The organism is Candidatus Woesearchaeota archaeon, assembly GCA_016214075.1.
Lineage (GTDB): Archaea > Nanobdellota > Nanobdellia > Woesearchaeales > DSVV01 > JACRPI01.
In genome coordinates this window covers 1-57,014 of record JACRPI010000046.1, presented here as the reverse complement: position 1 = coordinate 57,014, position 57,014 = coordinate 1, and the positions used below count along the sequence as shown (strand labels likewise).

Genomic DNA, 57,014 nt, shown 5'->3' with positions numbered 1-57,014 from the left:
CATACTGCAACCAACTCGACCAACTTCAGGAAAATCTTGGAACAACAATTTATTGTTTAGCAACAAAAGGAATAATAACAAGACAGCAAAAAGAAAGCTATGACGCTTAACGCTTTACAATACTGACGCCAGAAGAAGTTCCTAAGCGATAAAGAGTAGGATGCAAATCAGCAACAGATCGCGCGCCCATTGCATACAGCGCAACTCCCGCGTCTTGGAAAGAGCGAACACCGCCTGACGCTTTAATCCCAAGAGTACCTAAACCTGAAGCGCGATGGACATCGTAAATAATTTCAAGATCTTCTGGACGAGCGCCAGTTTTCTTTGTGCCATCATATTTTGCGACAAGATATGTTTCCTGTGCCATTCCTGTGCTTGTTTTGGTCATAAAACGAAGATTTGGAAAATCTTGAGCAACAGAAACAACTGCTTGTGTTGCAGAACGAACACCCTCTGGAGAAAGATAACCTGCTTCAATAATGACTTTGAGCATGTTTCCCTTATTATTCAAAACAGTCTGCGCAACTGCTCGAATCTGTGCGGCATAAAGAGGACTTCCTACAAGAGAAGGATTAGCAACCATATCTACTTCATTCGCGCCATTGCGAATTGCGTCTGCTGTTGCGACGCAAACAGCAACGTCAGTATCGTTTGCTAAAGGAAAATTCACGACAGTCGCAAGACCAACAGAACTTCCTGAAAGCTGCGAAGATGCGTAGGCAACAAATCGAGCAGGAATACAGACTGCTGCAAATCCATACTCTTGTGCTTCAGAAATAACTCGATCAACGTCTGATGTTGTCGTAAGCGCATGTAAAACAGTGTGATCAATGAGTGGTGCGATGTGTTCTGGTCTCAGTTCAGCCATAAAAGCTGCAAGATTGTCGTCAAGTGCCATAATAGGCAGAAACAGTGAAGGGAATGTAAGTTTAATCACAATATAATGATGATGCATACTGACATATATATGTTATGAAAATATCAATATGTGAATAACATTTAAAAGAAGCAGGCAAATACAAAGAAAATATGGAAAGAAAAGTGATGAAGCAGGGTCCAAGTACATTAGTCGTCTCACTCCCCAGCAAATGGACAAAAAAATACAATGTCAGGAAGGGAAGCAGTATTTTTCTAAAAGAGCAGGGAAGTACAATCAGTATCAGCAAGCAACCAGAAAAAGGGGATACAAAAATTAATGTTAACGTGACAGGAACACTGCCTATGACGCATAGAATTGTTGGTGCTCTTTACAAAGCAGGATATGACGAGATAAATATCAAATATGGAATAATTGAGGAAGCAAAGGCGATTCTAGAAGCAACACAATCCATGCAAGGGCATCAAGTCATGAAGCATGAAAAAAATGTAATCACCATCCAGCGAATCATGAACATGGACACAGAAACATTTGATGTCCTTTACAGAAAATGTTTTCAGATGGTGCAAGAGATGGCACAGGAAACAAAAAAAGCGCTGGAAAAAAATAACAAAGAGAAGATGGCAGAAGTGATACTTAAAGACAATCTCATGGCAGTGTTTGCAAATTATTCAAGAAGAATGCTGCTCTTAGGATATGCAGAAGAACATATTGCAGAACAATATCACCTTGCAGTACAGTTGGAAAAAATAGCAGATAGGTTTAAATATATTTGTCGATGGTATCTTGAGTACAAAGAAAAGCCAAGTAAAGAGATTCAGGAACTGATAGAAGAACTTTGCGCATTTGCGGCACACTTCGAAGGACTATATTACAATTTTTCCATGCAAAAAGTCGTAGACTTTGGAAAAGAAAGAAGAAGAATAGAGCGCAAAGAAGAAGAGATTATTGCAAAAATCACAAAGAAAGAAGTAAAACCATTATTTTATTGTATGAGTATCAGAGCACTGCTCTTTGATTTGAATGGACCTGTCCTTGAAATGAGAATGAAAGAATTTTAGGTATAGGTTAAATTGGGAAGCAAAACGGGAAATCGTCGGGGAGCGGCATAAACAGCATCAAAGACGCGTTTTGCTAAATCTGGAATAAATGTATTTGCAGGAAGAAGAGATTCCTGCTGAAGATATGCGTCTGGAATTTTGCCAGACATTGCAAGATAGGTTCTCCAATTTCCAGCAAGAGTAGTAAATCCTTGTTCACGCATCAGAGCAAAAGAGTTTGCAACAGCATACTGCAGTTCTTGTTCAAGAAAATCTTTGTGTGATGAAGATGCAGAAGAGAATTGATGGAGCAAAGCTCCAGTCTCACCCATGGAAACAAATATTGCGGCAGCCTGACAATATTCTCGCATATGTTCTGCTGCATCTGGTTTGCAGCAATCCCAGCTCATAACCAAATCAAGCAGCGTATGAGAACATTGCGCTTCAATAAAAGAAGGAGATACTCGTTTGTTGTGACCTCGACGCATCATTTGCTTGTATGCGGGCGTATGCGCAGCAAGAAGTTCATCGCGCGTTCTCCAATTTTTATAGTCACGACAAACACTCTCAAAATCTCCACCACTTTCATCATTATGCGCAATGTGTGTTTCAGAAACAATAGCAATCAAAGTAGAAATATAATGTTCACGAAGAGCATGAAAATTTAAATTTCTCTTTCTCTCAAAAGAATTCCCATACAAAAAGCGGGCAACATCATAAAAAAAGTTTGCGATGGAAAGCTTTGCAACATCAATCACCCCATGTTCAGTGATATTTGCGTCATGGGCGTCAAGCAAAACCGCGCCAACACAACCACGTTGAAGAAAAGCTGAAAGATCATCAGTTGCGTCAAGAACATTTTCAAGATGAGAATTTCTTGGCAAGCGAGGAACGTCTTTTGTTCCAGCAATACGTCGTTCAAGAAAATTTCGATACTTAATTTGTGGAATTGCGGGTCTGCCGACATATCCTTGCATTCCTGGCGCAGGATACCATTTACCATTATAATGAACAAGATTTTCTGTAACCATGAGATGAAATTTACTTAACATCGTAAGTGCATCACGACAGATCTCCATTTTTTTGCTATCATCTGCTGCCAAATCAAGCTGTTCCGCAGCTGTTTTACCTTCATTGTGCATGCTCAAAACGCGAGCATCGCCTGGCAATTTCAAAACAAGCCCACCAAGTTTGACGCAGGGAATTTCAAAGTATGCTTTGAGTTGAGGATTCATTTTTGCTTCATCAAGAAGTGCGTGAAATTCCTCAGGAGAGCGAGGAAAGTTTGGAGAACCATCACGACTATTAAAAAAACGGGGACTATATCGTGCAGCAACACGATAATAAGTCATGGAAGGATTGATCATGATTGCAGCAATCCCGGAAAGTGCATCCACTTCTTGTTTGTGTGTTCGCTTGAAGACAAAATAGTGTTCAGTATCTTCCACAAAATACCCTGCATCTTTCGCGGCATCAAAACGAACAAAGCTGGAAGAAGAAAATAAATCTTCTCCCGCAAGAATTCTTTCAAGCTCTGCAATGACTGGTTTCTTGAGTGCTTGCACCCCTTCAACTTCGAGAACCTTTGCGTACAATAAACCGCCAAGAAGTTTTCTGACGGAATCTGGAGCATGAAGATAACTCATTTCTGCAAGTTCAAAGGAATGAAGCGGTATATCTTGATACAAGTCTGGTGTCAACATAGTGATGGTGACTGCGTGATATAATCGCTGCCAATTTTCTGCAGAAAGAGTTTCTTTTTGTGAAACAAGATTCCACACATGCGCCCATCCAAAGAGACATGCCTGCCTCGCAATCTCCTGATCAGTAGAATGTATTCTTTTTTCAGAAATCCATGCGTCAACATAATTCCCAATCTCTGTTGCTTCTGGATGTGCACGCATAAACTGCAAACGTTCCCGTTGCTCTGGGAGAAGTTCATAATGACGAAGGAGTTCTTTATCTGTTGCAGCTACTTCTTCAAAGTATCCAAGAAGATCATAACGAAAGCCCCGTTGCCATTTCTGCTCCCAATTCTCAAGAGTCTGAGCAACTTTTGTTAAATCTCCATCATAAAGAGTTTCGAGCATTGGCAGTATCATATTTGGAGGAGGAATAAAACCCGCGGCATCAAATTCATCAAAAGCCAGACGAAAACCCTTAATATAATCTCCAGAAGCAACAGAAACAAATGCATCTCTTTTTTCTTCAACCCGTCTTCGAAGAATATCCTCTAAAACAATCCCACACTCGTCAAAGGGAGCAAGCCGCCTATTGCGAAAAAAAGTACATGCCTTCGACCCCCAATCATCAAATGATATCATATACTACCCAAAAGTAAGAAAATAGAAGAGTAGTTTTAAAGGTTATTGTATTTTTACACATCCAAATTCTTCGCGGCTTTCGCGTTCTGTTCAATAAAGTCGCGTCGTGGTTCTACCTGATCGCCCATGAGCACAGTAAATACTTGATCTGCGATAACTGCGTCTTCGATCATCACTTTTTTGAACACGCGATTTTTCTCATCAAGGGTCGTTTCCCATAACTGTGTCGGATTCATTTCTCCAAGACCTTTGTAGCGCTGAATATTTACATTATCCTTGCCAATTTCTTTCACTGCTGCAAACATCTCTTGATCATTGTAACAGTAATGAATAGCCTTTCCTTTCTGTACTTTGTAGAGCGGCGGCTGCGCGATGTATAAGTATCCTTTGTCAATAAGTTCGCGCATATAGCGGAAAAAGAAGGTGAGCAAGAGACAGCAAATGTGCTGTCCGTCAACATCCGCGTCAGTCATGATAACAATTTTGTGATAGCGAAGTTTTGCGATGTCAAAAGAATCGCCAACACTGCAGCCAAGCGCAGTAATCAATATCACTATTTGTTCACTTGTTAATATTTTATTCAACCGCGCTTTTTCGACGTTAAGAATTTTTCCGCGAAGTGGAAGAATTGCTTGATTGACACGGTTACGGCCTTGTTTTGCGCTCCCCCCCGCGGAATCTCCTTCAACAATAAAGATTTCACATTTCGCAGGATCGCTTTCCTGACAATCCGCGAGTTTTCCAGGGAGGGAATTTCCCTCAAGAACAGATTTTCTTCGGGTCAAATCACGAGCTTTGCGTGCGGCGTCGCGCGCTTTCGCGGCAAGAATGGATTTGAGAACAATCTGTTTTGCGATAGCGGGATTTTCTTCAAGATAGGTCGCGAGCGCGGCGGAAACAACAGAATCAACAATACCTTTCACATCGCTGTTTCCAAGTTTTGTTTTGGTCTGTCCTTCAAATTGTGGCTCAGGATGTTTGATAGCAATGATTGCGGTCAATCCTTCGCGGACATCCTCTGCGGTGAGTTTGACTTCTTCTCCTTTCAATAACGTATTTTTCTCAGCGTAAGAATTTAGCGTTCTCGTCAACGCGGTTTTGAATCCACTCAGATGTGTTCCACCTTCAATCGTGTTAATATTATTGACAAAAGAAAATAACGTTTCATTGTACCCATCGTTGTACTGCAAAGAGATCTCCACATCAACATCATTTTTCACGCTGTGCAAAAAAATAACAGGATGGAATGGCGCTTTGTTCGTATTCAAATATTCAACAAAAGAAACAATGCCTCCTTCATAATGGAACGTTTGTTCTTTCGCGGCGCGTTCATCTTTAATCGAAATAGTAATACCTTTATTGAGGAACGCGAGTTCACGCATGCGCGCGGCGAGTGTTTCATAGGAAGACTCAATGGTCTCAAAAATTTCTTTGTCAGGATGGAAGGTGACTGTTGTTCCTGTATCAGACGCGTCGCCAAGAACTTGAACATCTCCTGTTGGTTCTCCGCGAGCAAAATCCATTTGATGCACTTTACCATCACGTTTGACAGAAACGCGGAGGGTATCAGAAAGCGCGTTGACAACGCTGACGCCGACACCATGTAAACCACCAGAAACTTTGTAGGTACTTTTGTCAAACTTTCCACCCGCGTGAAGTTTGGTCATGACAACAGCGAGCGCGGACATGTTGTATTTCGGATGCATCGCGACAGGAATACCGCGTCCATCATCAATGACAGTTACAGAATTATCAGGATGAATAATAATAATGATTGTTTTGCAATAGCCAGCCATTGCTTCGTCAATGGAGTTATCCACCACTTCATAGACAAGGTGATGCAGCCCTGAGATGCCTGTGCTTCCGATGTACATCCCCGGTCGTTTTCGAACTGCTTCAAGACCTGCTAAAACTTGGATGTTTTCTGCGCCATAAGTCTTTGATGCTTCTTCTTGTGTTGCCATAATTCTACCGTCGAGAAAATGAACAAAATAAGCTCTGTTTTTCCCGTAATTTTTCAATGCTTCCGTGTTTATAAAAGTTGTGTTGGGGAAGTAAGAATATGTGTCAAAGAGAACAATGGCAAACAATCAAAGAAGATCTATTTCGCTTCATTAAAAGAATCTAAAAATCCAGCGTTCTGTTTTTTAACCCGTTTGACAGCGTCTCGTAAAGCGTCAACAGAATCTTTGTCTGTTGTTTCGATAACAAAATGAGGATGACCAACTTGAATGTGTTCTGTGTAATAGCCTGAAACGTGCATGTCTTTGTCGTTCCAAAGTTCTTTTCTGAGTACGTTACAGAAGGTGTGTCCTGTTTCAACTTCAAGATGAAGCTTGTTTTTCTTTTGTTCAAGAACTTTTATTTTCATGTCATTCAAGAAAAGGCATTTATTTATAAATATTGTGGTAGTATGAACGAAATCAAAGATCGGAAGTACTGAATTATTAAGAACCAAAAACGCCTAAAAGCCAATTTCTGACTTGACTAATGACACGGAAAAATAAAGGTTGTTCAATTTGATCCAATGCTTCTTGTCCTTCTTCAGCAGTGCCTGCTGTTTCAGGAGCGCCATTGTATGTTTCTTCGAGATCAACAGAAGGCTCTGCTTCTTCTTCTGCCACTTCTTCTGCTTCATCAACATCTGAAACTGTTTCTTCAGTTGTTTCTTCCGAAGCATCAAGAGCGTCTAAGCCGAGATATTCTTTCGCGAGCGTATGAAGAGAAGTGAACGTTTGACTTCCAGGGTAGATGTCCATGTTAAACCGAACAGAAGGAGCGCTGGTAACACCATCAGCTTCTGCTTCTTCAACCTGATCAAGAACATCCCATGCGGTCGCCTGAGTATCTAAGCAAAAGCTGAAGTTTGCGGAAGCAAGACCCACATTGTCCGCGTATTCTTTCAATGAAGCGCGGGTAATTATATCCAAATTATTTTGAAGTTCTGCTTTGTACACATCCTTTTTGCTTTGTTTGTTCGCGCATTCGAGCGCAATTTGCGCAAGAGAACTTTGTACATCAGAAGTATCAAAATAATAGACATAATCAACGCGAAGATCATGAGGATATTTTTGGACAAGCAATTCTAACGCCTGATCTTGCGCGGCGCAGGATTCAAGCGCAACGTCGCAGTAGCTGGTAATATCCACTTGTTTTGCGAAAACTACTGAAGAAAAAAGAGAGAACACTAGAACAGATACTATCAATGATAGAAGCAATCCCCTCTTTTGCATGAGGTGTTTCAGACGCACAATAGTATATAAACATTGCGTTTTGAGTTCTCCCGTCGCCCACAACAATCTTTAAATATAAGGTCGCCTTGTGATAGATATAATATATAGTCAACAATACCAATACTGGGGTGGTTACAATAGAAACAAAAAAAATAATCATAACAAGCGCGCTTTTAGGAGTACTTCTTATTCTCGCGTTGCAAAGCGTTTTCGCGGTGGAATATGAATCTGTTAATGAGTTGCGATCAAGAAACATTATCAAAGATGTGACGTACGCGTGGGGATATACAGATGGATATGATGATTATACACGTGGGAGAGCATCGACGCCAAATGCGATTGTAAACAAATACAAGCGAGTCAGTAAGAGTGATCCTGATTATTTTGGAGCAGAACTTGCCTATTTGTATAAAGGAAGCTACACATCAGGATATAGCAAAGGATATGTTGACGCGAAAAACGGGCGAGATAGAGCAGTCAGTTCCAACTTTTTAGAAGAATATGATGTCATTAAAGAAGATGCAGGAGAAACACGCTCTACAACATCTGTGTATAATAAATGGAATCTTGATGAAATAGACACAACAAAAGGAGTAGAAAATCTCGCGTACAAAATAGGATATGAAGACGCAAGCAAAGGAAATTCCAAAACACCGTTGAAGATTATGTATGATCTTTCAAAAGATCAATCAAGAGATGTTCGCGATGTCTATGAATGGATCAGAGAAAATAGAGGAACATTCTCAAAGAAGTATAAAGAAGGATATGAAGCGTATAAAACAGCAGCGAGCGCAAGCGAAGAAAAAACAGCAGCAAAAACAACGCAAAGACAATCAAGCAGCTTAGCGTCGCAACAAACACTTGCGGAGCAGAAAGAAGCCGCGTATGCTGTTGGCTATAAATTTGGGTATGCGGACGCGGAAGCCGGAAAAAGAAGCAACCCGCAAACAATCTTGAGTTATGACTGGATCTTAAATGCAAGATACACAGACACAGGCGAAGCAAATGACCGGAATTGGTATACGCTTCCTGAAGGAGTATCACAACAGGATGTAGAACAAGCGCAGGCAGATGAGAAGAATTATCTCAAAGGCTACCGTGAAGGCTACACAATGGCATTGAAAGAGGATGAAACTGCTGCAGAACTCACGGATGAAGAATACGTGTATCAGATTGGGTTTGAAGTAGGTACGTATGATGCAGAGAAAGGTGCATCGAGCAATCCGTACACCTACACATGGAAAACACACAGATATGTGACAAAGCCAGAAGAAATTTATTACACAAAACTCATCCGATATAATAGAGATGATTATATCAAAGGATATAGGGATGGGTATAGTTCTGGACAGTAATTCTTCTTTTTTGTTTTTTTAATTTATTTTTTTAAATTCTTCATGTTTGCGTTTTCTTCTTCAAATTCCCCAGCTTTCCAAAATAATACGGCTTGTCCGCAACAAGAAATGCCTCAAACAAAGAAAGATCCGCTCCTTTCAAAAATGGGCTCAATAAATATTCTTTGAGCACGTCAGTGCCTTCTGTGCACTGATTAAAAGAAGGCAAGACAATCAATTTCTTCCGCTTCCATGTTCCACAAAGAAATGCTTTGTATTTTTCAGAGCGGGGCCATTGTGACAACACAACTGCAGGATGTTCATGCCCGATTACAATAGTCGAAATATTCTTCATAATTTTTTTATCAGACAACAACGCGGGAAGCGTATCTCCATGCACAAAAAGAACATCATTGAGAATATAGTGATCTACAACTTCCAACCCACGTGTTTTTGCGATAGGATCAAGCATCGTATCATGATTTCCTTTCACTAAAATAATAGTATCAGCATATGTTTGAAGAAGTTTGAGAAAACGTATGCAATACCTCCATTCTGTTTCGCTAATGGTCCCAAATTCATGTTTGAAATCACCATTGACAAGAACAGCGTTGATTTTTTTTGTTTGAGAAAGAATGCAACAGTGTTGCAGCATTGCTTCCATGCGCTTCAGCATTTCTTGATGAGCAAAGCGGGGAACAAGCACTCCTTTTTTATTCAACGATTCTTCATAGCCAAACTGCAGATCAGTAATTGCGAGAAGCTGACGCTTGGTAAAATAAAGACCAAGATCAACAATTTCAATATGGGCAAGGATTTTCATAAACAGGATGAAAAGAAAAGAGAGTTAAAATAAGTTGTGGAAAAACTATCGAAGTTTATCCCTTTCTACAGGAATGGCATAAAGAAGATGAGGCATCTCACGAAGCCGCAATAAAACATCACAGGTTTGAAAGGGAATCTGTCTAGCAAAGAGTGCGTAAGGTCCAAGGCAGGAGTCGTTCAACCCATGCTCCTTAAACGCACGCTGTTGTTCAACGCTAAACGCGTCTGAAGAAAAATATTCACCTGCGGCAGAGATAGAAAGCCATCGATAATCAATCAAAGCGCCATCATTTGGAAGAGCAAACTGATGCGAATCAAGTTGCGCGGCGTAATATTCCTCATGATACCTGCCATCATGAAAATCAACATCGTAAGAACGAAGAAAAGAAAGATCATAAAAAACTCCTTGATAAGCAAGCTGCTCGCGAAATGCGCGAGAAGCTGTATTTCCAAGAGAACTATCTCCACGTATATGCGCTGTATAAGGAAACATCCATTCTCCTGCAAAATCATGAGGCTTGTTTTTTTCAGCGTCCCAAAAACGGTTTCGCGTGAGGAGAATTTCAATAGTGGAATTTTCAGGAGTGCCAAGAACCCTATACGCGCAAAGATGCGCGAGGTGATGAAGTGTTGGTTTCATAGTATCACGAAGCAGCAGTTTATTCAGGAAGTTCAATGGGATAAATTTTAGGATGATCAGAAAGATATTCAAGAATTTTTATTGTTGCGGGAGAGACAACGCGTTCAGTAACGCGAGCAGTGCCCAAAGATGGAGCGCCAAGACCAAGCTCTTGAAATGTAGCAAGCTGTCTTTTCGCAAAACCTTCATATAACCTTTGAGAGAGAGCAAAATCAAGCGCGTCTTGTGGTTTCATCCACCTGTATGGAAGAGAAAAACCCGATCGCTGAGCGTCAGGAGTATCAGGAAGATTAGAAACATGAACAGCAAAAAAGTGACAAAGACGAAATTCATCATAAACTGTTTCTTCATGAGAAGGAAGATAAGATGGTCTAAGTAAAGCTCCTGAATAATGAAGTTGACTATGAAAATAGCGGATCGCGGTTTGAAGAAGAAGAGGCTGATTACGAACATAATCAGAAGGATCGAATTTTCCACCCGGAAACATACACTCTCCAGGAAATTCTGAAGGAAATCCTGTAACCCAATTGAAATAGGGCCGTCGCACAAGAAGAACCTCAAGATCAGGTTCTTGACCTTCTGCTTGAGCGCGAGCGCGATACGCAACCAAATAACCATAATTCAGTGGATCTACCATAGTGAAAAGAAATAGGATATGCTTTATAAAAATTGCGACCAATTTACCACTTAAAAGTATCAAAATAAGAATAGGAATCTATCAATACCTTTAAAAACAATTAAGGATTCTAAGAGGACATGGTCTTAGAAAACTTAGGGGACAGTCTAAAGGCAACGCTCTCGAAGATAGCGGGCGCTATGTTCGTGGATGAAAAGCTTATCAATGAACTCGTAAAAGAGATCCAGCGTGCCCTTCTGCAAGCGGACGTCAACGTCAAATTAGTCTTTGAGCTCTCCAATAAAATCAAAGAGCGCGCGCTCAAACAAGAACCTCCGCCAGGATTAACAAAAAAAGAATATCTGATTAACATTGTCTATGAAGAACTCGCGAATTTCTTAGGAGGAGAAGGACACAAAATAGAGGTCAACAAAAAACCCTATGTCATCATGCTTTGTGGTCTTTTCGGAAACGGGAAAACAACAACAGCGGGAAAGCTCGCGAAATTCTTCCAAAAGCGGGGAAACAAAGTCGCGGTAATCCAAACAGACACCTGGCGTCCTGCTGCGTATGAACAACTCAAGCAACTTGGGGCGCAGATTAATGTCGATGTTTTTGGAATCAAGAATGAAAAAGATCCAGTAAAAATTTACAAAACATTTCTTCCGGAATTACAAAAATACAACATCGTCATTGTGGACACTGCGGGACGAGACGCGCTGAGCGAAGACCTTATTGAAGAACTCAAGCAAATGAATGCTTTAGTGAATCCAGATGAAACATTGCTCGTCATGAGCGCGGATATTGGACAAGCGGCTGAAAGACAAGCGCGCGCGTTCCATGAAACCTGTAAAGTCACAGGAGTTATTATTACAAAACTCGACGGAACTGCGAAAGGAGGAGGCGCGTTGATTGCGTGCTCAGTCACAGGCGCGCCGGTCAAGTTCATTGGAGTTGGAGAAAAGATTGACGCGTTTGAGGAGTTTAAGCCAAAGAATTTCGTGGGAAGACTTTTAGGGATGGGAGATATAGAAGCGCTTCTGGAAAAAGCGAAAGAAGCGTTTACAGAAGAAGAAGCAGAGGATATGGGCAAAAAATTCCTCAGTGGAAAATTCAATCTCATTGACTTATATCAACAGATGGAATCACTCAGTAAAATGGGTTCCATGGGGAAGTTGATGGAAATGATTCCTGGTATGGGTCAACTACAGTTGCCGAAAGATATGATCGCGGTGCAGGAAGAAAAGTTAAAGAAGTGGAAGTTTATCCTTAACTCCTGTACGAAAAAAGAGTTAGAGGATCCAGATGTTATTGATAGTCCGCGCATGACACGAATTGCGAAGGGATCAGGCACAGAAGTGCAGGAGATAAATGAGTTGCTCAAACAGTATCGTCAGACCAAAAAAATGACAAAAATGTTTGGCGGCGCAGGAACACCAAAAGCAATGGAAAAAATGATGAAGCGAATGGGTGGAAAGATTCCTGGATTAGGGAATTTGCAAGTAAAATGAGATTGAATAACAGACACTATAGTCGCCAGATAAAATGAAAACACGCACCTGCTAAAGCCAAATGTCAGGGGGACCCATTGCACAAAAGTGCAATGGGGTATTATGGAATTAAAAAAACAATCAAGGTCAAAAAAGAAAATATAAAAGAATAAAACAAGAAGTGAAGATAACGGTGAAATCATGAAAAAAAACGAAACAAAAAGTGAAAACAAAGAAATCAAAAAGAAAATAACGCAAGAAGAACTCCAAAGCGCGCTTCAAGAAAAATATATGGAATATCAAGTGCTTGAGCAGCAAATGAAGCAAGTAGAAGAACAAAATCAAACATTGCAAAAACAAATTGAAGATCTTAATGGAATAAAAGAAGCAATTGAAAGCATGGAAAAAACAAAAATAGGCAGTGAACTTTTTGTTCCGATTAGCGCGGGAATTTTCATTAAAGCAGAGATCAAACAAAACAATGAACTCCTCGTCAATGTCGGCGACAATGTTGTTGTTCCAAAATCAATAAAAGACGCGATTACACTTGTGGAAAAACAAGAAAAAGAAATCCAGAAGTATAAAGAAACAATGGCAAATAATCATACAATGCTTATCCTGCATCAGCAGCAGCTTGAAGCGGAATTGTACGCGATGACCAAAGATCAGGAAGAGTAAGACTCTAAAAGCATAAAAAGGAAAAAATGAGGTAAAACATGTTTGGCTTTCTCAAAGACACACTAAAGAAGACTGTTGAAAAGTTAACAAAAGAAGTAGATAAAGCAACAGAAACAGTGGAACCAACAGAAGAAGAAAAGAAAGCAATAGTTGAAGAAATAAAAGAAGAGAAGAAAAAAGAAGAAAAAAAGAAAGAAGAGCAAAAGCAGAAAGGATTCTTTGCGCGATTAAAAGATAAAATTACAGGAGAAGAGAAAGAGGAGATTTCTGAAGAAAAACTGCAAGAAGAAAGTAAAGAAGAAGCTGAAGAAGAAAGTGAGAAAGAGAAGGAAACAACAGAAGAGACAAAACAAGAGAAGAGAGAAGAGAAGAAAAAAGAAATTGAAGAAAAAAAGCACCCTAAAGAGCACAAAGAAAAGCAAAAAGAGCACGCAAAAAAGGAAGCTGAAAAGAAACATGTTCCAAAAAAAGAAGAAGCAAAGAAAGAGCAAAGACACAAGGAAAAGAAAGAAGAAAGATATGTTGATGAAACCTACGGCATTGAAGTTATCGCGGAAGAAAAGAAACAAATCATCGAAGAGCCAAAAAAAGAAGTTGAAGAAATAGAGCAAGAGAAGAGAGAAAGAAAAGAAGAAGCAAAAATTCATGCAGTTGACATGCACAAGAGAGAAGAAGAAGGAGAAAAAGAGATTGACGAGCTTCTCGAAAAGAAGAAGAAAGAGCAGGAAGAACAAAAACAGAAGGAAGAAAAGAAAGAAGAAAAAGGATTTTTTGCGCGATTAAAAGATAAGTTTACGCATAAGGAAGAAGAACAAAAGAAAGAAGCGTTTGAAGTCAATGAAGCAGAAGTCAAAGAGTTTGAAGAAGCGTTCAAAGAAGTAGAAACAAAACCTGAAATAAGAGAGGAAGAAGAGAAGGAAGAAAAAATTCCTGTTGTGACACAGACAGAAGATGGAGAGACAATCTTTGAACTACAGGAAAAACCAACAGCAGTTGGACATAAGAAAGACCATAAAGAAGAAAGTAAAAAAGAAGCAGAACAGCTGAAAAAAGAAGCTGCACAGCAAAAGAAAGAGCAGAAAGCAAAAAAGGAAGAGCAGAAAAAGGAACAAGGAAAAGAAGAGCCTGAAGAAGAAACAACAGGATTTTTTGGACTGCTCAAAGACACGATTTTCAAGACATCTATTTCTGAAGAAAAATTCGAAGAACTTTTCTGGGATCTTGAAGTCGCGTTGCTGGAAAACAATGTCGCTGTAGAAGTAATTGACCTTATTAAAAAAAATCTCAAGAAAGAACTTGTCGAGAAGAAAATACTTCGCGGACAAATCAATGAAATCATTCTCAAAACATTGAAAGAGTCTGTAGAACAGACATTTGACGTTGAACAAGTGGATTTAATCGAAAAAATAAAAGAAAAGAAACCCTACATCGTGGTCTTTGTCGGAATTAATGGATCAGGGAAAACAACAACCATCGCAAAGATGATTCAGAAACTCAAGGACAATAATCTATCGTGTGTTGTTGCCGCAGGAGACACCTTCAGAGCAGCGGCAATCCAACAATTAGAAGAGCACACGACAAGGCTCAATGTCAAGCTCATTAAGCACGACTATGGTTCAGATCCAGCAGCAGTAGGATTTGACGCGATCAAATACGCGCAAGCGCATAACATTGATTGTGTCCTTATAGACACCGCAGGACGACTGCATAGCAATGTCAATCTCATGGATGAGATGAAAAAGATCATCCGTGTCACAAAGCCTGATTTCAAAATTTTCATTGGTGAAGCGATTACAGGAAATGATTGTGTTGATCAAGCGCGAAAGTTCAATGAGGCAGTAGGCATTGATGGGATTATTCTCGCGAAAGCGGATGTCGATGAAAAAGGCGGCGCGGCGTTGTCCATTGGCTATGTCACCAAGAAACCAATTCTGTATTTAGGAACAGGACAAGAGTACAAGAATCTCGAGGAATTTGACAAAGAAAAGGTTATGGAACAGTTGGGATTGGGGTGAACTGTCAAGAATCACCGGTCTTTGACCGGTGGCATGAACTAAAGACCCAGTGGTTCTTGAGCACAACGCTCATACCACTCCACCAGAGAATACTTTAGTGGTATTCGGTTGTATAAATACATTAAACAGAGAATTTCAAAAATTCAGAGATTGAAATAATGTTGTCTTTCTTTTTTGAAGGAGCAATAATAAGAAGTGAAAAACCATTATGTTTTATTGAAAAATCATCTAACCCTTGCTTTTCACGAGATGGAATGGCGTCTGTCGCGGTCACATTGATTGCGCTCTTTTCAAGAATAAAATCTACTTCTGAGTGAAGCTCACCCCAATAAAATATTTCATTAGATTTTTCAAGAAGTTTAAGAAAGACAGTATTTTCATAAAGCATTCCTAAATTATTTGAATAATGCTCTCTTGCGACGTGAATAAGCCCATTATCACAAATATAATATTTTGGAAGTTTTGAGACGTCATATTTTATTTTTGCGGAATAAGAGAAATATGAAACACGAAATAAAAGGTATGCGTCTGCCATATAACTGAGATACGTTCGAATGGTATCGTCAGTTATGCCAAATACCTTAGAAAGCTTGTTGAAGCTCACTTTTGCTCCAGGGGTACTACAAAGATAACGAGCAAGCGCAATAATTTGTGTTGTATTTTGAATATTGTAACGACTGATAATATCCTTATTGATAATGTCATTAAAATACTGCTCAAGTATTTTTTTCTTTTTAACAACATCCTGCTCCAAAACAACTTCAGGAAAACCTCCGTACGTCATGTACTCTTCAAGATTTTCTGATTTTTTGAAGATGCAAAACTCCGCGTAAGATAAAGGCATGATTGTAAAAGAAAGATTTCTTCCCGTCAATAAAGTAGATAACTCTTTTGAAAGCAAGGATGCGGAAGAGCCGGTAATGATAAATTTAATGGTAAGGTCAAGATCATATTTTGTTCGAATCCAACGCTCCCATTGAGGAATATTTTGAATTTCATCAATAAAAAAATAAATTTTCTTTTTATTTTTTGTATAGTTGTTATATGTGTCTAAAACCTGTTCAAAAAGTTCAAGATGGAGATGTCCACTCAAAGCATAATCTTCTAAATTCAGATAAAGAAGTTGCTTTGGATGAACACCAGATAAAATAAGAGACTGCATAATCTGCTTAATCAATGTTGATTTTCCAGATCGGCGTACCCCTTTAAGGACAAGCACCTCCTTTCTTTCAAGATACGGGAGAAGAAGCTCAAGATAGCGATCTCTTTTTACTCCAATCTCTATTTGTTTGTCCCATGGTGACCACTGTTTCAAAACAGACAAAAGTACGTTACTATCCATAAAAATAGTGAAGAAGAGTTTATTTATAAAGGTTTCGAATGGGTTAGGAGCCTATATAAAGGAGAAATAAAGCAGCAGGAATCAGCTTAAACAGCATTTTAATCACTAACTAAGAGTAAAATATATAAATAAGCCCCATTTTTTACATATAAAATACATGCATACAACATAACAGAGGCATACGATGACAGAAATTACATTGACAAAACAAATATCCAAACAAGGAAACCAAGCAGTTATTATTATTCCTAAATTCTTGCAGGAAAAACTGAAACCAAAGACGACAGTTGAAATTAAAATAAAAGTTCTTGAAGATTTTAGTGCTGGTGAGAAGTAATGGTATCAAGACTCGAAAGAGTGATTGAAACTTCTGTCACGCTCCAATATCAAGCAGAGCAATGGAGTACAGAAAGAATTGCCCTTGATGGTATTCAAAACCATCTTCCTACAGATAGTGGCGGTTCTCGTGTTGATATTGACTTCCTCGTTAATGGAGTTTTCATTCCTTATTCAAGACGCACAGCAATTTCTCCATCACAAATTGAAGCAATTCGCTTTGCAGATGACGGGAAAGGATACTCTTGCGACCTTCTTGGAGTGTTTCATAGTTCAAAAGCAGGTGATAAAAAATCCGTTGGTCAGTTTGGAGAAGGAGTAAAGATGCTTTCCGCAGCATGTGTGCGAGAAGGAATAGATCTTGAACTTCGATCTCGAGACTGGAGTGCGGTTCCTGCTATTCGTGAATTTACTGCTGATGAACAACGTGTTCAACAACTTCAGTACAATTTATTTCGTCATGATGAAAGAAACCAAGGCTCTGCAACAATCTTTAGAAAAAGTCAGGGAAAATCTTCTCGATTTGATGCTTTAGTACGATATGTTCTTGAACTTCATGGAAAAGTATTAGGACTTACAGGACCATATTCTACACTTTTTAGAACAGAACAAGGAGAAATCCTTGATGAAACAGGAAAATTATATGTGAAAGGAGTATATGTTACTGACCAATTTAAAGGTAAACTTCTCTTTGGCTATAATATTGCTGCAGAAACAAATAGAGATAGAAATATTGTTAGTGAGTATCAACTTAACAATCATGTTAGAGAGGTTATATCTCAAGTAACAGATCCTCGAATAGTGAGAAAAATTATTGAGTCTGGACAAGATGGTAAATCTCACATAGAGCACCGTGCGCTTTGGTATGAATATCAAGGTTCTACTGGTAACGCTATGCTAGGTTCAAAAGTAACAGCTCCTGACCTCTGGAGAGATACATTTTACACTCTTTTTGGAACAAATGCTGTTCTTCCTTCTAAAGCGAATGGAAAAGCGCATGAAGTAGATAATTTTGCGCGAGTAATGGGACATAAAATAGTCGCTATTAACTCAGACCTCGGAGATGTTCTTGAAAAATGTGGCGTCAAAAGAGCGGACACAGTTCAAGCAGATGAATATGCGGAACTTCTTTCTGGAGAAAAATACGCTCCAGAAAATCTTCGTAAACGAGCAGCAGAAACATCGCTGACACTCGCATATAGAGCTGGAAAGTGGAACACGCTTCGCATTATTTTAGATGGACTTGCAAATCACATGCCAGCAGATAGTGGAGGGACACGGGTAGATATTCAATATCTTATTCCAAGTCAATATAATGGATATCCTCCTGAGTGGGTTAATCAAGCAGCCAGAGGGAACAAACCAGTCTTGGCTCTTCGATTTTGTGATGATGGAAAAGGGTACGCTCCTGAGTTCTTAGAATTGCTTTACAGCACGAAAACAGGAGGTGCTGTTGGTCAATTTGGTGAAGGTTTGAAAATGTATTCTGCTGCTGTTTTGCGAGCAAAAGGAGAACACCCTAAAATGGATCTCAAATTACGAAGCAGAGATTGGGCTGCAATGCCTTTTGCAACAGATATTGCTGTTGATGGGCATCATACCAAAAGATTGAATTATCGCGTTGTTGAAGGATTAGAGCGACAGAATGGATCTACTACTACTATTTACAATCCTACACAAGACATGCTCTTTGTTCTTGACTATATTCAAAAATATGTTTTATCATTTAATCCAGACTACAAACCAAAATATACAGTGGGAGCTGGTGCAGTATTTGATGGAAGAAAGTATGGTATTATGAACACTATCCAGAAAGGAACTGTTTTTGTCAGAGACTTTTTTATGACTGATCTTTTTGAAGAAAACCTTCTTTTTAGCTATAACTTGCAAACAAGAGAAATTAATCCAGATAGAGATCTTGCGAATCCAACAGTTGTTCGTACAGCCGTGAAAGAAATTATAAGAACATGCAGTGATGTTGAAACCATTGAAGAAATAGTAAAAGCTGCAAAAGGAAACCACAATGACGTTTTTGAGTTCCAGACTATTGAATTTACAAGCGATAATAAACACGTTGCTCCTCTCTACAAAAAAGCATTTCACAAAGTGTATGGAGAAAAAGCAGTTCTACTCACTAATCCGTTGCTTGCTTTAGAAGCAGTACATCAGGGATATACTCCGATAGAAGTTTCTGAATCATTCAGAAAAACACTTCAAGCAGCGGGCGTTCTTACGGAAAGAGAAGTAATTAGTGAAGGGTTTATACCTGAACTTGTTGATTACAACAACCTCACAATAGCAGAAAGAGAGATGCTTGAGAAATATAAAGCAGTGAACGCTGTTCTTGGACTTAGAGATACAGGTGCGCCACAAATTTATTCAAAACTACGAAGAAGAGATGGTGTTGAAATTCCTTTCCTTGGTTTTTGTGAAATTGCCTCAGGAAATGTTTATTTAAGCAGGAGAACATTACTAGATTTAGGTAGTTTCGTTCACGTGTACAAACACGAAAAAGGGCATCAGGAAACAAGAGCAGGAGATCCTACTGACGAATTCAGACAATTTTTTGAGTTTGGCTTAGATAGATATGTCGTTGCAGAAATGACAGGAACACCACGAGTGGCAACAACCTATGAAGGAAGAAGAGAAGAATCTATACATGCTGCTCGTGTGAGAGAATTAGAAGGTCAAAATGTCTCTCTGCAGATGAGACTTCAACAGGCAACAGAAGATAAAACAAGACTTATAGAGTTGGAAGAAAGAAACCATGCGCTTGGAACAGAAATAGAAGAATACCAACGAGCGGCTTCATTAGTCGCTGCTAGTAGACAAGAAGCAGAGTTCGCTGCATTGCAAGAACAAATTGCTGGTCCAAAGAACCCACTTCTTCGTTTCCTTTATTTCCTTGTTCATTAAGTTTACAGAAGATAAACCAAAACAACACAAACCAAGAACGCCAATAAAAAGCTTGGCACAAACGGAATACCATACTTCACAAGAACATGCGTAATTTTTCCTTTCTTCGCAAGCGCGTGTAACTCTTGAAGCTGTTCTCTACTCACCCCAAGATCTTTTTTTCGAACAATTACTTTTCCCGCGACAATAATATCCTCCGAAACCCAATCTCCTTCAGTGAGCGAAGAAACAGGAATCTCTTTGACAAAAGCAATCTGTTCCAATACTTTGATCGCGATAAAACCATAAAACAACACAAGAATCATGAAAGCAAGAAGAAGCGAAAGAAGACGTAAGAAAAGATCAGCAACAAAAAAAGAGAAGACAAAGAGCAGAAGAGAAAGGCTATGAAAAAGAACAATCCAAAATCGCTGCTTTCTGTCAGTCAGATAAACAACACAACGAAGCATGAATTCTCGATAATGTTTCAGGAGTAAGACAAACAACCATGCTGTGCCATAAATTCCTCCAACAAAAAAGACAAGCAGTAAAAACAAAACAAGAAAAGGAAATGAAATAAAAGAAGAAAGAGTTATTGAAGAAAAAAAAGAGTCAGAAGAAATAAGAGAGGAGAAAGAAAGAACAGAAGACAACGGCAAACCGATCAGACTTCCCATTGCCATGAGCATTTTCGCGTCACCGCCACCCCATTGGCCAGTGTAAAACATAATGCAAGCAAGAAGAAAACAAAGAGCAAAACCTAAAACAGAAGAAATAAAATATGAACTATTCCAAAAAACAAGTGAAGTAAGAAGAGACAAACAAAAACCAGTAATCAACAATCCAAAATTCACAAGATCAGGAACTTCACGAGTTTTAAGATCAGTAAGAGAGCCAACAAGAAGACCAAGAAAACAAAGAACATAACTCAGCACGGAAAAAAGAATGTTTCCTACCATTACCCCTGTAAGAATCCTAAGGCTTCATAAATGTTTTCAATCTCAATACCTGTGGAAGAGTCACCAATGACCATGCCATGAGAATTCGCGAGCAAACCGCTACGAATCAGTGGACTTCCAAAATTAACTGTTGCTTTTGTGCAAGGAACACCAAGAAGATCTTCCACTTCCTTAATCTGATCAACAGTCGCGAACGCGTGAATAATTGCGGCTCTGCTGTTATACACAACGCAAGAACCCGGAACTTCTGTAGTTGCGATTTCTCCAGGATGAAGTCGAACATTAAGAGCTTGTCGAATAATTTTTTTGACATCTGCGCTATATTCGCGATGCACAAGAGCGCCTGAATCATTGCAAAGAATTGCATTACCAAGCGCAGTAATTTTACTTGGAATAACTTTGTATGGTATTTTTAATTGTTTCAAAACCATAAGTTCTGGATCATCAGTAATGTTTGGAACAAGAAGAACACGACTGTTTCCCGTCACAAGAGCGCCAATAAGAGAAGTGTGCGCGATTTTAATTTGATACACAGGAACTTTCAATACTTCGTGAATGGTCGCAACTTGCTCGGGAGTGAAATCTGGTGCAAGAAGGCAGTACTGGTCATTGCAAAAACCGTAAAGACCGATGTTTGAATTACCGCTTAAGGATGTTTTGTAAAGTTTCATGGAACAAAGATACTGATGATGCTTTATAAATTGTTTCGAATTTACCACCTTTCTGAAAGGATTGGGTATAATAGTGATCAATGGTAAATTCGTAACACTAAAAATCCCAATCCATTCATATGGAGAATATTTTAGATGGGGATTTTTTATTTTGACAAAAAACGTTATAAAAGAAGCAATATTCAGAGAGATAATGGAAAACAAAAAGTGGAAAATCCTAAAACAGCAATATCTCGAAAAAAATGACTGGATAAAGCTCAGAAAAGATAGTTGCGTCACGCCAAAAGGAAAAACTGTTGATCCCTATTATGTCATGGAAATTGAAGATGTGAGCTGCGCGGTAGCGATCACAAAACAAGAAAAAATAGTGCTTGTGAAAGAATACAAACATGGAGTACAAAAAGAAATACTACAACTTCCTTGCGGTTATATAGATAAAAATGAAGACCCATTTACAGCAGCAAAGCGAGAGCTTGCGGAAGAAACAGGATACACCTCAAAAAAGTGGACAACGCTTGGCGCGTTTACAGGATCTCCTGGACGACTAACGCATTATTATCATTTTTTTCTTGCAGAAGACTGTGAAAAAACAAGAGAACAAAAACTTGATGAGCTTGAAACATTAGAAGTGTTTGAATACACAAAAGAAGAAGCAGAAGAAGCGTTAAAAAAACAAGACACAGATCTTGTCACCCCGCTTGGATTTCTTATGGCAAAAGAGTTGTGGAAAAGGAAAGAATAGTTTAATACTGTCTCTTAACTACAGGCGTAGGTCGAAAAGCAATTTCTTGAGGATGCACTGCACCGTGACACATATATGCCTGAGTTTCTGTTCTATAGCGACGTTGATATGTTGCAGCATCCTGAAAGCGCGCTTCTAAAGAAGGTTTATCAGTAAGATCAAAAAAACCTGCGTGAAATGGAGTAACAACATCCACTGATTGATGTTGACCATTTGGCACTGGATGAGCATAAGAAGAAGCTGAAACATCCGGAAGAGTTGGCGCAATTGCAATATGCCTATTCCCAAGATCTACATGTTCCGCCTGACTTAAATATTTCGCAAATGCTCCCGCATGGACATCAGGACTGACATAATGCACAGCGTGATGAACAGGAATAGAAGATAAAAGATCGCGAATTTCAACAGCAGAGATTGCTGAAGAAGAGCGAGGAATAGGAAGATATACAACACCTGTTTTTGTGTATGAGGCGCCCAAAATCGCGGTAAAAAGAACATCATCGGAAGAAAGCTCTCGTGCAAGTTCTCCAAGAAGACCTACAATATGCTTCTCATGAAGATTTCGTCTTTCCCTGCAAAAAACATGCGGCGCATCACGAACAGCAACAATATCATTGTAGCCTCGCTGAACAAGACAATCGACCATCATGTCAAAGGAAGGAGAAAGCGTTGCGCCAGCACCCTGGACAACAAACGCGACACGGCGTTTTGGCTGAAATGCCTCAAGGGAGACAGGAGCTCCTGCTATTTTTTCAACGATATAATCCGTAACCATACAACAAAGAATGAAGAGGACATATTTGAATGTTTGCACCACAAAGTAGTAAAGAAATAAACGAATTATAAGGAAAGAGAAGTAATTATAAAGAAAAGAAATTTTTATAAGGAAGGAGAAGTAGGAAGAAAAGATGAAAGAGAAGAAACTAGCAGTAAAACAATTATCCTAAAAATCCGCGAACAAACGCAGCACGTTCAATATTCTCTTTCACAAGAACAGTATTTTCTTTACCCAGATCATGCATAATCAAAGTGGTTATTTTTTTGTGCGCAGGATTAGAATCACAAGGAAACAGCTCTTTCACGCGAGCAACAACAGCATGAAGTTCATGAGGTAAATACAGGAGATTTTCTTCGTTCAAATACGGCATAAACGATTGGACGTCATTCTGAAAAGAAGGATAGACTGCTTCAATTTTTTCAATATCTTTTTCAGAAATAGCGTCAAGTCCTAAAATTTCAGGAGGAAGTCCTGCTGAATAAAGAGAACAAACAAAAGGAATCGCACGAGGGAGATGAATCTTCCCCTCACCCTGACTTCGAGAGTATCCAAACAGACCAACATGCAGCTTTCTTTTACGTCGGGAAGGAACATATGCGGACATTTTGTTGATGAATGGCGCAAGAAGCGCGACCTGTTTTTGATACGCGTGTTCCATTTTTTCGATAAGAGGAAGAATCTGTTCTTCGTTAACAGGAAGTGGCTGCGTGCGCTTCGAATTGTTTAATGTTTCTACTGCAGATTGTACCTCTGCAATAGGAGAATCGTAGCGGAAAGAAGATTGCAAAGTAAACGTTTGAACACTCGGATACGCTTTGAGAATGTTTGGAACAGTGCTGGGACGAAGGTTCCCACGAAATGGTGCGCTTCCTGAACCAAGAATAGGATAAAATTCCATGGATAATTTTTCCTGAAGATGATGCAGTCGTTGCAGCGCGATTTTCTCAATCAACACGGTCGCGGTAGAAGAATAATTTAATGCTGGATCACTGCGTGCAAGCCAAACCCTCTGAAAATCAGTAATTTTTTGGTGCTGGACATATTTTTGCACAATCGCGTCTGCGTGGAGCATGCTTTCTTTATCTTCAAGAAGAGGAGTAACGCGAATTTCTTGAGGGAGAATATCACCAATCCATTCTTTCACAGTCACATCACCAGAAGTGACAGGAAGCATTTTTTTGCCCACAACAAAGCGTTTGTAATATTCGCGAACACGAATCACATCTTCTGCCTGCGTGACCATAGGAATAAAAACTTCGTTGATAGGAGGATGCGCGTGGACAGCGTCTTCTCCATAAAAGAGTTTCGCGACATCATAATTTCGCGGAATGCTTTCAAGAACTTCAAGAAGTATTTTTGCTTCATTTTTTTCAACAGCTGGATTAGGAATGCGAACAGTAAGCTGCTTATGCTTGCCAAGAACGTGTTTGGTAAAGTATGGTTCGTACGAGGTCAATAATTTTTTGACTACATAATTGTCCACCTCTTTTCCCTCGCAATCCCACAACTGTTCATCGCTTCCAATGTGACTAAAAGAATAAAATGCTTCTTTGACTTCATCGTCGCCGTGAAGAATTGCATTCTGCGCAAAAAATGGTTGAGAAACATTATCAGGATGTTGCGTACACATCGTGCGAGAGATAAATGGTTTTGTCATGGAAAAAACAGAACTATCATAAGTTTAAAAAGTTAATGAATTACAGAATTGCAGAACTTCTCAATCCTGTCGCACCCTTCTTTAATGACATCCAAACTCGTTGCGTAAGAAATTCTAAAATATCCTTCTGCGCCAAAAGCAGAGCCAGGAACTGTTGCGACGAGCGCGTCATTGAGCAACTTCATGCAAAAATCCTGGCTAGAAAGGGGAAAATCAAATTTGACAAACGCGTAAAACGCTCCTTCTGGAGGCAAGAGCGAGAGTCCTTTGACTGCGTTCAAACGCTTGTGGATGTAATTTCGCCGCTCGGTAAACGCGCGCAGCATTTCTTGAACACAATCTTGATTCCCTATCAACGCTGTAAGAGCTGCTTTTTGCGCGATAGAATTTGGACAAGAAGTCATTTGGCTTTGAAGCGCATCCATCTTTTTCACAAGTTCTTTTGGTCCCGCAAGATAGCCAATTCTCCAACCAGTCATAGAATATGTTTTAGACACAGAATTCACCACAAAGGTGCGTTCAAAAATATCCTTCCCCAATGAAGCAATGCTTGGATTTTTATTGCCATCATAAAAAAAGAATTCATACACCTCATCAGAAACAACAAAAATGTTTTTCTTAACGCAAAGCGCTGCAATTTTTTCTAATTCTTCTTTTGGAATAATTGCGCCTGTCGGATTTGAAGGAGAGCCTAAAATAAGCAATTTTGTTTTTTTGGTCATTTTTTTCTCCAAGGCTGCTGCGGTCAGATGAAACGCGGCATCTGTTTCGCAGAAAACTGGAACGCCATCGGCAAGCTTCACCATTTCAGTATAGCTTGTCCAGTAAGGAACAGGAATAATGACTTCGTCTCCTTTGTTCAAAAGCGCAAAGAAAATGTTCATTAGACTATGCTTTGCGCCATGAGAAATAAGAATTTGGTCAGGAGTATAAGTCAATCCATTATCACGCTGTAGTTTTACGCACACCGCTTTCTTAAGATCTGGAATACCACCAGATGCGGTGTAATAGGTAAAGTTATGTTTCATCGCGCGAAGCGCTGCTTTTTTAACTGCGCGAGGAGTGGGAAAATCAGGTTCTCCAAGAGAAAAATCAACAACATTTTTTCCTGCTGCTTTGAGTGCTTTCGCGGTTGCGCCAATCGCGAGTGTTGCGCTTTCCTGCACATTTTCCGCGCGTTTTGAAAGGATGGTCATAAAGATCAAGAAACAATAAAGAAAGAGGGAATAAAAAGATTTGCATTTATTTGACCAAAACCTATATAAAACGTTTCCTACTTTCAAAAGGAAAGTGGGCCCGTGGTTTAGCCCGGTATAACGTTTCCTTGACGTGGAAAAGGTCCCCGGTTCAAATCCGGGCGGGCCCATTGTTTCTTATTGCCCGTGTACAAAAAACTATTTTCTTCTCAATAATCCAACCAACGAAGCAAGAGTAATACCCCCTAACCCATTGAAAATAGTATCAAGAATTGCGTTGCGCCATTCTCCTTCATCACCAATACCAAAGTAAAAGAACCCCTTTCCGCTACCGAGAATCCCATAACCCAACCATTCAATAATTTCTCCTATTGCGCCGACACCTAATGCGCAGAGAACAACAATGATAAAGCGTTTGAAAAAAGGCAGTTTTTCAGAGAGAATCCTATCAAAAACAAGCGCAATGGTAAAGCCAGCGATAAAATGCATATAATGATCAAAGCGAATGCCAAAGGGACTTGTTCCATAAAGATGCAGATTATGAAGAATAATGGTAAAGGTCACAAAAAACCAGCTCACGCTGTCTTGATGGAACATTTTATGATAATGATAGAAAAGAGCATAAAGAAGCAAAGAAACAATTGCGTCTAAGAAAAGATCGGGTTCATCATACAGTCTGTAGACAATAAGAAGAACGAAAAAGATAAAGAGACCAGCGTAATAAATCGTGCTTGGATGAACATATTTTTGCAAAAAAGGTTTAGTCATGCAATACTTCCAGTGAAACGAAGATTTAAACCTTTGGGTCAAAAATTACAAAACATTTAAAATGCGAGCAGAGTTTTGATAGAAATTAAAGTAGAGCATGTACACATAATGTTATGCCCTCGTAGCATAGTAGCCATTGCGTTACCTTGGTAAGGTAAAGGTCGTGGGTGCAACTCCCATCGAGGGCTTTTCTTTTTCCAAATACCTACTGCAGCGTCCCAATTCTTCTATTTTTGCTCACGTGATTGCTGACAATCCCATGTTTATAACGACCACAACCTAAGAAATAATTTCCACATTTCAGAATAACAAACGCAGTCACATCACCAAAAGGAATCTCCAAGTCCTCTCCAAACATCCATCGTTTTGCAGAAAGAAAATCAACCTCAATGACATTTTTAGAAGCATGGGGACCAATCAACTGGCTTGCTTCAATGCTCAAACGAATCTCGCCATTTTCCATGACTTCACAAAAATATAAACCTAAACTATTGAGACGGAGTTTAGCATCCGCAACAAGTGCAAAATCTCTATTCACAAGCGCGACACGACGCTGATTGTTCATGAAAAAAGCATAATCCAAGGATCCTGTAAATCCCCATTGCTCGTCAAGCTGCTCAAGAATACGTTTTACTTCTTTGCTGTTCAAAAAACTGCCGTTCATCTACATCCCCCATGTTGGATTTTTACGGCGCATAATTTCCGCAATCTCTTTCATTGCTGCGATTTCTTGAGGAGTAAGTAATTTCAAATATTTCTTCAGTGCCAAAAATTCACTTTCTGGATGGAAAGTATACAAAATGTCGCCTTCCTGTACTTGCCTGCCAATAGTAATATCTGGAAGAGAGATCGCTAACTGCATACCTTGCTTTGCTTCAGTCACGTTTTTCTTTTCGTGCTCCATGGATTTTACATGCGTCACTTGTTCGCCTTCTTTATTCATCAGGCGTGCACCTGATTTGAGTGTTCCCGCAAGAATATCTGCGCCAACAACAGCAGGATTATTTTTTCTAAAAATGTGGTTAGGCATAATCTGAAATTTCGATGGTCGAGCAAGATCTTCAAGTCCAGAAGATGCCGCCTGCTGACTTTTTGCAAGAAACCATTTTTCAAAATCATCAATGAGTTGATAGATAACGGAATGACGGAAAATAGTCACGTTAGTTTCTGAAAGAGAGGTCTCTGCGTCTTTATCCACTTGAACGTTAAAACCAAGAATTGCTGTATACTCTGGATGTTTATCAAAATTTGCCTGCGCGTCCATGATTTCTTTTTTAGAAATTGCGCCAATAGTCGCGCGTTTAATTTTAATTTTTTTCTGACGAAGCAAGAATAATAATGCTTCAAGAGAACCAAGCGCGTCTGCTTTCACAACAACACCCTCGTTATCTGTTTCCACAACAACTTCATGAATTTCTTTTTGAATTTCTTCCCGGACTGCATCAAGGGTTTCCTCAGTTGCTTCATACAACGGCATGCCCGCAACTGCTTTTTCAAGTCCAGGTGCAGAAATTTTAACGCCAGTCGCCGCAGTTAAGCTCTTAACAGAAAGAAATTTTCCTTTCACATCGCGCATTTCTTTAAGCGGCTCAGGAACAAATAACGCTTTGACTTTTGTGACGAGTGGTTCAGCGAGTGTTCCAATGACAATCGTATCACCAACATCAAGCGTTCCATCGTAAATAATCGCGTCAACAGTGATGCCAAGTCCTTTATCTTCTTTGACTTCAAGAATTGTTCCTTTCGCGGGACCTTTAACTTCGACTTCTAGTTTTTTCGCGAGATATTTTTGCACAAGCCCTGTAAGAACCATCAATAATTCTGCGATTCCAATTGCTTTTTTTGCGCTGAGGGGAACAATTGCGATTTGTTTGGTGTAATCGCTGACACGATCAAAGCGATCGGATTCAAAACCATGCTCAAACACTTTTTCTACAATCAGATACAATTTTGTTTCAATCTGTTGTTGTGTCTCTGGGTTTTGGCCGCTGATTTGCTCGAGGAGCGAACCTGGTTTATCCTGCCATCCACGGCAAAGATCCAATTTATTTAACGCAATAACAAAAGGTGTTTTGAATTTCTTGAGAATTTCAATTGCTTCAATAGTCTGTGGCATTAATCCTTCATGCATGTCCACCACAAGAACAGCGATGTCTGCAAGGTTCCCTCCACGTTTGCGAAGATGCGTAAACGCTTCGTGTCCTGGTGTATCAATAAAAAGAAGACCTGGAATAATAAGTTTCATTCCTACTTTTTCAAGGAGTTTGCCGCACGTTCGATGAATAGTTTCCTGTGGAACAACGCTTGCGCCGATTGCCTGAGTGATTGCTCCTGCTTCACGATCAACGACAGTGGTATTTCTGATAGTGTCAAGGAGTTTCGTTTTCCCGTGGTCAACGTGCCCGAGAATCGTGATGAGTGGTTTGCGGATCATAGGAGAGAAAAATGTGAAGATGTTTTTAAATGTTTGTCAGATCAGTGTCCTTTATATAGTAAATGCACCAATTATAATAATAAAATAGTGCGTTTACTATTCCGCGGACGCAAGACAAATTAGAATAATTAATTGCGTCCGCGATATCCAAATTTCTTGTTGTACGAGTCATGGTCAAGAATATCAACGATGAAAACAATAATTGATGATTCATCATTTGTCAATGTGTAAATCATTCTCCAAAAAAGAGGAAGTTCCACGCGAAAGAGGTTTGTTGCGTTGTGTTTAATTTTATATTCCACAGGAATAAGTTTCTTTGCAAGCGTATCACCATAATTGCTATTTTGTCTTAATATCTCAACTTTATGATAAATGCCCTGAAAAAGAATCCTTGCTGTATTATTAGTTAATGCTTTCTCAGAAAGGGAGTCATAAAATAAGAGCATATCAGGAGCAAGCACCACGCGAATGAATTTTTTCATGAATAGAGAAACGAAAAAATCTGTTTATAAAACTAGCAGAAAAATGATTTACAAAATGTATATTTTTGGAATCATAACTCTCTTCCTTTCGCTATTGATGCCCACAATTTAGGGCTAGGATTATAAAGCCAAACAATACCTTTCAAACCAACATCAATTTTATTGCTTTCTTCCAAATATTCAAGAACCATTATCAACGTGTTGTGATTCACTTGTTTTGGCAGTGCGCGCTTCAATTCCGAAATAGTCATCACGCTATCGGGCATGTTTTGTAAAGCTTTCTCCACCATTTTTATTGTTTGTAATGTTGGTCCTTGTTCGAGTTTTTGTGACAGATTAATCACCTTTAGGTATGAATTAATAACAAAGAAGAATGAATTAATATTTAAATGTTTTGATAAAGAGTAAACAAAAAAGAAAATATTACTGAAAAACACCAGCAGGAAGATAATTCAATTTTGGTTCTTGATAAAAGAGCATCGTATCATGAATTTTAATGAATTTTCCAAATTTATTGCGAAGATCAAGAATAACTTGACGAAGTTCACCAGAATTTTGCGCAAGAACCGCAAGTTCAATAGTCCAGGGAGCAAGGGGTCGATAAACCGCATTGATAAGAGGATGCGCTTTGAGATAGTGAAGAAACGCGGATTCTTCTTGTTTGGTCGCTTGGGAAAAAAAGAGTTGAACATAATATTGCTCATAACCAAGAGCGCTTTTTTTAGGATAAAGCGTAAAACTTTTGATAACCCCATTTGCCTGAAGTTTTTTGAGACGATTTTTTACTGCGTTTGAAGTGATTTTAAGAAGCTTTGAAAGAGAAACATAATCCAAACGAGCGTTTGCAGAGAGCAGCGAGAGAAGCTGCTTGTCAAGAGTATCAAGAGAAACTGTAACAACGTTCTTTTTCTTCTTCAATAATTTTGGAGAGAGATCTTTCCGAAGAGCATCTTTCTTAAAACCATATATCTTTGAGGGATAATGTTCAAAAGAAAGTAAAGGAAAAATAAGATGCTCAGAAATACAAGGTCCAAAACGATGGAGAAGCTGATCTAAAAAAGATTGAATCTCATTGATGTCTTGAGCAAGGAAATCAAGAATAACGCTCCATTTACCTGTAGATGTTGTTGTCCAGGAAACAAAAGGAAAAATAACAATAAAAGAGAGTATCTGTTCTTCCTGTTTTTGATCAACATCCTGAAAAGCAAGATAAATGAGATGTCTCTTGTAGCCAAGAGCTCCTTCATCTATTTCTGTGACAAACGCTTCGATAATTTTATTGTCAATAAGACGCTGCAACCTATACCAAAGCGTATCTTTCCCTATGCGAAGCTTTCGCGAAAGAATAGAGACAGGAAGTCTGCTATTTTCCGAGAGAAGAGAAAGAATTTCTCTGTCTTTTTGGTCAAGAATCGGGTCCATTTTAAATAAAATGCATTTAAAATATAATAATGTATCGTTTTCTTTAAATAAAAGAACAGAAGATTAATGAATATGAAGAATAATCACTCAATAATGGAGAATAAAGAGAATAAAAAGGATAAATACGTTTTTGGCTGGCAAGAGAAGTCATCAGCGCTTGTAGGAATAGGTCCCCATAGAGCTTTTTTTGAAAATACAAAGGAAATATTCGCACCGCAAGTAAAGGAGCATTTTGTTTTTTGGAAAAACGGACAAAGTCATACATATTTTTCCAAGAAAAGCATTGCAAGGTGGAAGGAAGAAGGGGAAAAGTTTGAAGAAAAAGGATATTTAAAAAAATTTCTAAATGAAGCAGCAAGTATAAGACAAGAGTTTGGAGAATTCATAAAAAGAATAGAGAACAAGGATGTAGGAACAGGGTCAAATAGAGAGCTTCTAGAGGACTTCAATGAATATTACCTAAAACTCCAAAGAATACAAGCGCTATACATGGCAAGTCAGCCAGAAGGAGTGGATTTTGTTAATACAAAACTAAGCGAGCTCTTAAGAAAAGAACTGCGAAAAGAAGATATAGAAGAAGAGCATAAAATAATCACTTCGTCATCTGAACTGGATTTAATCCAGCAGGAAAGAGTTGACTTCTCAACAATAAAGGAAACAGACAAAGGAACAGAAGAAGCAGTAAAAGAGCATGCAAAAAAATATCCTTGTTTTTTCTTTAACACCTACAAATGGGAATCTATCCTCCTCTATTTGCAACAAAGAAAGAAGCAAATGACTACAGAAGAAAGCAAAGAAGAGATAGAAAAGATATATGCACAAAAGAAAAATATGGAAAAAAAGAAGCAAGAGCTTCTTCTTACTCTTTCAGATGAAGTGAAAGAATACGCAACTATTCTGATGAAGTTAGGACATGACCGACTCGAATTGAAGAATTGTTGGAGTGGCGCAGAACTCCTCGCGCTGAATTTGTTTCAAGAAATACAAAAACGTATAGGTCTGCCTCTTGAGGATTTTTTCGCGACATACACAGAAGAGGACATAGAAAGTGCGCTTCTCACAGGGAAAAAACTATCAGAAGAAGAAATCAAGAAGAGAAAGCAGGCAATGCTCTACAAAATTGACAATGGTACAGTAACATTCAAGTCAGGAGAGGAAGCAGAAAAAGAAATAAAACAATTAGTTGGGACACAAGATTTTTCAGAACAGTCAGAAGTGAAAGGAATGGTCGCGAATAGTGGAGTCATTAGCGGAAGAGTTCGTATAGTTCTAATAGAAGACATTGAAAAATTCCAGAAAGCATTGAATGAGTTTGAAGAAGGAGAAATTCTCATCACAACAATGACCTCTCCAAACATGGTTCCGCTGATAAAAAAAGCAGCAGGAATTATCACAAATGAAGGCGGAATTTGTTCTCATGCCGCGATCATCGCGAGAGAAGTAACAACACCAAGAAAAAAACCGTGCATCGTCGGAACAAAAGACGCGACAAGGATTTTCAAAACAGGAGAATATATTCTTATGAATAAAGAAATGGGAAAGATCAAGAAGATAACAAAAGAAGAACATGAAGAAATGAAAAATAAATTACAAGAACAACTCGAAGTTGGGGGTAACTAAAATGACACAACAGACAGAACAGACAGTAAGAGTAGATATAACAAGACATGGATATTGTGATTATAATAATTATCTTGTTATTGAGGATGGCGGAGACGCAAACAGATATGTTGATTACCGTAGTCAAGTCCCTGATTTAAGACAAAAACATCCGAAAGGAGAAGATATTACTTTTGCAAGAAAAGCAGCAGAAAGATTTGCCAACTCTGTTAAGAAAGATGAATGCGTTGTAATTATTTCAAGTAGAGAAATGCGAGCATATCAAACTGCAGGTGAATATGTACTGGCATTGGAAAGAGAAGGAAGAACTGCTGTGGACATGAGTAAAATGTTTGCAGGAAAACAGTATCCAGTAGGAATTAACGCAGCAAAAGCTGCTGAATTTGAAGAGAGTGGTGGAGTAATTACACTTGATCAAAGAATAGTTCCTGTTGATTTTGCATCTCTTTTCTATAAAGCAATGTGGGCGCAAGATATGATGGAACCTCCTGAAGGGTGGCATAACACAACATTTGCAGGGCTTGATGAGTCACAAATACCTGCCGCAGCAAGAAGAGACTACAGATTAGCGAGAGAAATAATAAGAAAAGTCTACAACAAAGATCCTGAATGGGCTAACTGTGGTTGGGGAGACAATTGGGCAAGATTCCATAAGTTAGAACCATTTAGACAACACATTCCTTCTGTTGATGAGAATACACAAAGAATGACAGACGGCTTAATCGCAATAGTAGAAGGAAAGTATGCGCCAAAAGAAACAGGTGGTCTAAGACCAAGATATCTTGTAGTAACACATGAAGAAAATGTCATTGGCTTCACACAAACAGATTTTGGAACTTCAAGAGTCCATTACTGCGACAGACTTGCGTTAGACATACCCTTGGACAGAACGCAATTAATGAGTGGAACATTTAAAGACGCAACAAGAAAAATGGCGCACTTGTACATTGCGCATCTGTTACAAAAATAAGTTTTTCTTTTTCTTTTTTTACCTTGTTATTTCCTCATCTTCTTACCCCTTCTTCATTATTGAACCGAACTTTTTTAAACAAATACTCCTTTTTCTGCAAAATGCAAACAATCACTGAAGCATCCGCGACAATCAAAATTCCAGAAGAAACAAAGATTTCCAAACAGATGGAAGTCTTTTACAATCCAAGAATGAAAGCAAATAGAGATCTCACGATTGCAGTGCTCAACGCTTGGGAAAAAAATAACCTACAAATCGCAGATCCTTTCGCAGCGTCAGGAATCAGAACAATCAGGATCCTCAAAGAGTGCAAAAAAGAAAAAGTGGAATCCATTTGGCTCAACGATCACAGTCCTGATGCAATAGAACAAATAAAAGAAAATCTGAAGCAGAACAAACTCGACAAAGACAAACGAATAACAATCGAACAAAAAGACGCGAACATGTTTCTCCTTGAATCTCATGGATTTGATTATATTGATCTTGATCCGTTTGGATCGCCAGTTGCGTTTCTCGACAGCGCGTGCAAAAGAATTGCGCGAGATGGCATTCTCGCAGTCACTGCGACAGATACAAGCGCGCTCTGCGGCGCGTTTCCAGATGCGTGCAAGCGAAAATACGCGGCAACACCATCGCATTCCCCAATGATGCATGAGATTGGATTACGAATTCTCATAAAAAAATGTCAGGAAATAGCAAGTCAGTATGACCGAGCGTTGTATCCGCTTTTCAGTTATGCGAAAGATCATTACATGAGAGTCTTCTTCGAGTGCGAAAAAGGAAAAACAAAAGCAAATGAAATTATGGATCAACACAAGATAATAAGAGTGGGAGATACTGAAGCAGGACCATTCTGGACAGGAAAATTATGGGATGAAAAGTTCATCAAAAACATGAAAACAGAAGAGGAAGAAACAAAGAAATTCCTTGATATCATCAAAGAAGAAACAAAAATAGAACAAGTAGGGTTTCATGAAATCCACGCGCTGTGCAAAAAAAACAAACTCCAAATCCCCCAATACAGTCCATTAATGAAAGCAATAAAAGACGCGGGCCATAAAGTCTCAAGAACGCATTTTTCTTTAAACGGCATGCGATCTACTATTACTGAGAAAGAACTTCTTGAAATAATAAAGAGAATAAAGACAAAGTAAAAATAATCCCAATGGTTATCCCATGCCTGAAGGCATGGGCTTTTCCGTGGGGATTATTAAACATGTGAACTTACGGCTTCATCCCCGCACTAAAGTGCGGGGCTTTCGCCGAGTTCCCATGTAAAAAAGAGAAACTAAAAAGAAGAGAATAAAGAAAACAAGTAACTATCCAAGTGCACGGCTGACAGCAGTGACCATAACAGACTCAACATGATTCAATGCAGAAATTTTTTCTTCAAGCGCGTCAGTTGATCCTTTGTCTTCGTCAGCAGTAATAGTGATAATCAAAGCTTTTAATCCAAAAGCAACAGGCTGTATTTCATGTTTGTGCAGCTTTGCGCCAGATGCTGTTACTTCTTTGTCAACTGCGTCTCGTAATTTATCGAGATCAGTTTCTGGAGAAACAGGCATGATTTTCAATTCAACAATAACAAGTCCCATTATTTCACCTAAGCAGGTCCAACAAATGAACATTCAGGACATGTGTATTGAATAGCGGTGTCTCTGCATTGTTTGCAGCGAACAATTTCGTATTTAGAACACTGAGGGCACTTGAAAACTGCGCATCCAGTACTATTTGTCTGGCTTTTCTTACAAGAATTGCATTGTAATTCTTTTTTCATCATAAATCACCTGTTGTGGATAATATTCTACCGAAACAAGCACTCCTTTTTAAACATTGTGCTTGGCATGTTGGTTTAGAAAGCTCCCGCCGCTGGCGCCGACGCGACGGGGGTTGTCCCTTACGGGGTGTCGCGTAGGGTAAAATTCGCAGAATTTTACCCGTAGGCAGCCAGCTGCGGCGGGATGTAAAAAAGGTAATGGTCTTTTCGTCACTATTCTATAAGTAAAACAAAAGTATTTAAAAGGAAAGACACCAAGAAAGAATCTGATTTTGTATTTTAATCACATTTGGGTGTATAGATCAGTAAAAGAAAAAGAGGGGAAGCATGCAGGCAGAATTAGAACCGCCAAAGCCGACAAAGGAATTCCATGAAGCCTATTTAGAAATCTATGGAAAAAAGAAAAAAGATGAAGCGGCAAAAGCATTGCCTGAGTTAGGTCTTGCGTTAGAAATTCCTTCTGGAAAAAAAGAAACCGAAACGGATAAAGAAAATAAAAAACAACTTGAATTAGATCTCGCGGCATTAGACATTCCACCAATCAAAGGAAAGGATATCCAGATTATGGAAATGCCTGAGACCAAGAGTGAAGAGCCTGAAAAGAAAGGACTTATTTCTCGATTCTTTGGAAAAGCAAAACAAAAAGAAGCAGAAGCAACAATTCCAACACAAGAACCATTGGATCTTGGAAAACTCGAGATTCCGCCTATAAAAATGCCAATTCCTTCTGCGAAAGAAAGCAAAAGATTAGAATCAATGGATATGCCGCCACCAAAGCTGCAAATTCCAGAAACAGCAAAGAAAACAATGCCTGGATTAGACAAGTGGGATATTGAATCTCCCAAAGAAACAGTGCAGGAAATTGCAAAGAAACCGAGTGTTCTCAGCATGTTCGCAAAACCTGCGCAGAAGAAAGAACCACAATCCAAAATGCCTTCATCACATGACTTCCTTGCGGAAATTAAGTTCGGAAGCAGAAAGAAGGAAGAAGCACCAGTTATGCCTGCTCTAGCAAAGCCAGAAATCAAAAGAGAAGAAAAACCAATTATCACCATGCCAAGTTTCAGCGTTCCAGAAAAGTATCCGCTTTTCGACGAACGCGCGGAAACAATGTTTGAAAAGACAACAATGAAAACAGGTGCGCGAGATCTGCAGGTTGCGTATGAAAAGAAACATCCGCATGAAACAGGTGGATTTGAGTTCTTAGAAAAAATCAAACCAATGGCGAGCTCACAGACATTAAAAGATCTTAAAATTATTACAGAAGAGGCAGAAGAATCAGCAGTGCCTAACATAGAAATACCAAAACAACTCAGCGCGCAAGCGTTGAAAAAATTCAAGAAAGAAGTGCAAGCATACGAACAGCGCGTGAAGAAAGCAAAGGCAGATCTCAAAAAGAAAGAAAATGACGCGCAAGTTTGGATGAAAAAACAAGTTGCGCAAGAAAAACGCGTCAGTGAAAAAATCCAAAAGATGCAACAAATGGAAGGCGAGCTTGAACAAAAACAGCATGCTGTTGCGCAGTATGAACCGCAACTCCAAGAACTTGAACAAAAACAAGACGAACTCGTCGCAAAAGAAAGAGAAATAAAAGCAAGACAAGATGATATTCATGAAACAGAAGTCCGAGTGCAAAATGAAGAAAACGCGATCATTGCGAAAATAAAGAAACTCGAAGCAGATCAGAAGTTATTGGAAAAAGAACAAGATGCAATTCATAAGACAGTAAACAAGCTAGACAAAGAACGATTACAAATCAGCGCAAAAACAAAAGAGTTTGCAAATATCGTCAAGAAGATCGAAGATAGTGAACGCGAACTAAAAGAGAAAGCGCGGGATCTTGATGAAAGAGAAGAACGAGTCAGAAGAAAAGAAAAGCTCATTGAAGCAGAATTTAACAGAATCCAAAAACTCAAGAAAACAGCAGAACGCCTGAAAGATGTTGAAGAAACATACGCGAGAATGCGGGAACGCTTACGAATCGCGTACAAAGAGTATGAAGAGAAATTCAGCAATAAAGAAGTATATAACAAACAAGAAGCACGGGAAGAATCAATTAAATCAATGCCGCTTGTCGCAACGTATCAAGCGCCAATGCACAAAGAACCTGCTGTAGAAACAGGGGATATTACAAACATTATTACCGCGACAAAACAAATGATCATGGACAAGCATTATGATGAAGCGAATAAGAATATCAATCGCCTCATGCAACGCTATGTCAAGATTCCAGATAGCAATCCACGAAAGAAAGAAATCTATTATGAAATTCTCGGATTAAAGAATATGTTAAAGTTGGATTTGTTGGAATAAGACAAAAAGAATAGAGTTATTTCACATATTCAACGTTTTCTAAATCTTTGAATTGTTGGTCGCCAGTAAGAAATTTCATAAAAAATCTTTTTGCAACAATATAACCAACAGCGTCAACCATTGAAATATTTCTTTTCGCATATTGAAGACGAAAATGTGCGGCATCCGCAATAACAGTCTCATCATAGTCAACAGCATAATCAGAATAGGAATAGAGAAAAGAATCTGCCTTTTGTTGTCCATCAAGTCGTAAAAGTGCATAATAAACTTCAAAAAGATTTAATTTTGTGAATACCATCCCGACAGGAGCATATTGTTTATAATTTTCATTCCCTTTTATAAGTTCAATAAGAGCATAGCTATCGAAAAAATAATGAGAATCAGTCATGATGAAGCTCCTTTCGAATCATATCTTTTATTTCCTGACCAGATCCACGCATTTTTCCTTTAAGCATACCAAATAATCGCTCACCTGTTTGATTTTTTCTGAGAATAAAAACCTTCACCTCTTCATTTTCTTTAATATGTGCCTGTTCAACCAATTCCTTTGGCAGCGTTATACCTAATGAGTTTCCCCACTTTCTTGTTGTTGCAACGCATTCCATAGTTTTCACCTAGTTATCTTTTATATAATTATACTAAAGATAACTAAGATATAAAGGTTTGTTTTTTGAGAGTAAATAACTATATAAACAGTTTTCCCCTCTTCTTTCTCATGCTCAAACTGGATGGAAATTATCTCGAAGGAGGTGGACAAATAGTACGAACAGCGTTAGCATTAAGCGTGCTCACCCAAAAAGCATTCTCTATCAACAATATCCGGCAAAACAGACCAGACAAAGGATTAAAGAACCAGCATCTGCATTGCATCCGCGCGGTGCGGGATCTTTGTGGTGGTGTTGTAGAAAACGCGCAGCTTGGTTCTGAAGAAATCACCTTCTATCCACGTCCAATTACAAAAGGACAAGATCTAATGATCGACATCCAAACAGCAGGAAGTATAACGCTACTGTTACAATCCATTCTTCTTCCCTGCATATTCTCTGGGAAAAAATTTCAAGTCACCATAAAAGGAGGAACAGATGTTGCGTGGAGTCCACAATTTGATTATTGTGCGCAAGTGTTATTCCCTCATTTTCTACGATATGGAAAAGGAACAATCACTCTACAAAAACGGGGGTATTACCCAAAAGGACAAGGAGAAGTACTTCTCGATATAAAAAAGAAAATAGAATACGCGGACATCACAGCAGGAATCGCTACAATAAAACCACTCTCGCTTATCGAAAAAGGAACGCTCGTGAAGATTGCGGGCATCAGCCATGCGTCAGCAGATCTTGCAACAAATCGTGTTGCAGAAAGACAAGCGCAAGCAGCAAGCGTCCATCTGCAGAAATGGAAAGTTCCTGTGGAAATAGTAAGTAGTTACACACAAACAGCAAGCAGTGGATCAGGAATAACACTTTGGGCAATATTCACAGGAGCAGAGCAGGATGTAGATTTTATTGATCCTATTCGTGTTGGCGCAGATGTTCTTGGAGAGCAAGGAAAGCGAGCAGAGATTATTGGAGAAGAATGTGCAACAATACTCAACGAAACACTCGCGTCAGGAGCGCCAGTTGACGCGCATCTTGCGGATAATCTCATCCCATTGCTGGGCATTGTTGGCGGAGAAATTGCAATAGAAAAGATCAGCGATCACACGAGAACAAATATCTATGTCACAGAACAATTTCTTGGAATAAAGTTTGTGATTGATGAACAACTACGATTAATTAAAGTGAAGAAATAAGATCAAGAAGAGCAAAGCAAAAACTATATATATCCTGCAGCATTAATTTCCTTTATGGCAAAAGAAGAAAAAAAAGCAGAAAAAGAATCTGCAGAAGGTCCTGAAGTCCTCGAAGGACAAAAATGCCCAATGTGTTTCAAAGATACACTCACATTGATGGAAAACGATCAAGAAGTTCCTTTTTTTGGTCCAGTTCTTGTTTTTTCTATGAATTGCAGCAGCTGCAATTATCACAAAGCAGACGTTGAATGCCTTGAACAACATGAAGGAGCAAAATATACAATCACTGTTTCAGAAGAAAAAGACCTCAGCGTTCGAGTAATAAAATCAAGCACTGCTACAGTCAAAATACCACGAATTATGAGCATCGAACCTGGACCTGCGTCCAATGGATACGTGACGAATGTTGAAGGAATTCTCAACAGAGTCAAAGTACAACTCGAAAAAACTCGTGATCTCGCAGAAGAAGATGAAGACAGAAAAAAAGCAAAAAATCTATTGAAGAAAGTGCAAGCAGCGCTATGGGGCCATGATACGATTGACATTATTCTAGAAGACCCCGAAGGAAATTCCGCGATTATTTCTGAAAAAGCAAGTAAAGAAAAATTTAAGGCGAAGAAATAATTTTACTTTGCAACCCGATGCTCTGAAGCATGATAATGAACAGAAGGAGAAGTTCTCATTTCTATTGTATCCAAAACTGATTTTATTCTATCATAAATAACATCACGATATGTATTTCTTATCGCAGTATTAACCTCTTGAGCATCGGGACCTGAATACCCTCCTTTAACTTCAGCGTAATGGAAATAAAAACCAAAGACTCCGTTATGTATAGGAAAGGATTGTTCAGTAATAAGTCCGCGAATAGCCTCAGTAGCACTTTGTTTAGAGCCAAAGTCTCGAATTACTCCTTTAGTATAATTACGGGGCTCTTTAGGTTTATAGCGAATGGAAAGCTTAAGCTGAGGAAGATTATAAACAATAACTCCAATATCAGTGATAGAACCATCAGTAAGAGCCTCAGAACTATGACGAGGACGTTCTGCTTCTAATTTCTCGATTCGACGCTTGACAGCTTCATTTTTATGTGCATCAGAATAACGTTGAATAATATAAGAATCATTACCGTCAAAATATTGAATTTGCACAATAGTATTTTTCATACTTGTTACAATAGCAGTATATCCAGCGACGGATTTCTCTATAGTAAGAAATCTAAGACCTTCTATCTCAATAAGGGATTTTAGTGTTTCATCACGTGCAATCCTTCCTTCTTCATCCTGCGCTTTAAGTAGACCAACAAGACCATCATCGGATCCAAGAATAAGATTTTCTGCAGACCAATATCGTCTCGTTCCCCAAAGTTTTTCTGATCGTGCAACTCCTGCTTCAAAGACAGAACCAAAGGAGATATCCTGGTCTGATACAAGGTGTAAAGGGGTTGAAGAAGAATCTAAAGAACTTGAAGGAGACAGCGATAGGAATGTTTCGTCAAAAAGCCTTCTACGAAGGCTACCCCTAATACGCTCCACCCTTTTTTTCCATATTGTTTTTAAGAATAAACATCTATTTAAACCTTTCGACATACATTCTTTTTGGAATAATTCCTAAGATATTTATTCCTCTTTCATAATATTTATAAACGAGTACTTTATTCTTCAAACAATGTTCAACACACTCCAAGAAATAAAACATCTCAGAAAAAAATTCAATCTCACCCAAGGAGAACTTGCAAAGCTTGCGGGAGTTTCGCAATCATTGATCGCAAAAATAGAGAGCAATAAGATAGATCCAACGTTCACCAACGCGCAGAAAATTTACCGCGCGCTGCAAACGCTTTCTGAAAAAGATGAAAAAAAAGCAGCGGATTTAATGAACAAAAACCTCATCTATCTTGAGCAAGAAGATTCACTCAAAACAGCAATTCAACGCATGAAAAAGCACGGGATTTCGCAGCTTCCTGTTTTAGATAACAAGAAAGCGGTAGGCATTATATCCGAGACCGCAATTCTCGACGCGATTATGAATAATAAATCAGCAGAAACAAAAATAGAAGAGATTATGAGTGAAGCGCCGCCAACAATTGACAGAAACGCGTCAATGAAAGTAGTTTCCCATCTGTTGAAATTCTACCCGCTTCTTCTCGTCGCGGAAAAAGGAAAGCTTCTTGGATTAATTACAAAAGCGGATTTGTTGGAAAGCGCCTATCAGTAAGAAGTGAAAAGAAAAAAACCTTACTGCTTCACTTCACTGACAGTAGGATTCTGCGCTTCTCGATAAATCTGCGCAAAAGCAGGAGTGATAACCAAATAATCATCGCCAAAGCCTGCAATGTCTCCTTCGATTGCGTCGCACGTTTTTTTAAGTTTGTTAATCGCGCGTTTGAGTTCAACAAGATCTTTATCTTTCAATGGTTTAATGTTCACAAGCACAATGGTATTTCCATCGCGAAGCGCGTCAAGAACTGATTTGACGTCTGCAAAATCAGTAAGAGCGTATGGGCGAACAGTAACTTTGGATTTGTTTGCTTCATGACCAGAGGTGTCCAACTCAACATATTCATCTTCAACGTCATCCATTGGTGTGCTATCTTCACCAAGCAATCTTTTTCGCATTTCAGAAAAAAGTCCCTTCATGTTCTCTCCTCCTCTCACTATACATCTGTCACTATTATAGAATTCTTACAGAGAGAGTTCTATATAAAGTTTACGATTATCATAGAAGAGGAGAGACTCCAATAAACTACCATACAGTAATCATAAAAATATATATAGAGAAATAAAACACGAAAACCAGAAACAAAGTGGAGGGAAAAGAATGGAAAGAAAACATACAATTGTTCAAAAAATAGGAACATGGTCGTTTATTGTAGGAATTATTATTGCAATGGCAGCAGGATTTTGGGATTTGAATGCGCTGATTGTTTCAGTTCTCATTGTTCTTGGTCTGATCGTTGGATTTCTTAACGTCACAGGAGAAGAAACAACCCCATTTTTGCTTGCAACAGTATCACTGGTTGTTGTTGCGGCAGTCGGGCAAGGTGTACTTGGACAGGTTGAAGTAATTGGACCAAAGCTCCAGCAAGTGTTGATTACGTTTATCACGTTTATCATCCCTGCAACGATCATTGTCGCATGTAAAGCAATCTATTCATTGGCTGCGGATTAAGGTTTTGTTTTTTATTACCGAATGGGTTTACTTCGAACCGAAAGTTCGTAGTATTACGAGCATAGCTCGAAATAATACCCCGCAGCTTGCTGCGGATTCGAAAACCCATGAGCGTAATAACACAAATTCCGTTAAGAAAATTCATCAATACCCCGGAGCTCTGCTCCGATTGGGATGGTGAATTTTTAGGAATTTGTATTTATTTTCTTTTTTTATGTTTCTCTATCTTGCTACAACAAGCGCACGCTCCGTAATCAAAAACTATAAATATAGTAAACGCGCCAATTAATCGTAATAATAAGAGTGCGTTTACTATTCAGCAAACGAACGCCAAATGTCGAATACATCGTTCGTTTGCTATAGCATGCTCTTCTGATAAAGCGTTGAAAGAAAATGGTAGAACAAAAAGAGCTCCAAACAAAACAAGAGCACGTAGAAATGCTCAAAAAAGCATATCTGGACTTTGAAACATATCTTCTTCGAAATGGCATCTTTCTCGCGCGAGACACAGGCATAGGGTATTGGGGTGTCACGCACATAGAAGCGTTACATAATGCGTTGCAGGAAGCAGAAGTACACAAGCATAGACAATTCATTGATTTGGGCAGCGGCGATGGAAGAGTAGTGCTCATGGCAGCGGCAATGGGTGTGAAAGCAACAGGAATTGAAGCAGATGACTGGCTCACGAACTCCGCGCTGGATATGAAGCGAAAAATACAACACCCTTCAATGGAAAACGCGCAATTTTTCAAAGAAGATTTCATGAAAATGGATTTGAGCAAATACGATTTTATCTATGTGAGCCCGGACAAGCCATTTTACAGAGGACTTGATCAAAAATTGAAAAGAGAAGCAACCGGAAAAGTACTTGTCCATGGCTTTGAATTTCATCCAAACGCATTAAAGAAAGAAAAAGAAATTGTCGTGAATGGCAATATGTTTGTGTTATATGGGAAGTGAGGACTATGAAACTCCTCTTCATTTGCAACCAGAATAAGAACAGAAGCACAACTGCGGAAGAGATGATGAAAAAAGAGTTCGAGACAAAATCCGCAGGATTGTTTAATGAAAAACCTGTTGAGGAACGAACACTCACATGGGCAGATGCAGTGATTGTGATGGAAGATGCGCAACGCAGAGAACTTGCAAAACGATTTCCAAAACAATATCTTCAAAAAAAAATCCTGACACTAAATATTCCTGACGTCTATTCCTATAATCAAGCAGCATTGAAAGAAGTCATCAATAAAAAGATGAAAGAGCTTGTCAATCAAGCCATGCTATAATTTGTTGTTGTACATCATATTTTCTGGAGAAGAAATGAGTTTCACTAATCGACAAAGAAAGAAAATGACGAGTAACCTTGTAAATCTTCTTCTTATGATACAGAGAAGCGATGGTAATGATCCAGCTCATAAAGAACTTCACCTCTCCCCATTCTCATAACGGACAATCCAACGAAAAAACGCTGTTTCTGCGGTTTCCTGAAAATAATATAATTCTGAAACCTTTCCTACGACAGAATTTCTCGTTAAAATAAAAAGATCAAATGGAATTTTCCCTGCGATGGTAAAAAATTGCAGTGTAAGCGCCCATGCTGGCGCAGAAGCAGATAGGATAGTATCTCCAACTGCTCCTGACGGCGTTTTATCCTGCTGATCAAGATTTTTTTCTGTTTCTACTTGTATATTTTCTGTTTCATTTATTTGCATAACGACCCCTCCAATACGTTGTGGAAAAAAGATTCACGAACAAGTTCTTGTGTAATAAAATAAACCTGCTTGTCAACAAAAGAAAATGCTGTATCCAGCTGAGAAAGAAAGCGATCTGCTTCTATCTGTGTTTGAAAAACGAGATCAGCAATGTATCCAGAACCATCCGCAGCATAAAGATTATTCAGACAGCCCTGCTGTCGGATGAATCGTTCAAAGACAGAACGATCCTCCAACGCAGGGTGAACGCTGAGTTGAACGCGAATAGGAAATCCGAGTTGGTTAAAATCAAGAAGCGCAGTATATTTCTGAATGACACTATTTTGCAGCAATTGAAGACGCTTGGTCACCGTAATTCTACAAAGATCAAGACCTTTGCTTAAAGCAAGCACAGGCTGCCGCGCGTTTGTTCGAAGTCGCGCGAGTAAGCGCAGATCATTGCGCACTATTTTTTGTCCAAGTGTTTCTTTGTTTGTTTTCATGCAAAATACAAAGACAGAACATATTAATAGTTCTTCCGACGAGTTTTCCGAAAAGTTTACGGATATACCGAAGGATTTTCGGATAAAGCGAATACATTTCGGTATTTTTGTTTTTTCCTCTGTTTTTTTCGGATATGGCGAAAGGATTTTTGTAATTTTCTTTGTTTTTATGCATTCGTTTAGCCCTTAGAACAAAAGAAGAGATAAAAAAATACGCACCAGTTTCTCGTCTATTCGCTCAGCAACCAAAATTGTCAGGGGGACCCATTGCACAAAAGTGCAATGGGGTTATTTTAAAATAAAGCAAAAAACAGAGAAGCAATAACAGAAAAGCTAAGGTCAAACAACATGCAATTCATTTTAAAAAATGTTAGAAACTACTCAACAGGATGAAATTCTCTTCTTTTATGCTGCGGTTTTCCAGGAATCAAGAACTTCCTGTTCTTACTAAGATCAGTAAAATCATCGCACACTTCATGAAGATGTTTTGAAGTGGTTTGTCCAAACGCGATAACTTCAGCGCGACAGCCGTGAGATTTCAAGTAGAGCAATAAATCCTTAAAATCACCATCCCCGCTGACCAGAATAACAGTATCCACCTTTGGGCTTAATCGAACTGCGTCCATCGCGATACCAATGTCCCAATCGCCTTTTTTCGCGCCGCCTGCGAAGATTTGAATGTCTTTCGCCTTCACTTCAATGCCCATCTTCTCAAGCGCGTCGTGAAAAACCTTTTCTTCTTCAATATCAGTTTTAATCACATAAGCAATCGCGCGAATAAGTTTTCTTCCCGAAACAGCATGACGAAGAATTTCACCAAAATTGACTTTGCAGTTGTACAACTGCTTGCCACTGTAATAGAGATTTTGAACATCAAATAAAACTAAGACACGCTGTTCTTTGTGTTTCATGGAAATTCTTGAGAAGAATGGATTTATAATTGTTTTGGAAACATTTAAATAAAAATACAGAAAAGAACATCAGTATGACAAAACCAATCATCACCCCATGGGAAGTGAAGGGAAATATTGATTATAACAAACTTATCAAAGAATTCGGCACACAACCTATTGACGACAAACTCCTCCAAAGAATCCAAAAACACACAAAAACACTCCATCCTTTTCTGAGAAGAAAAATATTTTTCAGTCATCGGGACATGGACAAAGTGCTTGACGCGTATGAAAAAGGAGAGCCATTCTATTTATACACGGGCAGAGCGCCTTCTGGTCCCGTGCATCTTGGCCACATCGTTCCATGGCTCTTCACCAAATGGCTGCAGGACGAATTTAACGTCACCTTACTCTTCCAAATTCCTGACGAAGAAAAGTTCTTGTTCAAAGAAAATCTCACATTGGAAGACAGCAAAAAATGGGCGCATGAAAATATCCTTGACATCATCGCGTTAGGGTTTGATCCAAAGAAAACAAAAATTTTCCTTGATACAGAATACGCGGGAACAATGTACAAGCATGCCTGCCAAGTCGGAAAACGTGTGACATTTTCCACTGCAAAAGCAACGTTCGGATTTACCAATGAAAGTAATCTCGGACAAATATTCTACACATGTATGCAATCTGTGCCCGCGTTCCTTCCCAGTATCTTTGAAAAGAAGCCAACATACTGTTTAATTCCTTATGCGATTGACCAAGATCCGCATTTCAGAATTACGAGAGATGTCGCGGAAAAGTTAGGCTATCCAAAACCCGCGGGAATCCATTGCAGATTTTTGCAAGGATTACAAGGCATGGAAACACAGGGAAAAATGTCATCATCAGAAGAGTCAAGCGCAATTTATACAACAGATACTCCTGAGCAAGTCAAAAAGAAGATCATGCGATACGCGTTCTCTGGTGGACGAACAACAATAGAAGAGCATCGAAAATTAGGTGGAAATCCTGATGTTGACATCAGTTATCAATGGCTCATGTTCTTTGAAGAAGATGATAAAAAGCTGGAAAAGATATACAAAGATTATAAATCAGGAAAGCTTTTGAGTGGAGAATTGAAACAGATATTGGTCGACAAGATTAATGATTTCTTAAAAAAGCACCAAGCAAACCGCGAAAAAGCAAAGAAGGACGTTGAGAAGTTCATGTTGAGAGATTAAAACTATTTTAGACCCTATTTCTTAAAAGAAAGCTAAATTTAACGCCACACCTATCTTCTTTCATCAAACTAACCACAAACCACTTGAAAAAAGACCCCAATAAAACTACTAAAAAGGGACGAAAAAGCACAAAATATATAAATAAGTGCCACTTTTAGGTAGTAAATAGTGTCGAAAGACTACAGTGATGACGAACATGGAAACAGAAAACACAGCAATGACATTTGAACAAAGAGTAGAAGATACTTTCACACGTTGGCTTCTAGATAATCGTCTCCATGAAAAAGGAGAAGTAACAGCACCTTTAGCAGATGATTTTGATGCACGTCTTAGAGCAGCATTTGCGGATGAAGAACTGCAAAGGAATCTACAGACAGTTCGTGATTTAGTTGAAGGACTCCCCCTACATGTACGAATGGAGCAAGTACAAATTAGAGAGATGCGAAGAGAGTATGACGCACTTTCAAAAAGAGATACAGAAAGGACATTTGCTTCCTATCAAATTCCAAAGAACGAAGAATTACGAACAAAGCTTGGGGCATTTGGATTAGCGGAAGAAGAAACAAAACGTGTTCTCAAAGCAAACAAAACACAACGAGAAAAACTTCTTGGACAATATTTTGATGAGAAAGTAGATGCGCTTGTCGCAACCTATCAGAGAAGCACAAATACAGAGCAAGCGGCGAATGTTATTATGGAGAAGATTGATACGCTTACAGGAATTCTAGGAAATAAATACGAACAAAAAGCAGCAATTGCAAAACACAGAATCTATCAAATTGCTGAAGACAGAGAAGTGGTAGAGTATAAAGTAAAATCTGCTCCAAAGTATCAAATACTTAAAGCGAGAAAAAGACAAACATCGTACACTCCAGAAGTTCTCGAAGAAGCAAAACTCATTGGGACAATTCCACCAGTAATTCCTGAAGTCCTTCGAAATCCAACTCCTTTACAAACATACAAAATCAAAGAACCAGCATATTTCAAAGAACCACAAGAAGGATTCAGAATAGAAGATCCAGTACCAACAATTGGATTGTTAGAATATCTTGCAAGCAAACCTATAGAAACACAAGTGCAAGAAGCGCCTGCAAGAAGCAGATTTATAGAAGAACAGCCAAGGATAACAGTTGATGACGCAACTCTAGACAGATACTTAGCAAGGCAAAATGAAACAGGCTTTGTTCTTATCGGGGAACCATACATTATTCAGAAAGTCGAAAGCCCTGAAGTTGAAACACAAAGACCAAAAGCAAAGCGAATAAATCCTGCGCAGAAATTCGTAAACAAGATCCGCGCACGAAGAGCAGCGAAAGAAGCAGCTACACAAAAAGCAGCAGTATACGAACAACTCGCAGCAGCACCGCTTTATACTTCGAAACTCACAGAACTTGCTTTAGTTATGCCTTCTTCATTTTATATACCTTTACCCGCAATCGTGATGCCGGAGCCAACAATTCTCAGAGAAATAAGAAAACGAGAAGAAGCGACAAGAACAACAGAAGTCGCAGCATTCGACGAACTTGACGCGGATTTCTTCAGTAATTACAATCCTGAAACAGCAGAATTTACCACAACGCCAGTAGTAATTGAAAGAATCGAATCAAATGATGTCCTTGAGAACAGAGTACGAAGAGCAAGTAGATTTTCACAAATAAAAGGAGCGATTACAGCAGTTGCAACAGTAGCGGCGGCAGTCACAGCGCTTGTCGGTGGAATTGACTATTTCGCAAAAATCAGCAATGATGCAGTCCAAGCAGTGTATGATAGCCTAAAACCAGAAACAAGTATTGTTGAAACTGCACTTGAAGGATACGGAAAAACGTTGGAAACACAAGAAGCAAGACCAGCGTATGCTCCAGAAGTACCGAAGGGAACAAGAAGTACTAAAGAAGAATCGCAAGTGTACGCTCCAAAGCAACCTGCAAGAATATATGAAACAGGAATAGAAGAGCAGACAGGCAATATTGGCGTAAAAGCAGCAAGCCAGAGATATGACGACATCAGTGTGGAACTTCCAACAATAAATACGACATACACTCCCATTATTACAACTGCTATTCCAATAGAAATAAGACGACCTGAAGGAACAAATGGAATTTCCAGCGAAACAACAAAAGAAATTGTACGACTCTACGAAGCGCGGCAAGCAGCAACAACACAATACACAATCAACATCGATCCAGGGGATATTGCAGCAACAAAAGCAAAAGTGGACGCGTTTAAAGAAAAAAGAGATAACTGGGAAAGCGCGAAAGCATTGCTTGAGCAATATGATGCAATCTTAGCAAATCCAAGCGCGTATCAAGTAGAATAATAATAATATCCATAAAAAAAAAGGAGAGAATAAAAATGACCAATTCAAGAGAAACAAGAACGTATGTAATAGAAGGAAGACATAATCGCGAGGATACAATGGCAGTAGATAGTCATGTTATTATTTTTGCAAGATCAGGACTGAGGTTAGAAGGTCTTGAGCATGTAGCAGATCTGCATAAAACATTTCCAGTGACTGTGGTAAAAACAGGTTGCCCAAACGCGCACAGCGCATTAGAAGAAAGAGGATATAGACGAGCAGAAAGATATTCTGGACAAACGACAATTCCATCTCATGAACATGACTTCTAAGAGTGAAGCAGAAAAGTATATATACCTCTTTTCCCAAAAAAGCCAGTATGGCAAAGAAAAGTAAGAAAAAACCTGCAAAATATGATAAAGAGTTAGGTTTCCGTTCTCATGAAGATCTCAAGAAAGCAGAAGAATATTTAGGCAGCGCAAGTTCAACATTGCCCCTTTCGCAATCATTTTTTCTCACCAGTATTCTTGGATTAGTTGTTTCTGCAGTACTGACAGTGTATGGAAGAATCAGCCCAACGTGGGGCTTTACATTCTGCTTGGTGTTTGTGATGATGTTCATCGCAAGCTTTGTTTCTATTACTCCGCATGGCAAGGATTTGTAAAAGAAAGGTAAGAACAAAAAAGAGTAAGAGAATGTAATTATATTAGTCATACATTTGATATTGCTTCGTCAAATCCAAGACGTTCGCGCGGACATGTTTCAGGCGTTCGTCGTTTTCATAATTCTTAACTGCTTCAGCGATCCACAAACCAATATCCTTCATCTCTGATTCTTTCATGCCACGACAAGTCAATGCGGGAGTTCCCAAGCGAATGCCTGAAGGATCAAATGGTCCTCGAGGATCGTAAGGAATGGTATTTTTATTGACAGTAATCCCCGCCTTATCAAGCGCGGTCTCTGCTTGTTGTCCAGTCACGCCAAGTTTCGTGAGATCGACAAGAAGCAAATGATTATCAGTTCCGCCAGAAACAAGCCGAAGTCCTTGTTCCATTAAACTGTCCGCAAGCGCCTGTGCGTTCTTCACAATCTGCTGCGCAAATATCTTGAAGCTTGGTTGTAGTGCTTCTCCGAACGCGACTGCTTTTGCTGCGATTGCGTGATTATGCGGCCCACCTTGTAATCCTGGAAAGACCGCTTTGTCAATCCGTTGTGCAAGGGTCAGCTTGCTTTCAGGATGATATTTTTGTTTCAAAGGATCTTCAATTTTTGAGAGAATCATTGCGCCACGAGGACCGCAAAGTGTTTTGTGTGTCGTGGTCATCACAACATCAGTGAATGGAAATGGACTTTGATGTGCTCCGCCAGCAATAAGTCCAGCAATGTGACTCATATCAACCATCGAGTACGCGCCAACTTCATTTGCGATTTCAGCGAATTGTTTGAAATCAATCGAGCGAGGGTATGCTGTATACCCTGAGACAATCATTTTTGGCTGCTCGACAAGCGCCTGTTTTCGAACAGCGTCCATGTCAAGCTGCTCTGTTTTTTTGTCAACACCATACTGAGAAAAGGAATAATATTTTCCAGAGAAATTAACAGTATGTCCATGCGTCAAATGACCGCCTTGTGCAAGACTCATCCCCATGACTTTGTCTCCGCGTTCAAGTAATGCGAAGTAGATCGCTGCGTTCGCGGGACTTCCAGAATAGGGCTGCACGTTAACGTGTTCTGCGCCAAAAAGTTGTTTCGCGCGATCAATGGCAAGTTGTTCAACTTCATCAATAAACTCATTACCGCCATAATATCGTTTTTTTGGATAGCCTTCTGAATATTTGTTGTTGAGCACGCTACCTAGTGCTTCAAGCACAGCTTTGCTGGGAAAGCTTTCGCTCGGAATCATTTCAAGACCATCATGTTGTCGTTGTTTTTCGTGTGCGATAAGCTGCGCAACAACAGGATCAAAAGAAGTGATGGAGGTGGTAAAGTCTTTTGCAAAGTTCATGAAAAAAGACAATGCGGTCAGCTTTAAATTGTTTATTGTTTGGGTATGTGGGGATAAATAACAGACAAACAACCGAAATTATATAAATCCAAACAATTTTAACGTCCTCATGGTCAGCATTCTGGATGAAACAATTGAACCTTCCTCATTTATTGAGGCGCCAAGCAAAACAGAGTACATTATCAATCTTATCAAGCCAATTATCTCAGAAATTATTGTCGCGCTGATCATTCTTCTCATCGGATTTATTGTTGGAAAGCTGATCGGCAAAACAGCGCATTGGGTGTTACGCACGCTCGACGTCAATAAGTATTGGAAAGAATTGACAGGAATGAATTGGAGAATTGACGCAGCAGTAAGTGGGATTCTCTCTGGAATCATATATTTCATTGTGATTGTCATGGTCCTTAATGTGCTAGGTCTATCCACAATCATCGCAAAAATATTGGGATTTGGCGTCATGATTATCATCTTTATCTCGTTTATCCTTGCATGGAAAGATTTCATTCCAAATTACATCGATGGGTTACGGCTGTACAAACGACTGAAAATAAAAGACGACGTGATTATTGATGATATCAAAGGAACTGTGGAAGAAGTAACATGGACAGACACAAAAATAGTAACAGAGAAAGGAGACCATTTATACATTCCACACAGCACATTTCTAAAGAAAGGATTTAAGAAACTCAAGTAAAGCAAGTAAAAATAGTTTAAAGGCAAGAAGTAAAGAAAAGACAGGAGAAAGAAAAAGAATTAAAAGCAAAAGAAGATTCTCAAAAGAAAAATGGAAACAAACGAAAAACAAAAGCAAGACAAGAACGATCATAAAGACCAGAGAGCGGCAATCTTACACTGGGCAGACCAGGTTGCGGAAAGAGTTATCCAGATAAAAGGAGATAAAGAAAAATACACTGTTGCGTCAGGCATTACTCCAAGTGGAACTGTCCACATTGGAAATTTTCGGGAAATTATTACAACAGAACTTATCGCGCGCGCGTTGAGAAGCAGAAGGAAAAAAGTCCGCTTCATTTATTCATGGGATGACTATGATGTATTTAGAAAAGTTCCTGTAAACATGCCAAAACAAGAAATGCTGCAAACGTATCTCAGGCAATCCATTGTCGATGTTCCTGATCCATTTGGAAAAGAAGAATCCTACGCGCGTCATCACGAAGTGGAAGTAGAAGAAGCAATTAAAAAAGTAGGAATTCACACAGAATTTCTCTATCAAAGCAAAAAATATAGAGCATGCGAATACGCGGAGCAGATTATCCATGCATTAAAAAACAAAGAAAAGATCAAAGCGATTTTGGATAAGTATAGAGAAGAACCACTAGAAGAAACATGGCTTCCAATCACGGTCTTCTCATTAAAAGATAAAACAGACAAAATTAGAAATATTCGCTGGGATGGAAAGCATACGGTTTCCTATGAGTTAGAAGATGGAACAACAGAGCACGCGGATATTTTCAAGTCAGGAAATGTCAAATTGCTTTGGCGAGTGGATTGGCCAATGCGTTGGTCATGGGAAAAAGTAGATTTCGAACCAGGAGGAAAAGATCACTCCACTGTTGGTGGAAGCTTTGATACAGGAAAAGAAATTGTCAAACTGTTTAACTGGGAAGCGCCAGTCTATCACATGTATAATTTTATCAGCATCAAGGGTGGAGCGGGAAAAATCTCTTCGAGTACAGGAGAAGTTATTACATTAAATGACTGTCTTGAAATTTATGAACCACAGATTGTGCGATGGCTTTTCGCGGGAACACGACCAGGAGCGGAGTTCGCGATTTCTTTTGACGCGGATGTCATTAAAATCTACGAAGACTTTGACAAGTGCGAACGAATTTATTATGGAGAACAAAAAGATGTCAGTGAAAAAGAATTAGCGAACCAAAAAAGAATTTACGAACTTTCTTGTGTTGAAGAAGGAAAAGTGCCAAAGGCAATGCCCTATCAGCCAGGATTCCGTCATATCACGAACGTCCTTCTCCAAAATGAATTAGACATCGAAAAATCAATTGGTTATTTTGAGAAACAACTCAAATCGAAAGAAGACAGAGAACGATTGCATCTCCGCGCAGTGTGCGCGAAGAACTGGATTCTCGAGTATGCGCCAGAAGAGTTCAAGTACACGATAAATAAAGCAGTACCGCAGGATGTCAAAGATAAATTGACAAAAGAGCAACGAGCTGCGCTTCATGAGCTTGCGAAGCGCTTGGAAGACAAAGAATGGGAAGATAAAGAATTGCATGAAGAATGTTATATTATTCTCAAAAACAACAATCTTGACACAAAGAATTTCTTTACCGCGTGCTACAATGTCCTTATCAGCAAAGATAAAGGACCAAAGTTAGCGGCGTTCTTGATTGAGATTAAAGAGAAGGCGATTGTGTTGTTGAAGAGTGTGTGAATTTCTAGATTTAGTGTGTAAGGGATAAATAAGCGTACATCAACGCAAGAGAAAGTGAAGGAATAGCAACAACAGGCAAGAGGACTGATAAACAGCCAGAAGTTTCTTCCTTTGGCTGAGAGTTGATTGCAATTTGTTCGAGAGGAGAAGGCATTGGAGTTGATGCAGCTCGAGAAGAAGGAGGTTGTGGAGTTGTTTCATCTTCATAAACAAGTTCATAAAGAGGTTTTAACTCTGTTATTCTCACGCCAGAGATACTGGAGGGATCTGGCTGAATTACATAGGCGCGAAGAGTAGGAACAGCATAAACGTTGGTCGTACTAATAGCTCCATTTATAGAAGAAAGAGTTTGAACACGACAAACAAGTTCTTTTGCAGGATACGTTGTGAGAAAACTAGTCATAAATGAGAGAAAGAAGAAGGGGTATTAAAATGTTTAGTAAACGCACCAAATTATCGTAAGAAGAATAGTGTGTTTACTATTCAGCGGACGCAAGACAAATTACGATTATTAATTGCGTCCGCTATACAATAATTAAGGCACAGATAGTAACATTTAAAAAGAACCTCCTTTTCTCAAGAGATATGACAACACGATACGGCGGATCACGCTCAAGAACACGAAAAACATTCAGAAAGAATGTCAAGGAACACGGCAAAATCAGCATCACACGCTACTTCCAAAAGTTAGAAAATGGAGAGCATGTCATTCTCAAAGTAGAACCAGCAGTGCAAAAGGGCATGTATCATGCACGATTTCACGGCTATCCTGCGACAGTAGTAGGAAAACGCGGCAGATGTTACCTTGTCATGATTAATGATCAAGGAAAAAAGAAAGAATTAATTGTTCATCCAATCCATCTTAAAAAATTAGATAATCCTAAAGAAAGAGCAATAAGTAAAAAATAGACACGAGAAAAAATGACAAACCCGCAAGTAGTTGAAGAAGTTCCATTAAACATTGTTGAAGTAAAAGAAATGCTCAAAAAAATCAAAGACAGGGATACAGAACTCAATTTCCGAGCGCAGAAAACTGCGGAATACCTTGACGCGATTAACACCATCAAGCCAAAGAGCGCAAAGGAATTAAAGGAAAAATTAACTGAACTGGAAATTCCACGAATAAAAGAAGTACAAATTCAAAAAATCATTGAAATTATGCCATTGACAGCAGAGGGAGCAAAGACCATTTTTGCAGGATTCAACATTTCTGTCACTGCGGATAATGTCAAGAAAGTAGTCACTCTTGTCAATGAGTATGCAGAAAAGCCAAAGAAACAAAAAGAAGAAGCAGAAGCGCCTGCTGAATAGTTTTATGATTTTCTATAATTTTATAAGATTTATGTTTTAGTTTTCTAAAGAAGAAAGAATACAAAAAAAAGAGATAAAAAATAACATAAACCTACATCATACCCATACCAGGCATACCGCCCATTCCTCCCATAGAAGGCATTGGAGCTTTCTTCTCTTCTGGAAGATCACCAACAAGCGCTTCAGTGGTTAAAATCATACCTGCGATAGATGCTGCGTTCTGCAATGCGCTTCTGCACACTTTCGTAGGATCAATAACTCCTGCCGCAAAGAGATCACAAATCTCATCACTGCGTGCGTTATAGCCCATATTGTATGCTGCATTGGTCAAACGTTCAACAATCACACCACCATCTTTGCCAGCGTTTGCCGCAATTTGTCGAAGGGGTTCTTCAAGTGCTCGTTTCACAATTGTAATGCCTGTCTGCTGATCTGCGTTATCTCCTTTAAGCGCATCAAGGCTACTAATTGCGCGGAATAAGGTAATGCCTCCGCCAACAACAACACCTTCTTCAACTGCCGCGCGAGTCGCGTGGAGTGCGTCATCAACGCGTGCTTTCTTTTCTTTAAGTTCTGTTTCTGTTGCCGCGCCAACATTGATCACTGCAACGCCACCGGAGAGTTTACCAATGCGTTTTTGAATATCATTCTTGTCATACTCTGAGTCTGTTTGCTGCGCTTGTACATGAAGCATTGCGACTCGTCTCTGAATGACTGCTTTGTCTCCTGCGCCTTCAACAAGAACTGTTTTTTCTTTGTCTACTCTGATTTTTTTTGCTTTACCGAGTTGTTGAATTCCAGTCTGTTCGAGTTTCATTCCCTTTTCTTCAGAAATAACTTGGGCTCCAGTAAGCACAGCAAGATCTTCGAGTATTGCTTTTTGATCATCGCCAAATCCTGGCGCTTTGACAGCGACTACTTTGATTGCGCCACGCAAAATGTTCAACACAATCGCCGCAAGCGCTTCACCTTCAATGTCTTCGCAGACAATAAAGAGTGGTCGTCCTTCTTGTGCAACTGCTTCAAGAACAGGAACAAGATCTTTAACTTTAGTAATTTTTTTGTTGAAAAGCAAAACAAAGGGTTCATCAAGAATTGCTTCCATTTTTTCTGCGTCAGTGACCATGTACGGGCTTAAGTAGCCACGATCAAATTGCATTCCTTCAACAAGTTCGAGTGTTGTGTCCATGGATTTCGCTTCTTCAACAGTAATAACGCCGTTAGAACCAACTTTTTCCATTGCGTTTGCGATGAGCGCGCCAACTTCTTCATCATTGTTTGCGGAGATAGTCGCGACTTGCAAAACGTTGTCTTTTGTTTTGACTTCAATGCTTTTTGCTTTGATTGCCGCGACAACTGTTTTTGTTGCTTTTTCAATTCCTTTTTTCACGTCAATAGCGTTTGCTCCTGCTGCAATATTTTTGAGTCCTTCACGGACAAGTGCTTGCGCAAGAACAGTAGCTGTGGTTGTTCCATCTCCTGCAACATCCTGTGTTTTCGAAGCAACTTCTTTCACAAGCTGCGCACCCATGTTTTCGAATGGATCTTCAAGTTCGATTTCTTTTGCGATCGTCACACCATCGTTGATGACTGTTGGACTTCCGTAGCTTTTACCGAGAATAACATTCTTTCCTTTTGGTCCAAGAGTTACTTTGACTGTGTTTGCGAGTTTATCAACCCCTGCGAGTAATTTAGTTCGTGCTTCGTGATCAAAGATGATTTTTTTTGCCATAGTTTCTGCCTCCGTTGTTTCGTATTCTTTCTAATAGTAGTTTTATGTAGTAACTTTTGCGATAAGATCTTCAAGTTTCAAAAGGAGCAGTGTTTCTCCGTTGCTTTGAATTTCTGTTCCCGCGAAATTTTCGTAAAGAACAACATCGCCTACTGCGACAGGACATTTGTCTATTTGCGGAATTGCGGCAACAGTGCCTTCCTGGCTCTTTTCCTGCGCGGTTTCTGGAATGTAGATGCCGCCTTTTGTTTTCTCTTCAGCTCTTTTTGGCCGAATGAGTACTCGATTGTTTAATGGTTGTAGGTTCATGGCAATAACCTCCGTTATTACTTTATTTTGTTTTTCCATCAAGTCTGTGGAGGGAAGAATAGAAAGTGGAAATTTTTGCTGATATTTAAAGCTTATGAAGGAGGGGGCTCCGGTGAAAATCTCTAACAATATTGCTTTCAAGTTGTGAAGGATAACTCTTGCAGCGACTTCAGAGTGTTGCGCTCTGAAAGAGACGCTTCGGACGTAGTCTCCGAAGCGTCTCTTGAAACTAGAATTATTGTAT

Annotated in this window: 60 protein-coding genes and 1 tRNA gene (1 of these 61 running past the window's edge); 28 read left to right on the top strand and 33 right to left on the bottom strand. The window is 39.2% G+C overall.

What is annotated here, in order from left to right; translation table 11 throughout:
• On the top strand, nt 1-110 hold the end of the coding sequence (locus HZC31_08850) for a hypothetical protein (GenBank protein MBI5003465.1). Its footprint begins 508 nt before the window's first position; 110 of the gene's 618 nt are visible here — the last part of the coding sequence; its start codon lies beyond the left edge, outside the window; the stop codon is at nt 108-110.
• Here the strand turns inward: HZC31_08850 and deoC are convergent.
• Nucleotides 107-937, bottom strand: coding sequence for a deoxyribose-phosphate aldolase (gene deoC / locus HZC31_08845; protein MBI5003464.1), 831 nt, complete (start codon nt 935-937; stop codon nt 107-109). The genes HZC31_08850 and deoC overlap by 4 nt on opposite strands.
• Nucleotides 938-1,029: 92 nt before the next feature.
• Here deoC and HZC31_08840 point away from each other — a divergent pair, with 92 nt between their 5' ends.
• Nucleotides 1,030-1,938: a phosphate uptake regulator PhoU gene (locus HZC31_08840; protein ID MBI5003463.1), complete on the top strand. Its 909-nt coding sequence runs from the start codon at nt 1,030-1,032 to the stop codon at nt 1,936-1,938.
• Here the strand turns inward: HZC31_08840 and HZC31_08835 are convergent.
• From HZC31_08835 to HZC31_08820, 4 genes are all read right to left on the bottom strand, one after another.
• On the bottom strand, nt 1,935-4,241 hold the full coding sequence (locus tag HZC31_08835) for a hypothetical protein (GenBank protein ID MBI5003462.1): 2,307 nt from the start codon (nt 4,239-4,241) through the stop codon (nt 1,935-1,937). The genes HZC31_08840 and HZC31_08835 overlap by 4 nt on opposite strands.
• Nucleotides 4,242-4,294: 53 nt before the next feature.
• Nucleotides 4,295-6,205, bottom strand: a complete 1,911-nt coding sequence (gene gyrB / locus HZC31_08830; protein ID MBI5003461.1) for a DNA topoisomerase (ATP-hydrolyzing) subunit B — start codon at nt 6,203-6,205, stop codon at nt 4,295-4,297.
• A 137-nt stretch (nt 6,206-6,342) separates the two neighbouring features.
• Entirely contained in the window at nt 6,343-6,612 is a 270-nt protein-coding gene (locus HZC31_08825; GenBank protein MBI5003460.1) for a DNA-directed RNA polymerase subunit L, read from the bottom strand.
• Nucleotides 6,613-6,688: 76 nt separating this feature from the next.
• On the bottom strand, nt 6,689-7,474 hold the full coding sequence (locus HZC31_08820) for a thioredoxin domain-containing protein (GenBank protein ID MBI5003459.1): 786 nt from the start codon (nt 7,472-7,474) through the stop codon (nt 6,689-6,691).
• 128 nt (nt 7,475-7,602) lie between these two features.
• On the opposite strand from HZC31_08820, the gene HZC31_08815 reads away from it, so the two are divergent.
• Nucleotides 7,603-8,829, top strand: coding sequence for a hypothetical protein (locus HZC31_08815; protein MBI5003458.1), 1,227 nt, complete (start codon nt 7,603-7,605; stop codon nt 8,827-8,829).
• 40 nt (nt 8,830-8,869) lie between these two features.
• Here HZC31_08815 and HZC31_08810 read toward each other — a convergent pair whose 3' ends face one another.
• From HZC31_08810 to HZC31_08800, 3 genes are read right to left on the bottom strand one after another with little or no spacing between them, the layout of a single operon-like run.
• Complete coding sequence (locus HZC31_08810; GenBank protein ID MBI5003457.1) at nt 8,870-9,631, bottom strand: metallophosphoesterase; 762 nt, start codon at nt 9,629-9,631, stop codon at nt 8,870-8,872.
• 45 nt (nt 9,632-9,676) lie between these two features.
• Complete coding sequence (locus HZC31_08805; GenBank protein ID MBI5003456.1) at nt 9,677-10,273, bottom strand: NUDIX hydrolase; 597 nt, start codon at nt 10,271-10,273, stop codon at nt 9,677-9,679.
• Nucleotides 10,274-10,292: 19 nt separating this feature from the next.
• Nucleotides 10,293-10,910, bottom strand: coding sequence for an NUDIX hydrolase (locus HZC31_08800; protein ID MBI5003455.1), 618 nt, complete (start codon nt 10,908-10,910; stop codon nt 10,293-10,295).
• Nucleotides 10,911-11,029: 119 nt separating this feature from the next.
• Between HZC31_08800 and ffh the strand changes: the two genes are divergently transcribed.
• The 3 genes from ffh to ftsY all read left to right on the top strand — a co-directional run bounded on the left by ffh (nt 11,030) and on the right by ftsY (nt 15,072).
• Nucleotides 11,030-12,400, top strand: coding sequence for a signal recognition particle protein (ffh, locus tag HZC31_08795; GenBank protein MBI5003454.1), 1,371 nt, complete (start codon nt 11,030-11,032; stop codon nt 12,398-12,400).
• Between the two features lie 180 nt (nt 12,401-12,580).
• Nucleotides 12,581-13,057, top strand: a complete 477-nt coding sequence (gene pfdA, locus HZC31_08790) for a prefoldin subunit alpha (GenBank protein MBI5003453.1) — start codon at nt 12,581-12,583, stop codon at nt 13,055-13,057.
• 656 nt (nt 13,058-13,713) lie between these two features.
• Complete coding sequence (ftsY, locus tag HZC31_08785) at nt 13,714-15,072, top strand: signal recognition particle-docking protein FtsY (GenBank protein MBI5003452.1); 1,359 nt, start codon at nt 13,714-13,716, stop codon at nt 15,070-15,072.
• 121 nt (nt 15,073-15,193) lie between these two features.
• Here ftsY and HZC31_08780 read toward each other — a convergent pair whose 3' ends face one another.
• On the bottom strand, nt 15,194-16,414 hold the full coding sequence (locus HZC31_08780) for an ATP-binding protein (GenBank protein MBI5003451.1): 1,221 nt from the start codon (nt 16,412-16,414) through the stop codon (nt 15,194-15,196).
• A 184-nt stretch (nt 16,415-16,598) separates the two neighbouring features.
• Between HZC31_08780 and HZC31_08775 the strand changes: the two genes are divergently transcribed.
• Together HZC31_08775 and HZC31_08770 are read left to right on the top strand one after the other, a co-directional pair.
• Complete coding sequence (locus HZC31_08775) at nt 16,599-16,751, top strand: hypothetical protein (GenBank protein ID MBI5003450.1); 153 nt, start codon at nt 16,599-16,601, stop codon at nt 16,749-16,751.
• Nucleotides 16,751-19,666: a hypothetical protein gene (locus HZC31_08770; protein ID MBI5003449.1), complete on the top strand. Its 2,916-nt coding sequence runs from the start codon at nt 16,751-16,753 to the stop codon at nt 19,664-19,666. The genes HZC31_08775 and HZC31_08770 overlap by 1 nt, the downstream gene beginning before the upstream one ends.
• Before the next feature lie 2 nt (nt 19,667-19,668).
• On the opposite strand, the gene HZC31_08765 is transcribed toward HZC31_08770, so the two are convergent.
• Both HZC31_08765 and HZC31_08760 read right to left on the bottom strand, forming a co-directional pair.
• Nucleotides 19,669-20,604, bottom strand: a complete 936-nt coding sequence (locus HZC31_08765) for a prepilin peptidase (GenBank protein ID MBI5003448.1) — start codon at nt 20,602-20,604, stop codon at nt 19,669-19,671.
• Complete coding sequence (locus HZC31_08760) at nt 20,604-21,275, bottom strand: translation initiation factor IF-6 (protein MBI5003447.1); 672 nt, start codon at nt 21,273-21,275, stop codon at nt 20,604-20,606. Before HZC31_08760 ends, HZC31_08765 begins: the two co-directional genes overlap by 1 nt.
• Nucleotides 21,276-21,468: 193 nt before the next feature.
• On the opposite strand from HZC31_08760, the gene HZC31_08755 reads away from it, so the two are divergent.
• The gene (locus HZC31_08755) at nt 21,469-22,017 is read left to right on the top strand and encodes an NUDIX hydrolase (GenBank protein ID MBI5003446.1); all 549 of its coding nucleotides are present in this window, start codon (nt 21,469-21,471) and stop codon (nt 22,015-22,017) included.
• 1 nt (nt 22,018) lies between these two features.
• On the opposite strand, the gene HZC31_08750 is transcribed toward HZC31_08755, so the two are convergent.
• The 3 genes from HZC31_08750 to HZC31_08740 form a co-directional block, all read right to left on the bottom strand.
• Nucleotides 22,019-22,792 (bottom strand): hypothetical protein, encoded by a 774-nt coding sequence (locus HZC31_08750; protein MBI5003445.1) that lies wholly within the window; start codon nt 22,790-22,792, stop codon nt 22,019-22,021.
• Nucleotides 22,793-22,955: 163 nt separating this feature from the next.
• Nucleotides 22,956-24,425: a phosphoenolpyruvate carboxylase gene (ppcA, locus tag HZC31_08745; protein MBI5003444.1), complete on the bottom strand. Its 1,470-nt coding sequence runs from the start codon at nt 24,423-24,425 to the stop codon at nt 22,956-22,958.
• 59 nt (nt 24,426-24,484) lie between these two features.
• Nucleotides 24,485-25,648, bottom strand: a complete 1,164-nt coding sequence (locus HZC31_08740; protein ID MBI5003443.1) for a pyridoxal phosphate-dependent aminotransferase — start codon at nt 25,646-25,648, stop codon at nt 24,485-24,487.
• A gap of 96 nt (nt 25,649-25,744) precedes the next feature.
• Here HZC31_08740 and HZC31_08735 point away from each other — a divergent pair.
• Nucleotides 25,745-25,818 (top strand) — tRNA-Val (locus HZC31_08735).
• A gap of 28 nt (nt 25,819-25,846) precedes the next feature.
• Here the strand turns inward: HZC31_08735 and HZC31_08730 are convergent.
• The 6 genes from HZC31_08730 to HZC31_08705 form a co-directional block, all read right to left on the bottom strand.
• Nucleotides 25,847-26,416 (bottom strand): hypothetical protein, encoded by a 570-nt coding sequence (locus HZC31_08730; GenBank protein ID MBI5003442.1) that lies wholly within the window; start codon nt 26,414-26,416, stop codon nt 25,847-25,849.
• 205 nt (nt 26,417-26,621) lie between these two features.
• A complete protein-coding gene (locus HZC31_08725; protein MBI5003441.1) occupies nt 26,622-27,080 on the bottom strand; it encodes a hypothetical protein in 459 nt (152 codons plus the stop codon).
• The gene (gene infB / locus HZC31_08720) at nt 27,081-28,850 is read right to left on the bottom strand and encodes a translation initiation factor IF-2 (protein MBI5003440.1); all 1,770 of its coding nucleotides are present in this window, start codon (nt 28,848-28,850) and stop codon (nt 27,081-27,083) included. It lies immediately after the preceding gene.
• Between the two features lie 128 nt (nt 28,851-28,978).
• The gene (locus HZC31_08715) at nt 28,979-29,332 is read right to left on the bottom strand and encodes a hypothetical protein (protein ID MBI5003439.1); all 354 of its coding nucleotides are present in this window, start codon (nt 29,330-29,332) and stop codon (nt 28,979-28,981) included.
• 71 nt (nt 29,333-29,403) lie between these two features.
• Nucleotides 29,404-29,622: a hypothetical protein gene (locus HZC31_08710; GenBank protein MBI5003438.1), complete on the bottom strand. Its 219-nt coding sequence runs from the start codon at nt 29,620-29,622 to the stop codon at nt 29,404-29,406.
• A 133-nt stretch (nt 29,623-29,755) separates the two neighbouring features.
• Nucleotides 29,756-30,754, bottom strand: coding sequence for an Lrp/AsnC family transcriptional regulator (locus HZC31_08705; GenBank protein MBI5003437.1), 999 nt, complete (start codon nt 30,752-30,754; stop codon nt 29,756-29,758).
• 93 nt (nt 30,755-30,847) lie between these two features.
• Between HZC31_08705 and HZC31_08700 the strand changes: the two genes are divergently transcribed.
• The 3 genes from HZC31_08700 (at nt 30,848) to HZC31_08690 (ending at nt 34,498) form a co-directional block, all read left to right on the top strand.
• A complete protein-coding gene (locus tag HZC31_08700; GenBank protein MBI5003436.1) occupies nt 30,848-32,374 on the top strand; it encodes a hypothetical protein in 1,527 nt (508 codons plus the stop codon).
• Nucleotide 32,375: 1 nt separating this feature from the next.
• Nucleotides 32,376-33,344 carry a hypothetical protein gene (locus tag HZC31_08695; GenBank protein MBI5003435.1) on the top strand — a complete coding sequence of 323 codons (969 nt, stop codon included), beginning with the start codon at nt 32,376-32,378 and terminating at the stop codon, nt 33,342-33,344.
• A 101-nt stretch (nt 33,345-33,445) separates the two neighbouring features.
• Entirely contained in the window at nt 33,446-34,498 is a 1,053-nt protein-coding gene (locus tag HZC31_08690; protein ID MBI5003434.1) for a hypothetical protein, read from the top strand.
• 165 nt (nt 34,499-34,663) lie between these two features.
• Here HZC31_08690 and HZC31_08685 read toward each other — a convergent pair whose 3' ends face one another.
• A complete protein-coding gene (locus HZC31_08685; protein MBI5003433.1) occupies nt 34,664-34,939 on the bottom strand; it encodes an elongation factor 1-beta in 276 nt (91 codons plus the stop codon).
• Between the two features lie 509 nt (nt 34,940-35,448).
• On the opposite strand from HZC31_08685, the gene HZC31_08680 reads away from it, so the two are divergent.
• Entirely contained in the window at nt 35,449-37,434 is a 1,986-nt protein-coding gene (locus HZC31_08680) for a hypothetical protein (protein MBI5003432.1), read from the top strand.
• A 16-nt stretch (nt 37,435-37,450) separates the two neighbouring features.
• On the opposite strand, the gene HZC31_08675 is transcribed toward HZC31_08680, so the two are convergent.
• A complete protein-coding gene (locus HZC31_08675; protein ID MBI5003431.1) occupies nt 37,451-37,822 on the bottom strand; it encodes a PIN domain-containing protein in 372 nt (123 codons plus the stop codon).
• Complete coding sequence (locus HZC31_08670; GenBank protein ID MBI5003430.1) at nt 37,815-38,039, bottom strand: AbrB/MazE/SpoVT family DNA-binding domain-containing protein; 225 nt, start codon at nt 38,037-38,039, stop codon at nt 37,815-37,817. Before HZC31_08670 ends, HZC31_08675 begins: the two co-directional genes overlap by 8 nt.
• Nucleotides 38,040-38,149: 110 nt before the next feature.
• Between HZC31_08670 and HZC31_08665 the strand changes: the two genes are divergently transcribed.
• Both HZC31_08665 and HZC31_08660 read left to right on the top strand, forming a co-directional pair.
• Entirely contained in the window at nt 38,150-39,226 is a 1,077-nt protein-coding gene (locus tag HZC31_08665; GenBank protein ID MBI5003429.1) for an RNA 3'-terminal phosphate cyclase, read from the top strand.
• A 54-nt stretch (nt 39,227-39,280) separates the two neighbouring features.
• The gene (locus HZC31_08660; GenBank protein ID MBI5003428.1) at nt 39,281-39,850 is read left to right on the top strand and encodes a ZPR1 zinc finger domain-containing protein; all 570 of its coding nucleotides are present in this window, start codon (nt 39,281-39,283) and stop codon (nt 39,848-39,850) included.
• A gap of 2 nt (nt 39,851-39,852) precedes the next feature.
• On the opposite strand, the gene HZC31_08655 is transcribed toward HZC31_08660, so the two are convergent.
• The gene (locus HZC31_08655) at nt 39,853-40,761 is read right to left on the bottom strand and encodes a hypothetical protein (GenBank protein ID MBI5003427.1); all 909 of its coding nucleotides are present in this window, start codon (nt 40,759-40,761) and stop codon (nt 39,853-39,855) included.
• A gap of 133 nt (nt 40,762-40,894) precedes the next feature.
• Here HZC31_08655 and HZC31_08650 point away from each other — a divergent pair, with 133 nt between their 5' ends.
• Nucleotides 40,895-41,443 (top strand): CBS domain-containing protein, encoded by a 549-nt coding sequence (locus tag HZC31_08650; GenBank protein MBI5003426.1) that lies wholly within the window; start codon nt 40,895-40,897, stop codon nt 41,441-41,443.
• Nucleotides 41,444-41,463: 20 nt separating this feature from the next.
• Here the strand turns inward: HZC31_08650 and HZC31_08645 are convergent, their stop codons facing one another.
• On the bottom strand, nt 41,464-41,865 hold the full coding sequence (locus tag HZC31_08645) for a cell division protein SepF (protein ID MBI5003425.1): 402 nt from the start codon (nt 41,863-41,865) through the stop codon (nt 41,464-41,466).
• Nucleotides 41,866-42,046: 181 nt separating this feature from the next.
• Between HZC31_08645 and HZC31_08640 the strand changes: the two genes are divergently transcribed.
• From HZC31_08640 to HZC31_08630, 3 genes are all read left to right on the top strand, one after another.
• Nucleotides 42,047-42,397 carry a hypothetical protein gene (locus tag HZC31_08640; GenBank protein MBI5003424.1) on the top strand — a complete coding sequence of 117 codons (351 nt, stop codon included), beginning with the start codon at nt 42,047-42,049 and terminating at the stop codon, nt 42,395-42,397.
• Between the two features lie 393 nt (nt 42,398-42,790).
• Nucleotides 42,791-43,357, top strand: a complete 567-nt coding sequence (locus tag HZC31_08635) for a methyltransferase (protein MBI5003423.1) — start codon at nt 42,791-42,793, stop codon at nt 43,355-43,357.
• 5 nt (nt 43,358-43,362) lie between these two features.
• Nucleotides 43,363-43,683, top strand: a complete 321-nt coding sequence (locus HZC31_08630) for a phosphotyrosine protein phosphatase (protein MBI5003422.1) — start codon at nt 43,363-43,365, stop codon at nt 43,681-43,683.
• On the opposite strand, the gene HZC31_08625 is transcribed toward HZC31_08630, so the two are convergent.
• The 4 genes from HZC31_08625 to HZC31_08610 all read right to left on the bottom strand — a co-directional run bounded on the left by HZC31_08625 (nt 43,664) and on the right by HZC31_08610 (nt 45,502).
• Nucleotides 43,664-43,813 (bottom strand): hypothetical protein, encoded by a 150-nt coding sequence (locus HZC31_08625; GenBank protein MBI5003421.1) that lies wholly within the window; start codon nt 43,811-43,813, stop codon nt 43,664-43,666. The genes HZC31_08630 and HZC31_08625 overlap by 20 nt on opposite strands.
• Nucleotides 43,814-43,821: 8 nt before the next feature.
• A complete protein-coding gene (locus HZC31_08620; protein ID MBI5003420.1) occupies nt 43,822-44,109 on the bottom strand; it encodes a hypothetical protein in 288 nt (95 codons plus the stop codon).
• Nucleotides 44,100-44,591, bottom strand: a complete 492-nt coding sequence (locus HZC31_08615; GenBank protein ID MBI5003419.1) for an Lrp/AsnC family transcriptional regulator — start codon at nt 44,589-44,591, stop codon at nt 44,100-44,102. The genes HZC31_08620 and HZC31_08615 overlap by 10 nt, the downstream gene beginning before the upstream one ends.
• A 377-nt stretch (nt 44,592-44,968) precedes the next feature.
• On the bottom strand, nt 44,969-45,502 hold the full coding sequence (locus HZC31_08610; GenBank protein MBI5003418.1) for an NYN domain-containing protein: 534 nt from the start codon (nt 45,500-45,502) through the stop codon (nt 44,969-44,971).
• A gap of 74 nt (nt 45,503-45,576) precedes the next feature.
• Here HZC31_08610 and HZC31_08605 point away from each other — a divergent pair, with 74 nt between their 5' ends.
• The 4 genes from HZC31_08605 (at nt 45,577) to HZC31_08590 (ending at nt 49,661) form a co-directional block, all read left to right on the top strand.
• On the top strand, nt 45,577-46,701 hold the full coding sequence (locus HZC31_08605) for a tryptophan--tRNA ligase (GenBank protein MBI5003417.1): 1,125 nt from the start codon (nt 45,577-45,579) through the stop codon (nt 46,699-46,701).
• Between the two features lie 196 nt (nt 46,702-46,897).
• The gene (locus HZC31_08600) at nt 46,898-49,018 is read left to right on the top strand and encodes a hypothetical protein (GenBank protein MBI5003416.1); all 2,121 of its coding nucleotides are present in this window, start codon (nt 46,898-46,900) and stop codon (nt 49,016-49,018) included.
• A gap of 35 nt (nt 49,019-49,053) precedes the next feature.
• Complete coding sequence (locus tag HZC31_08595) at nt 49,054-49,329, top strand: hypothetical protein (protein ID MBI5003415.1); 276 nt, start codon at nt 49,054-49,056, stop codon at nt 49,327-49,329.
• Between the two features lie 47 nt (nt 49,330-49,376).
• A complete protein-coding gene (locus HZC31_08590; protein ID MBI5003414.1) occupies nt 49,377-49,661 on the top strand; it encodes a hypothetical protein in 285 nt (94 codons plus the stop codon).
• A gap of 42 nt (nt 49,662-49,703) precedes the next feature.
• Here the strand turns inward: HZC31_08590 and HZC31_08585 are convergent, their stop codons facing one another.
• Nucleotides 49,704-51,002 carry a serine hydroxymethyltransferase gene (locus tag HZC31_08585; protein MBI5003413.1) on the bottom strand — a complete coding sequence of 433 codons (1,299 nt, stop codon included), beginning with the start codon at nt 51,000-51,002 and terminating at the stop codon, nt 49,704-49,706.
• Between the two features lie 109 nt (nt 51,003-51,111).
• On the opposite strand from HZC31_08585, the gene HZC31_08580 reads away from it, so the two are divergent.
• Nucleotides 51,112-51,699 (top strand): mechanosensitive ion channel, encoded by a 588-nt coding sequence (locus tag HZC31_08580; protein MBI5003412.1) that lies wholly within the window; start codon nt 51,112-51,114, stop codon nt 51,697-51,699.
• A gap of 90 nt (nt 51,700-51,789) precedes the next feature.
• A complete protein-coding gene (locus tag HZC31_08575) occupies nt 51,790-53,418 on the top strand; it encodes a lysine--tRNA ligase (GenBank protein MBI5003411.1) in 1,629 nt (542 codons plus the stop codon).
• Nucleotides 53,419-53,428: 10 nt separating this feature from the next.
• Here the strand turns inward: HZC31_08575 and HZC31_08570 are convergent, their stop codons facing one another.
• Nucleotides 53,429-53,821, bottom strand: coding sequence for a hypothetical protein (locus tag HZC31_08570; protein MBI5003410.1), 393 nt, complete (start codon nt 53,819-53,821; stop codon nt 53,429-53,431).
• A gap of 182 nt (nt 53,822-54,003) precedes the next feature.
• On the opposite strand from HZC31_08570, the gene HZC31_08565 reads away from it, so the two are divergent.
• Together HZC31_08565 and HZC31_08560 are read left to right on the top strand one after the other, a co-directional pair.
• On the top strand, nt 54,004-54,327 hold the full coding sequence (locus HZC31_08565) for a 50S ribosomal protein L21e (GenBank protein MBI5003409.1): 324 nt from the start codon (nt 54,004-54,006) through the stop codon (nt 54,325-54,327).
• Nucleotides 54,328-54,339: 12 nt separating this feature from the next.
• A complete protein-coding gene (locus HZC31_08560; GenBank protein MBI5003408.1) occupies nt 54,340-54,729 on the top strand; it encodes a hypothetical protein in 390 nt (129 codons plus the stop codon).
• Between the two features lie 91 nt (nt 54,730-54,820).
• On the opposite strand, the gene groL is transcribed toward HZC31_08560, so the two are convergent.
• Nucleotides 54,821-56,461 carry a chaperonin GroEL gene (gene groL / locus HZC31_08555; GenBank protein ID MBI5003407.1) on the bottom strand — a complete coding sequence of 547 codons (1,641 nt, stop codon included), beginning with the start codon at nt 56,459-56,461 and terminating at the stop codon, nt 54,821-54,823.
• 42 nt (nt 56,462-56,503) lie between these two features.
• Nucleotides 56,504-56,770 carry a co-chaperone GroES gene (locus tag HZC31_08550; GenBank protein ID MBI5003406.1) on the bottom strand — a complete coding sequence of 89 codons (267 nt, stop codon included), beginning with the start codon at nt 56,768-56,770 and terminating at the stop codon, nt 56,504-56,506.
• Nucleotides 56,771-57,014: the final 244 nt, after the last annotated feature.

Coding starts and splice junctions, on each gene's coding strand:
- HZC31_08630 (MBI5003422.1), top strand. CDS start 43,363: ATGAAACTCCTCTTCATTTGCAACCAGAATAAGAACAGAAGCACAACT.
- HZC31_08765 (MBI5003448.1), bottom strand. CDS start 20,604: ATGGTAGGAAACATTCTTTTTTCCGTGCTGAGTTATGTTCTTTGTTTT.
- HZC31_08565 (MBI5003409.1), top strand. CDS start 54,004: ATGACAACACGATACGGCGGATCACGCTCAAGAACACGAAAAACATTC.
- HZC31_08780 (MBI5003451.1), bottom strand. CDS start 16,414: ATGGATAGTAACGTACTTTTGTCTGTTTTGAAACAGTGGTCACCATGG.
- HZC31_08560 (MBI5003408.1), top strand. CDS start 54,340: ATGACAAACCCGCAAGTAGTTGAAGAAGTTCCATTAAACATTGTTGAA.
- HZC31_08770 (MBI5003449.1), top strand. CDS start 16,751: ATGGTATCAAGACTCGAAAGAGTGATTGAAACTTCTGTCACGCTCCAA.
- HZC31_08595 (MBI5003415.1), top strand. CDS start 49,054: ATGACCAATTCAAGAGAAACAAGAACGTATGTAATAGAAGGAAGACAT.
- HZC31_08625 (MBI5003421.1), bottom strand. CDS start 43,813: ATGAGCTGGATCATTACCATCGCTTCTCTGTATCATAAGAAGAAGATT.
- HZC31_08690 (MBI5003434.1), top strand. CDS start 33,446: ATGCAAACAATCACTGAAGCATCCGCGACAATCAAAATTCCAGAAGAA.
- HZC31_08635 (MBI5003423.1), top strand. CDS start 42,791: ATGGTAGAACAAAAAGAGCTCCAAACAAAACAAGAGCACGTAGAAATG.
- HZC31_08620 (MBI5003420.1), bottom strand. CDS start 44,109: ATGCAAATAAATGAAACAGAAAATATACAAGTAGAAACAGAAAAAAAT.
- HZC31_08680 (MBI5003432.1), top strand. CDS start 35,449: ATGCAGGCAGAATTAGAACCGCCAAAGCCGACAAAGGAATTCCATGAA.
- ffh (MBI5003454.1), top strand. CDS start 11,030: ATGGTCTTAGAAAACTTAGGGGACAGTCTAAAGGCAACGCTCTCGAAG.
- HZC31_08800 (MBI5003455.1), bottom strand. CDS start 10,910: ATGGTAGATCCACTGAATTATGGTTATTTGGTTGCGTATCGCGCTCGC.
- HZC31_08835 (MBI5003462.1), bottom strand. CDS start 4,241: ATGATATCATTTGATGATTGGGGGTCGAAGGCATGTACTTTTTTTCGC.
- HZC31_08820 (MBI5003459.1), bottom strand. CDS start 7,474: ATGCAAAAGAGGGGATTGCTTCTATCATTGATAGTATCTGTTCTAGTG.
- HZC31_08570 (MBI5003410.1), bottom strand. CDS start 53,821: ATGACTAGTTTTCTCACAACGTATCCTGCAAAAGAACTTGTTTGTCGT.
- HZC31_08645 (MBI5003425.1), bottom strand. CDS start 41,865: ATGAAGGGACTTTTTTCTGAAATGCGAAAAAGATTGCTTGGTGAAGAT.
- HZC31_08750 (MBI5003445.1), bottom strand. CDS start 22,792: ATGGTTACGGATTATATCGTTGAAAAAATAGCAGGAGCTCCTGTCTCC.
- HZC31_08660 (MBI5003428.1), top strand. CDS start 39,281: ATGGCAAAAGAAGAAAAAAAAGCAGAAAAAGAATCTGCAGAAGGTCCT.
- HZC31_08665 (MBI5003429.1), top strand. CDS start 38,150: ATGCTCAAACTGGATGGAAATTATCTCGAAGGAGGTGGACAAATAGTA.
- infB (MBI5003440.1), bottom strand. CDS start 28,850: ATGATCCGCAAACCACTCATCACGATTCTCGGGCACGTTGACCACGGG.
- HZC31_08610 (MBI5003418.1), bottom strand. CDS start 45,502: ATGAAACACAAAGAACAGCGTGTCTTAGTTTTATTTGATGTTCAAAAT.
- HZC31_08725 (MBI5003441.1), bottom strand. CDS start 27,080: ATGAACGGCAGTTTTTTGAACAGCAAAGAAGTAAAACGTATTCTTGAG.
- ppcA (MBI5003444.1), bottom strand. CDS start 24,425: ATGTGTACGCAACATCCTGATAATGTTTCTCAACCATTTTTTGCGCAG.
- HZC31_08740 (MBI5003443.1), bottom strand. CDS start 25,648: ATGACCATCCTTTCAAAACGCGCGGAAAATGTGCAGGAAAGCGCAACA.
- HZC31_08695 (MBI5003435.1), top strand. CDS start 32,376: ATGACACAACAGACAGAACAGACAGTAAGAGTAGATATAACAAGACAT.
- HZC31_08810 (MBI5003457.1), bottom strand. CDS start 9,631: ATGAAAATCCTTGCCCATATTGAAATTGTTGATCTTGGTCTTTATTTT.
- HZC31_08575 (MBI5003411.1), top strand. CDS start 51,790: ATGGAAACAAACGAAAAACAAAAGCAAGACAAGAACGATCATAAAGAC.
- HZC31_08710 (MBI5003438.1), bottom strand. CDS start 29,622: ATGGTGGAGAAAGCTTTACAAAACATGCCCGATAGCGTGATGACTATT.
- groL (MBI5003407.1), bottom strand. CDS start 56,461: ATGGCAAAAAAAATCATCTTTGATCACGAAGCACGAACTAAATTACTC.
- HZC31_08805 (MBI5003456.1), bottom strand. CDS start 10,273: ATGAAACCAACACTTCATCACCTCGCGCATCTTTGCGCGTATAGGGTT.
- HZC31_08760 (MBI5003447.1), bottom strand. CDS start 21,275: ATGAAACTTTACAAAACATCCTTAAGCGGTAATTCAAACATCGGTCTT.
- HZC31_08580 (MBI5003412.1), top strand. CDS start 51,112: ATGGTCAGCATTCTGGATGAAACAATTGAACCTTCCTCATTTATTGAG.
- HZC31_08640 (MBI5003424.1), top strand. CDS start 42,047: ATGGAAAGAAAACATACAATTGTTCAAAAAATAGGAACATGGTCGTTT.
- HZC31_08550 (MBI5003406.1), bottom strand. CDS start 56,770: ATGAACCTACAACCATTAAACAATCGAGTACTCATTCGGCCAAAAAGA.
- HZC31_08600 (MBI5003416.1), top strand. CDS start 46,898: ATGGAAACAGAAAACACAGCAATGACATTTGAACAAAGAGTAGAAGAT.
- HZC31_08675 (MBI5003431.1), bottom strand. CDS start 37,822: ATGACTGATTCTCATTATTTTTTCGATAGCTATGCTCTTATTGAACTT.
- HZC31_08650 (MBI5003426.1), top strand. CDS start 40,895: ATGTTCAACACACTCCAAGAAATAAAACATCTCAGAAAAAAATTCAAT.
- ftsY (MBI5003452.1), top strand. CDS start 13,714: ATGCACAAGAGAGAAGAAGAAGGAGAAAAAGAGATTGACGAGCTTCTC.
- HZC31_08715 (MBI5003439.1), bottom strand. CDS start 29,332: ATGAAAAAATTCATTCGCGTGGTGCTTGCTCCTGATATGCTCTTATTT.
- HZC31_08590 (MBI5003414.1), top strand. CDS start 49,377: ATGGCAAAGAAAAGTAAGAAAAAACCTGCAAAATATGATAAAGAGTTA.
- HZC31_08700 (MBI5003436.1), top strand. CDS start 30,848: ATGGAGAATAAAGAGAATAAAAAGGATAAATACGTTTTTGGCTGGCAA.
- HZC31_08615 (MBI5003419.1), bottom strand. CDS start 44,591: ATGAAAACAAACAAAGAAACACTTGGACAAAAAATAGTGCGCAATGAT.
- HZC31_08670 (MBI5003430.1), bottom strand. CDS start 38,039: ATGGAATGCGTTGCAACAACAAGAAAGTGGGGAAACTCATTAGGTATA.
- gyrB (MBI5003461.1), bottom strand. CDS start 6,205: ATGGCAACACAAGAAGAAGCATCAAAGACTTATGGCGCAGAAAACATC.
- HZC31_08840 (MBI5003463.1), top strand. CDS start 1,030: ATGGAAAGAAAAGTGATGAAGCAGGGTCCAAGTACATTAGTCGTCTCA.
- HZC31_08705 (MBI5003437.1), bottom strand. CDS start 30,754: ATGGACCCGATTCTTGACCAAAAAGACAGAGAAATTCTTTCTCTTCTC.
- HZC31_08825 (MBI5003460.1), bottom strand. CDS start 6,612: ATGAAAATAAAAGTTCTTGAACAAAAGAAAAACAAGCTTCATCTTGAA.
- pfdA (MBI5003453.1), top strand. CDS start 12,581: ATGAAAAAAAACGAAACAAAAAGTGAAAACAAAGAAATCAAAAAGAAA.
- HZC31_08755 (MBI5003446.1), top strand. CDS start 21,469: ATGGAAAACAAAAAGTGGAAAATCCTAAAACAGCAATATCTCGAAAAA.
- HZC31_08775 (MBI5003450.1), top strand. CDS start 16,599: ATGACAGAAATTACATTGACAAAACAAATATCCAAACAAGGAAACCAA.
- HZC31_08585 (MBI5003413.1), bottom strand. CDS start 51,002: ATGAACTTTGCAAAAGACTTTACCACCTCCATCACTTCTTTTGATCCT.
- HZC31_08605 (MBI5003417.1), top strand. CDS start 45,577: ATGACAAAACCAATCATCACCCCATGGGAAGTGAAGGGAAATATTGAT.
- HZC31_08730 (MBI5003442.1), bottom strand. CDS start 26,416: ATGACTAAACCTTTTTTGCAAAAATATGTTCATCCAAGCACGATTTAT.
- HZC31_08685 (MBI5003433.1), bottom strand. CDS start 34,939: ATGGGACTTGTTATTGTTGAATTGAAAATCATGCCTGTTTCTCCAGAA.